This is a genomic window from Cupriavidus sp. UME77, assembly GCF_014170355.1.
Taxonomy (GTDB): Bacteria; Pseudomonadota; Gammaproteobacteria; order Burkholderiales; family Burkholderiaceae; genus Cupriavidus; species Cupriavidus basilensis.
Window position 1 is genome coordinate 1 of sequence record NZ_LZZU01000021.1, and the last position, 57671, is coordinate 57671.

The following is a 57671-nucleotide window of genomic DNA, read 5'->3' on the forward strand; positions in this document are numbered from 1 at the left end:
GAGCTAAAGTCGAAACTGGTGTACGGACGGGGAATTTGAGGCGCGGAGTAGAGGGCGGTGGAGCTTTCCGCTGAGAATCTGATTGTCGAGATCGGAAACCAGCACAAGAAAGGTCCACCATGAGCAAGGATAAGGGGAAAGAAGCAGTCGGTCTATCGGAAATCGGGCTTGGGCTCGAGGAGCTGATCAGGCGCGGGGCCCGGCGGGTCATCCAGGAGGCGATTGAAGTGGAGCTGGCAGAGCTGCTTGAGCAGTTCAGTAACGTCAAGACGTTGAGCGGGCAGCGCGCCGTGGTTCGCAATGGCTACCTCCCGGAGCGCGAGGTGCTGACGGGCGCTGGACCGATTGCCGTGAAGGTGCCCAAGGTGCGCGACCGGTCCGGTTCCGGCGTGAAGTTCAACTCGACGATCGTGCCGCCGTATGTGAGGAAGTCGCCGCGGGTGAGTGCGGCGCTGCCTTGGCTGTACCTGAAGGGAGTCTCGACAGGCGACATGAGCGAGGCGCTGTCGGTGCTGCTGGGCGAGGATGCCAAAGGGCTATCGGCCAACGTGGTGAGCCGATTGAAGGCGCAGTGGGCAGACGAGCATGCGAGCTGGAATCAGCGCGATCTGTCGGCGGCGCGCTATGTGTATTGGTGGGTGGACGGCATCCACACGGGTCTGCGCAGCGAGGGCTCGGACGGGCAATGCCTGCTGGTGATCATCGGCGTCACGCCCGACGGCAGGAAGGAGCGCGTGGCGATCGGTGACGGCTATCGGGAATCGAAGGCATCGTGGGCAGAAGTACTGCTGGACCTGAAATCCCGCGGTCTGCAGGCTGGCCCGCTGGCGGCGGTCGGCGATGGGGCCATGGGATTCTGGGCTGCCCTGGCGGAGGTGTTCCCGGCCACGCGTACCCAGCGTTGCTGGTTCCACAAAATGGGCAATGTCCTGAACGCCTTGCCAAAATCCCAGCATGGCCGCGCCAAGGCAGATCTGCAGGCGATTTGGATGGCAGCCACCAGGGCAGATGCCTATGCCGCCTTCGATCGCTTTGTGACGATCTACGGCGCCAAGTACCCCAAGGCCACCGGCGTGCTCACCAAAGATCGAGACAGCCTGCTGACGTTCTACGACTTCCCGGCCGAGCACTGGCAGCACATCCGCACGACGAACGCGATTGAGTCGACCTTCGCGACCGTGCGTCACCGCACGACGCGCACGCGCAATTGTGTGTCACGAGCAACCTTCCTTGGCCTAGCCTTCAAGCTGATCGAGGAAGCCGAGAAAACATGGCGCCGCATCAATGGCGCCGAACACATTGAACTGCTCTTGAAGGGCGTTCCCTTCAAGGACGGAACTCCGGCGCATGACAATCCGCCGGTTCAGCAGAAACTCGCCGCCTGACGACCGGCCACGATCACCCCCGTACACCACAATTGACTTTATCTCCTACCGGCAGCTGAGTTGGAGAATCTGGAGGCAAAGGCATCAAAACTCGGGGACTATATTCTCGCCGGGCGCTTGATGCGGGAAGTGGATGCGGTATGGGGAGAGTAAGCACGTTTCCTCCGGTCCCGCTGGCCCTCATACACCATCGCATCGCCAACAAGGAAACAACCAGTTTAGGATCTGGGTAGGAGTCCTGTCGATTATGCATTCTGGTGATCAAGGGATGCTCGCCATGGACAGTCACCCGCCGTGCCCACACGCTCAGACAGATGAACTAGTCCAGACATCGAGCGATGCGAAGGTACCGGGACTTTGAAAGATCCATGCGGCCTTCTGCGCCGGCGACATCCGATGCGCTTGTGGTCGACCGACGGACCTAGACGAAGCAGCGCGGAGCCTGGAAATCGATTGCGCCACGAACAACCTCCCGCATCGCCAGAATCAACGGTCGGGTGTCATCGCGGCGCCATTGCACAGCATAGTGAAGTGGCTCCAGTGCGTCGCTATCCGGCAAGATTCGCAGCGCGCCGCGTTCGACGAGCGAGTCAGCCCACAGTCTGGGCATGAATCCGAAGCCAAGCCCTTCCACCACCATACCGACGACGGCCCCCCAGCTGTTGCACATCAGGCGTCGACCGACCATCACCCCTCGGCGGGCCAGCCATTGGTCGAGCACCCGAGTCCCACCCGCACCGACCGGGAGTGTCAGCAGCGTCTGTTCGCCCATAAGCACCCGTGGGTCGTCAGTGCCGGCAAACTCGAGGAACGACTGACTTGCGACCCACGCAAAGTCGACCTGGCCGATTCGCTCGGCCGCCAAGCTGCTGCGGGTGGACGGTCCTGCCAGGACCCCGATGTCCAGCTCCCCGTCATGGAGGCGCTGCTCCAACACCTGCCCGATATCCATGTGAGGCTCCAAAAGCAGACCTGGATGGAGTGACGAAACCTCACGCACAAGCTTTGGCAACCAAGTCAGCCCGCTCAGTTCTCCCAGTCCGATGCGGCATCGCCCAATCAGACCAGGACGTTGCCCAGCCGACTGCCGCAGGTCCGCAGCGGCATGCAGCATCGCGCGAATCTGCGGCAACATCTGCTCACCCTGCGCAGTCAGTTCGGCGCTTCGACCACTGCGGTCAAACAGTTCCACGTCCAGCGACGCTTCCAGTTCTGCAATCCGTTTAGAGAGCGATGAAACCGACAGGTGGACACGCTCCGCCGCCACAGTGAAGTTGACGCATGTTGCCGCCCAGTAGAAGGCCTCGAGTTGCTTGAGAGTCATAGTGCGCCCCATTGGCCGATGCCTGACTTTTTCCTAAAAGCGAAATAATATCTTCGTTATTTTTCGCTTTTGTCGTCGCTTACAAGTTGTTACATTGGCGCCAACTCCTCGCCATTGCGCCTATGTCAGCCGCTCCCATCGACGACGCCTCACAGACTTCCGCACTTCAACCCGCTCATAGGAAGGAGGCGGCTTACGTGCCTCAATCGGCGTATAACGAGAAGCTGGCGAATTGGCTCAAGCAGCGAGTGTTGGCACTGAAGGACTTCGAGCCGTTGGCCCGGAAGCGTCTTCCCAAGCCGCTGTACGCCTACGTTAGCGGTGCGGTCGAGGACAACATCACCCTCGCTCAAAATCGACAGTCGTTTGAGAACATTGCCCTGCGACCACGCGTGCTGGTCGGCGTCTCGACGCGCGACCTGACCTTTAGGCTGTTCGGCCGTGAGTACGCCGCGCCGTTCGGCCTGGCCCCAATGGGGATATCCGCGCTATTTGCATACCGCGGCGATGTCGTCATGGCACAGGCCGCTTCCCAGGCTGCCGTACCGGCCATCATGAGCGGCTCGTCGCTGATTCGGCTAGAAGAGGTCATGGAAGCTGCTCCTGGAACGTGGTTCCAGGCCTACCTTCCCGGTGACATGCACCACATCGAAGGCTTGCTGGCGCGCATTGAAGCGGCCAAGGTCGAGACGCTTGTCATCACCGTGGACACGCCAGTCGCGGGCAATCGCGAAAACAACGTGCGCGCCGGGTTTTCGACGCCGCTGCGCCCAAGCGCCGCGCTTGCCTGGCAAGGCATCACCCATCCTCGCTGGTTGCTCGGCACCTTCGCGCGGACGCTGCTACGCCACGGCGTGCCGCACTTCGAGAACGCGTACGCCCACCGCGGCACCCCCATCGTCTCGCGCAATGTGGAGCGGGATTTCTCGGACCGTGCGCATTTCACATGGAACCACCTAGCCACCATCCGTCGCCGCTGGAGGGGGCAGCTCGTGGTCAAGGGCATCCTGACTGCGGAAGATGCTCGTCTCGCTCATCAGCACGGTGTCGACGGAATCATCGTCTCAAACCACGGTGGCCGGCAGCTTGATGGTGCCATCGCGCCCATGCGCGCTCTGCCCGAAGTCGTCGAAGCCGTCCCGCAACTGCCTGTGATGCTCGACAGCGGCGTGCGTCGCGGGACTGATGTCATCAAGGCGTTGGCCCTGGGTGCCCGCTGTGTCTTCATCGGGCGACCGTTCGCATATGCGGCGGCAGTTGGCTCCTGCCGCGGTGTTGCGCACGGCATCAGCCTGATGCAGGCCGAGATTTCTCGTGACCTCGCCATGCTGGGCATCACCCGGGCGACGGATGTGGATGCGCAGTGCATCCAGCGTCCGTATCCGAACTGAATAACTCTTTCAAACGATTCCAACAGACCCTTCAAGGTCGACACCGGAGACAGAACAAAATGACCTCGCCGCACGGTTTTCGCATTCATCCGCGTCCCGCACAGCTTGTCAGCGCCTCGCTGCTGGCGCGGTACCGCAACTTCCCCGTCGCCAATGTCAGCGACTCAATGAGCCGCACGACCGGAACCAGCCAGCTCCGTGCATTCCACCGCCGCGACGGCAACCTGGTCGGTCGCGCGCTTACCGTTCGCACCCGCCCTGGCGACAACCTCATGGTCCACAAGGCCATCGACATCTCGGGTCCGGGCGACGTCATCGTGGTAGACGCCGGCGGCGTGGGACCTAACGCAATCATCGGCGAGATTATGCTGGCGCTCGCCATCGCACGCGGAGCCGCTGGCTTTGTCATTGATGGTCTGATTCGCGACAGCGACACGATTGGCAAGGAGCCACTTCCAGTCTACGCCCGCGGTGTCTCGCACCGTGGCCCATACAAGGATGGCCCCGGTGAACTTCACGTGCCGGTCTCTATCGACGGCATGGTGGTCCGGCCTGGAGACCTGATTATCGGCGACGGCGACGGGCTACTGGTCGTTCCCGCTGAGGATGCTGAAGCAATTGCTGTCCGCGTTGAAGAAGTGCAGCGCATGGAAGCGGGCATTCTGGAATCGATTGCGCAAGGCCGTGCAGACCGTACATGGGTGGACCGCTCGCTGGCTGACAAGGGGGTACTGTGAGCCAGTCTCCCCCAACAAGGCGCAAGGTCGTTCGATTCGACTACTGGCTGGACCCCGCCTTTAACCGCATTGTGGGCGAAGCACCCGAGGTCAGCCTGCACACATGCCAGCGCGAAGGTGCAGACGAAGAGGCATGGGCAAGCCTCTCCGAAGCACACGTGTACCAGATTACGGCCGCCAAGGACGAACTGCCCCGGCGCTGGTTCGTCACCGCAGAGCTTCTCGCTCGTTGCCCGAATCTTCTGGCCGTGTCCTCAAGCGGCTCGGGGTGCGACACGATTGATATCGATGCCTGCACGGCAGCGGGCGTTGCCGTGATGAACCAGGCCGGCGGCAACGCCGATTCCGTGGCCGAAATGGCGGTCGGATTGATGCTGTCTGTGATGCGGCGCATCCCGGAATCGGACCGCCGCATGAAGACACACACCACCGGAAGCCGCGAAGGCTTGATGGGCCACGAACTCCGTGGACGCACGCTTGGCCTGGTCGGCGTCGGGCATGCGGGGAGTCGCGCCGCGGCTCTTGGCCGTGCCTTCGGAATGCGCGTGATTGGCTACGACCCCTATCTCGATAGCGCGGAGATGGCGAAGCGAGGCGCCGAGCTTGTCTCGTTCGACGAATTGCTGCGCACGGCCGATATCGTTTCCCTGCACTGCCCACGCGATGCCAGCACGTTGGGGATGATGAATGCAAACGCCTTCGCGTCGATGCGTCCTGGCAGCACCTTCGTCAGCACCGCCCGAGGCGGCGTCCACGATGAAGCGGCCCTCTATGAGGCGTTGGCCAGCGGACACCTCGCTGGTGCTGGCCTCGACGTCTGGGACCAGGAACCGCCTGCGCAAGGCCATCCGCTTCTGACGCTTGAGAACGTCGTCGCCACGTTCCACACGGCGGGTGTTACCCATGACGCCCGTCGCAGGAACGCGACGTTGGCAGCCACGCAAATTCTGGAACTGCTCGCAACGGGCGAGAGGCCCGAACGCTTGGTGAATCCCGATGTTTGGCCCAGAGCGAGGCAACGAATAGAGGCGGTCTTGCTCGCCGCCGCAACCTGATTCAGAGATAGCCACAACAATACGCCTGCCACACGAAGGTTGGCGAGGAGACAAAATCATGCAACGCAATCCCGACTCTCGTCGTCGGCGTCTTTCCCTTTGCCTTGCCGCGTGTTCGCTCGTTGGCATGGTTGGCGCTCTGGCGCCCGCCCCAGCCGAAGCGCAACCCGCAGCGTGGCCCAATCGCCCAATCGAGATGATTGTCGCGTACGCGCCGGGCGGAGGCACGGACCTGGTTGCCCGCCTGCTCGCGCGCCATCTAGAGAAGGAACTGGGTGCAACCATCGTCGTGCAGAACAAGCCGGGCGCGGGCGGCGCCATAGGCTTTGCCGAACTGGCACGCGCCACGCCGGACGGCTACACCATCGGCTTCATCAACACGCCAAATCTGCTGACGATTCCGATTGAACGCAAAACGACGTTCACTTGGAAGAGCTACGACCTCATCGGTAATCTGGTGGACGACCCTGGCGCATTCACCGTCAACCAAGCCAGCAACATCGATTCGCTGGCGACGCTTGTGAAATATGCCAGGGCGAACCCAGGCGCGGTCACGGTAGGGACCACCGGCGTTGGTTCGGATGACCATCTCGCGATGCTGCTGTTTGAAAAAGCTTCAGGCGTAAAGATGACACACGTCGGCTATAAGGGCGCCGGTGAAGTCCGTGGCGCACTGGCTGGTCAGCAAATTACGATTGGTGCCATCAACGTCGGCGAGGCATTGGCCTACCAGAAAGGTGGCACTCCGCTGAAGTTCCTGGGCCAGATGGGACTCTCGCGCGCGGTACTTGCGCCGAACGTCTCAACCTTCCGTGAGCAGGGCTACAACATTGAGCTTGCATCCTTGCGCGGCCTGGCCGCGCCCAAGGGTCTGCCAGAGCCAGTCAAGAAGAAACTTGTCGATGCCATGGCAAAGGTTGCCGCGGACCCGCAATTCAAGCAGCAGGCTGACGCAATGTTTGCGCCGCTGCGCTACCTCGCCCCCGCTGCGTACGCCGCAGAACTTGAACGTGGCGAGGCGAGCTTCCGTCAACTTTGGAAGGAGATGCCATGGCAGGAAAAATAAGCCAATTTCTTCGGATTGCAACTGGCTCCGTGATACTCGCGAGCTCGACGGCGTTCTCAGCCCAGCCGGCGTTGCCACCTGGCGCCATTACCATGGTCGTCGGATGGCCTGCGGGGGGTCCCTCTGACGCTGTCGCGCGGCTGGTTTCAGCTCAAATGTCCAAGACGTTGGGGCAGTCCATCATCATCGACAACCGTGCCGGTGCAGGCGGCAATATTGGGTCGGATATCGCGGCCCGCGCGAAACCTGATGGCAGCACCATCATGCTTGCCACGGCGACCTCGCACGGGCTCAATTCCGCGCTATACAGCCGCCTCAACTACGAACCGATTAAGGACTTTGCACCGATTGGCCTGATTACCACCTCGCCAGGCGTGATGCTCGTTCCTAAGGATTCCCCGTATCGTTCGGTTGGAGAGCTGGTTGCAAGGGCACGTTCCCAGCCTGGTCAGTTGAACTACGGCTCGGGTGGTGTCGGCTCCAGTCAGCATCTCGCCGGCGCGGTGTTCAGGAAGCAGGCAAACGTGGACATAGCCCATATCCCGTTCAAGGGGACTGCACCCGCAATGACCGACCTGATGGCCGGCCGAGTAGACTTCGTCATCACGACGGGCGCGCTGCCATTCATCCGCTCTGGCAAAGTGCGTCCGCTGGCTGTGGCCGCGCATCAGCGCCTGCCTGCGCTCCCCGATGTGCCGACGTTCGACGAAGCCGGAGTAAAGGGGTTCTATACCGACTCGTGGTATGGGCTGGTAGCGCCGGCGAACACGCCACGTCCAGCGCTGGAGAAATTGAACGTCGCGCTAAACCAAGCCTTGCGAGACCCCGAACTGCAAAAGCAGCTGTCGGAGCAAGGTTCGCTACCGGTCAAGCCGATGGTCGTGGATGAATTCTGGACGTTCGTGAAGAAGCAGATGCCAACCGCGGCGGAACAGGTTCGAATTTCCGGTGCAAAGGCGGACTAGCGCGAAGTGAATACGAGAGACGCACTCATTGAAGCGTCTCTCGGCAGTTCAGCCAATCTCGAAGGGAAAGGGAGGCGGCGAAAACACCATCTTGGCACTAGAGGTACCGCAATACTCCGGCGTGGAAGGCGGCTGCATGCACGCCGCCCCCCGAAAGAGCAAGACCAATAGCCCCGGCGGCTCCCCGCTTGACTTCGTTCATGCAGCGCTTCCCTCTCCAAGAGAAATCGAAATATCGGCTTCGCCAACAATGACCATCACTGCAGGCACGCCGTCCAAAGTCAGCGTCTCAGCAAGATAGGCCAGTAACTCAGCGTCCGCGGTGCTTGGCGCCGCAGACGAATGCCGAGGATGCGAGTGCCATTCACCGAGATAGCCAACGATGTTCGCGGTCAGCGCCGCCGCTCGCTCAATCGCCTCGCGAACAGCTTCCCCACTCAGTTCGACACCATAGGTCGGCCATGCAACTGCCCAGTGCGCCTACGCCAGCGAGAACTCCCCGGAATTCGGCATCTTCATCCGGGACACCGGAGGCTCGACGAGCATCTTTGGGGGTCAGTGCAAACCGAGCATCAACTGGCTCAAGCGCTAGGTCGCGCCGCGCTGCCGACGTGTGAGCGACCTTCCCACCCGGCCCGATGGGCGTGAGGCTATTGGCATACGCATTACCGTCTGTCCCATCGAGGGTAGCGCCGGATGCAATTCCCAGAGCGGCGAGACTGTTGTGGTGAACGATAAATCCAGTGACGTCGGTTCGCTCGGGAGCGGTCTCGTCGTCCCTGGTTACCTGTACCTGCAGCAGCAGAAGAAGAGTGTGCTGCACCTTCGGGTTGCGAATAGGCAGCCCGGTGCTTGGAGCGCACAGGAAACCACTGGCTAGTCCGCACCACGCGTGGCACCTTCAGCGCCAGCCATCTCGTCAACACGGCGGGGGCATGGGCCGGCGAATTTGCAGCACAGGTCGGCGAGCCGGTGCCGGTGCAGGCCAGCGGCCTGATGCTGATGATCACCTACCGTGTTGCGCCTTTCGTCAAACCAGTATTGGGTGCCACGGGCCGAGCCCTGTCGTTCAAGCAGTTTGCCAATGGCACTGTGCTGATCGGCGGCGGGCTGCGCTGCGAGGCGGATGCGAAAGCCCGCCACGGCGAAGTCGACATGCTCAAGCTGGCGACCAGCGCACAGACCGTTACCGCGCTGTGCACCCACCTCGGCCCGCGTCCAAACTGGGGGACTATATCCTCGCAGGGCGTTCAATGCGGGAAGTGGAGGCCGTTTGGGAAGATTAAATACGTTCCTCCTGCCACCGCACTTGGCACGTTTATGCAGAAAGCGCCGGCGAGTGCTGGCCGTCCCAAAAAAGTACAATGTGCCGTGTAACTATGTTCGGACCATAGCCTTGAGGCGACAGGCGCTCAACTCAAAGACGGTTGTCCCAGACGGTCAATGTTGCACTGGTACATTCCCAACGTGCACGTTACGAAGCGGCTTATGCGGCGCACTAGACATTTGACAGGACATTAGTCAACTACCCGGCCTCCGCACAGCACTCCACGGATTCCCGCGGTCAACTTGAATAGCGCATGAGCGGGATGATGCTGGCGCAACAGTCGTTCGGTAAGCATATCATCCACATTGCCCTCGACATTCGCTTGTAGTCACCGCTCACCGGCTCTTTGGCCTAAGCATCAGCGCGCTCGCTGATATTGTGAAGCATCCGTTTCCCCGACGCCCGGCCAGCGCGGTTTAGTTTTGCTGGGACGGGGGACGGATAGGACGACGTTCGCCACTTGAGATGGGAGGGCGCTTCGGTCCACCAGCCTATTTGCACAGCGAGCGCGATGCGCGGCACGAAGCCACGCAGGCGCGTCGGCGGATTGGACATGTCACGCTCTCGCTGAAGGCCCTTCCGGGCGCCCCTCACTCCTCGTCGCTCACGTGCCAAGTGGTCGCTGCCACCAAACCACGGTTTAAGGTTGGAGAGGAGATCTGGGCGATTAATTGCATTCTGATAACCAAGAGGACACTCGCAAAGGATATTCGGCACGCTCCCGTGCATCTTCACACCGGCATGCCAGCGGCAGATTCCCCGCACATACCATCGTTGCAACCCCTTTCAAGGTCGGTACCAGTGCCTGCAAGCAATTACCGATACCCCTACCATGATGCTCTGCAGGATCGACGCCGATAGGTAACGGAAACAGGCAGACGATCTGCCTGTGCGAACGAATGCGCATGGAGAACTGCATGACGACCGCGCGAGCCGACACTAAAGGAGAGGCGCTGCAGTTTCTGAACTTAGCGTGATGGCCATCGAACCGGAGTATGAATCCGGCAGACAGGAAATCCCATTGAACTCAGCGAACTTGGCCGCCAAGTCGAATACGGAGCCCAAGAGAACGTCGCCGTGCGATCACCCACCGCGCTCATACTGGCGCGTTTCCATGACGCGGACGACACGGCAGCCGGTGCGATACGCTTGACATCGGCGACTGGCGTCCCTGGGCGCGACCCGCAGGCCGTGCTTCCGTCCCTTTCCTTTCGCCTTGCCCCCTCGGGGCTCATCCCTATTCCATCTGAAACCGCTAACTGCTAGTCTGGCAAACTTGGTGTCGCCCGTCGGTCCGGGCCATACCCTGGTTTTGGTGCATTGCCGTCCAGGCCAGCTTTTTCGATCCATTGCTTTTGGTTTCCGTTGGAAAGACCTGAATGTCGCGACAAATGCCCCCTCTGAATCCTCTGCGAGCTTTCGAGGTTGCGGCCCGGCATCTCAGCTTCACGCGGGCGGCCGACGAGCTCTACGTCACGCCGTCCGCCGTCAGCCACCAGATCAAGACGCTCGAAGAAAGCCTTGGCGTGCAGCTATTCTTGCGCGAGGCCAAGTCGCTCGTGCTGACGCCCGCCGGAATGGCATACCTGCCGAGCGTGCAGCAGGCATTCAAGCAGCTGGCCGATGCGACGCAACGCCTACACAGCAAGGACCTGCCGGCACTGAAGGTCAACATGCCGCCGACCTTTGCCGTGAAATGGCTGATCCCGCGCATGGACCGCTTCATGAAGGAGTACCCCGCGGTCGATCTCAAGGTCTCTACCTCCAACCATGCCATCAACTTCGACCGCGACGATTTCGACCTGGCCATCCGCTACGGCCGCGGCAACTATCCGGGCCTGCATTCCGAGCTGTGCCTGTCGGTCGAAGTGATTCCCGTGTGCAGCCCCGAGCTGCTGGCCGGCCCCCGCCCACTCAAGGAGCCGGGCGACCTGAAGCACCACACCTTGCTGCATGATGACAGCACCTACACGGATGTGAGCAATCCGGACTGGTCCATGTGGCTCAGCCACGCGGGCGTGACCAATGTGGACGCATCGCGCGGGCCGTCGTTCTGGCCGAGCCACCTGGTGATCAATGCCGCGATCAGCGGTCTTGGCGTGGCGCTGGTCAAGAAGAACTGGGTCGAGGAAGACCTGCGGCAAGGGCGGCTGGTGCGATTGTTCGACCAGATCCACCTGCCGGTGGAATTTTCTTACTTCGTGGTGTTCCCGGAAGAACGTCTGAGCGATCCGCGCGTGACCACCTTCGTCAACTGGCTGCGTGCCGAGGTCGCCGCAGGCGACAACCTCGAACACGCTTGAACCTGCCTGAGCCCGCCGCGCCGGCGGTTCAGCCGGTGCGTCCCCGCGCCGCCTTGGCTTGCACCCGCGTACGCAGCTTGTCCACGTTCACCATGAAGCGGCTGTGCGTGCCGGTGCAGATCTCTTCAATGCCATCGCTGGCCGCCACGCGGAACGTGACGCTGCGGCCCTCGATGGCAGTGACTTCCGCGTTGATCCGGACCTCGCCGCCAAGCAGCGTCGCACCACTGTGCCGGATCGATACCTCGGTGCCGACCGAGCTCTCGCCCGCGTCCGCGTGGTCTTGCAGGAAGTCCAGGCAGGTCTGCTCGATATCGCGGATCAGCTCCGGCGTGGCGTAGATGCGCAGCGTCTCGCCCAGGAAGTCGATGGTGCGTGGGCGGTCGACGGTCAGGGAGCGCGTCGCCGTTGCACCGGTTTTCAGGCTGTCTTTCATCTTGATTCCTCAGGATTACCGGCAAGCCGGTAGATGCGCGCCGCATTGTCGTGCAGCAGCTTGCGCTGATCGTTTGGCGGATAGATGTCGATGGCTTCGATGAAGCCGGCGAGGATCGTCGCGTAGCTGGCCACCAGGCTGTCCACCGGGTAGTTGCTCGCGAACAGGCAGCGCTCGGTGCCGAAGAGCGCGATGGCATCGCGGATCACCGGCACGTTATCCGTCGCCTCCCAGGCGCGGCCCGGCAGCCCGAGCCCCGAGATCTTCACCGCCACATTGGGCTGCGCCGCGAGCACCGCCATGGCATCGCGCCAGCCTCTCAGCCCCGCTTCGCTACGGTCCGACGGCAAGCCCGTATGGTTGAGGATGATCTGCGTAGCGGGAAAATCCCGTGCCAGCGCCGCAGCCTGGTCCAGGTTCCACCATGGCGCCTGCAGGTCGTAGGACAGGCCGTGGCGCGCCAGCAAGGCATAGCCCTGCCGCCAGCGCTCGTCGTCCATCGATCCCTTCAAGCCGCGCGCAGCGCCCTCGCGGGTGGCGCTGGTCACCGGCTTCTGCCGGATCCCGCGCACCATCGGAAAGGCGGCTTGCGCCGCCAGGATCTCCGCCACATCGCTACGGTCCAGCTGCGCGTGCGCGACCAGCGCAGAGGGACGGCCCGCGCGCTGCGCCAGTGCGGTGAGCCACGCGGTCTCGTCCACCGGATTGGCGCGAGCCCATTCCGCTTCCACATGCACGGTCTGCGCGGGCGCGAAGCCGTGCGTGTCGCGCTCGAAATCCGCCGGCAAGTAGTTGCGTTTCAGGGCAGAGTAGTCGCCGTAGCGGAATCCGCTGACTTCTTCACCCTGCAGCCACGGATAAGAATTAGCTTGCAAGTCCCAGAAGTGATGATGCGCATCGATAAACGGCTGATCGAATGTGAAATCGGGCATCGCGCTATTCCTTCACCGCAATCCGGCTGACCAGTTGCTTGTATTGCGCGGACTCCTTCGCCATCACGGCCTGCAGCGTCACATCGTCTGCATAGGTATCCGTGCTGAAGTGCAGCTTCTCCAGCGTCTGCCGCATGATCGGCTCCTGCACGGATTTGGCCACAGCAGCCTTGAGGATGTTGATCACTTCCGGCGGTGTGCCCTTGGGTGCCGAAATGCCACGCCAGATACCCATCGACAGATCGATATTGCGCTCCTTGAGCGTCGGCACGTTCTCGTAGCCGGCGACGCGCTTGTCCGCCATCACCGCCAGCACCTTGAGCTTGCCCGCCGCCACGTAGGTGGCGACTTCGGCCGTGCTCACCGTCACCGCGTCGATATGGCCACCGAGGAGTGCCATGGTGGCCGGCGCGCCACCGGGATAAGGTATGTGATTGAACTTGGCACCGGTCTTCTCCGCCAGCGCGGCGGCGGCCATGTGCCAGGCGGAACCCTGCCCGGCATTGCCCACGCGGATGTTCGAATCCGGCTTGCGAGACTCCGCAAGGAACTGTTCCAGCGTGGCGTAGGGTGCGTCCGCGCGCACCACTATGGCTGCCGGATCCGCGTTGAGCCGCGCGATCGGCACCAGGTCCTGGTAGGTAAACTTGGCCAGGCCCAGGTAGTTGAGGAAGGTCACTTCGCTGGATGACAGCACCAGCTTGTAGCCGTCCGGCTTGGCGTGCACGACTTCGCCCAGGCCGAGTGCGCCGGTGGCGCCGGGCTTGTTGATGACCACCAGCGGCTGCGACAGATGCTTGGCGGCCGCAGCGGACAAGGCGCGCGCGACCACATCCGCGCCGCCGCCGGCTTGCCAGGGCACGATCAGCTCGATGCGGTGATTAGGGTAGGCATCGCCCTGCGCGGCGGCAACGCCTGCCCAGCCGGCGACGGTGGCGATGAGGGCGTAAGCCGTCACCCGCCACGGGTGTGAGTAGAACTTCATGATGCTTGTCTCCGTGATTCTTATGATTTGTGCTTCTGGTGTCTTCTATTGCCCCGGCTTGCTCAAGCCGTACCGTTTTTCAGCGTTTGTGGCGCAACCGGCTGGCCGAAAGCGCCACGTTCGCGCAGTGCCTCGATCGCCATGTCATCCAGGCCAAATTCGCCAAGTACCTCTTGCGTGTGCTGCCCGAGCAAGGGCGCCGGATAGCGGACCTGCTGCGGCGTGCCACTAAGCTTAACGGGAAAGCCGAGCGCCTTCACGCGGCCTTCCACGGGATGGTCGATCTCCAGCACCATCTCGCGCGCCACGGCCTGCTCGCTCACCAGCGCCTCGTCATAGGTGTAGATCGGCGCGGCCGGCACGCCCGCGGCGAGCAAGGCGTCCACCCATTCGTCGGCGGGCTTGCGCGCGAACTCGCCTTCGATTTCGCGGATCAGCACATCGCGGTTGCGGATGCGCGCTGCGTTGTCGGTGAAGCGCGCATCCCGCAGCAGGTCGGTACGCTCGATCACCTCGCACAGCGCGGCCCACAGCTTGGGGTTGGCGGCGCCGATGACAAAGTGCCGGTCTGCCGCGCGCACGGCCTGGTAAGGCGCGCTCATGCGGTTGGCACTGCCGATCGGCACCGGCACCGTGCCCGTGCCCCAGTACTCGGCGGACTCCCACACCGACAGGCCCAGCGCGGTTTCAAACAGCGATGCGTCCACATACTGGCCTTGCCCGGTATGGCCGCGCCCGATGATCGCGCTCAGGATGCCGTAGGCGCTAAAGAGGCCCGCGCCCAGGTCGGCAATCGGCACGCTCGACTTCACCGGTGGCCCATCGGGATGGCCCATCACGCTCATCACGCCCGACATCGCCTGCGCGATTAGGTCCAGCCCGGGCCGGCGCGCCCACGGGCCGGTCTGGCCAAAGCCGGAGATGCTGGCATAGACCAGCCGCGGATTGATCTCGCGCAGCACCGGGTAATCGATCTTCAACCGTGCGGCCACGCCGGGGCGGTTGTTCTCCACCAATACATCGGCGCCGCGCACCAGTTCATAGAACGCTTCCAGCCCGGCGGGATTCTTCAGGTCGATCTCCACGCTACGCTTGTTGCGATTCAGCGCCAGGAAGCCGCCGCTGTCCTCGCCCTTGAGCCGGAAACCCATGGCCTTGCGGGTCTGGTCGCCGACGCCCGGCGTTTCCACCTTGATGACGTCCGCGCCCATGTCGCCGAGCAGCATGCAGCAAAAGGGGCCAGCCATGATCTGGCTGACATCGAGGACCTTGATGTTCGACAAAGGCAAATTCATTGGAAACCTTATGGCTTGGTAACGGGAGGCGTGCGGGTCAGCGGCCCTGGAAGGCCGGCTTCGATTTGTTGACGAAGGCCTGGTAGCCGATGCGGAAGTCCTCCGTGTCGAAGCAGGCATAGGCCTCGGCGTGCTCTTGCGCACTGAGCGGCGCGGGGTTCATCAGCCGGCGCACGAACTGCTTGTGCCAGCGGGCGACCAGCGGAGCACCCTGACCGATGCGGCGTGCCGCGGCGTAGGCTTCGACCGGCACCTCGGCATCCGGAACAACCCGGTTGACCAGGCGCTTCTCCAACGCCTCGGACGCCCCGAACACGCGCCCTTCCAGCACGATCTCCAACGCCACGGCGGGGCCGGCCAGCGCCATCAAGCCGCCAAGCTCGCCATACGACATCACAAGGCCGAGCCGGTTGACCGGCACGCCGAAGCGGCTGGACTCGCCGCAGATACGCATGTCGCACATCGAGGCAATCTCCAGTCCGCCGCCTACGCAAGCGCCCTGGATCATCGCCACCGTAGGGTGACGGCTGCCGGCGATCGCCTCCATGGCCGCGTGGGTGATCTGCGCGTAGTCCTGCGCCTGCGCCGCGTTGGAACGCATGCGGGTGAACTCCTCGATGTCCGCCCCGGCGGCAAAGGCCTTGTCGCCCGCGCCGCGCAGCACGATGCAGCGCAGGTCATCGTTGGCTGACAACGACTTGAACGCGTCGGCCAGGCCCTGCCACATGCCCAGGTCGAGCGCGTTCAGCTTGTCCGGGTTGTTCAGCGTAATGGTGGCGATGCGCTCGTCGTACTCGATCAGGATGGCTTGTCTCATGGTTTGTTTTTGTCGATGGATGTCGGCGGATGTTGGGTGGCGCCTGCCGCTAGCGCAGGCTCGAGGCGGTGCCTTGACCTGCCGAAGTCTAGGGTTTCCGCCGCCGCCCGCCAAACGAGAAAAACTCAGCGGTTCTTCAAGAAAAACTACGCCCCCGCCTGACCGGCCTATGAAAAAAACTTGGGCCTGCTTCAAGTAAATCCACGTTGTGGCGCTGGCGGCTTGTTTCTAGACTTCGTCACCAACGCAGCGCTCTGCAATGTCCGAGAAGCCGCCCAGCACGCACAGCACATACCGCATGGAGACAACAGATAACATGGCCCTGATCAACTACATCACCCAGATCCAGATCGATTTCGGCGCGATTGCGCTGCTGCCGCAAGAATGCGAGCGCATTGGCATCGCCCGCCCGCTGGTGGTCACCGATGCCGGCGTCAAGGCAGCGGGCATCCTGGAGCGCGTGCTGGTGCAACTGCCTGCCGGCATCCAGGCCATCGTCTTCGACGGCACCCCCTCCAACCCGACCGAGCGCGCCATGCGCGAAGCCGTGGCGCTCTATATCGAGCACCGCTGCGACGGCATCATCGCGGTAGGCGGCGGCTCGCCGATTGACCTGGCCAAGGGGGTTGCCGTGTGCGCCACGCACCTGGGTCCGCTCAAAACGTTTGCCGCCATCGAAGGCGGCGTGGCACGCATCACTGCAGCCACCGCCCCGCTGATCGCCGTGCCAACCACGGCCGGCACCGGCAGCGAGGTAGGCCGCGGCGCAGTGCTGATCCTCGACGACGGACGCAAGGTGGGCGTGCTCTCGCCCTACCTGGTGCCGCGCGTAGCCATCTGCGACCCGGAACTGACCTTTGGCCTGCCGCCACGGCTGACGGCAGCCACCGGCATGGACGCCATCGCCCACTGCATCGAGACCTTCCTGGCGCCGGCGTTCAACCCGCCCGCCGACGGCATAGCACTCGACGGTCTGCGCCGCGCCTGGCTGCATATCGAGACCGCCACCGCCTCGCCGCAAGACCGCAGCGCGCGGCTGAACATGATGAGCGCGTCGATGCAAGGCGCCCTGGCCTTCCAGAAAGGGCTGGGCTGCGTGCATAGCCTGAGCCATTCGCTAGGCGGGATCAATCCGCTGCTGCACCACGGCACCCTGAACGCCATCCTGCTGCCCACCGTGATCCGCTTCAATGCGTCAGCCCCCTCGGTGCGCGACGAGCAGCGCCTGGAGCGCATGGCGCAGGCGATGCAGCTCGACGGCCCCGAAGCCATCGGCTCGGCCATCGTCGCCATGAACCAACAGCTGGGCCTGCCAAACGGGCTGGCAGCGCTTGGGGTGACGAGCGCCCTGTTCCCCCGCATTATTGAAGGCGCGCTGGCGGATCACTGCCACAAGACCAATCCGCGCATTGCGAGCGCGGAGGAGTACGCGGCGATGCTGGCTGAGGCGATGTAGGTGTTTGTGGTTTGCCCCTCTCTCCCGCTTGCAGGAGAGAGGGGCAAACCAGCGCCGCATAAGAGCGCAAAGAAGTCCGCTGTACCTATAAAAACAAACTGGAGACAAGCCATGCTACGCAGGACGTTCCTCACTGCCACGGCCGCCGGCGCCGCCTCGCTGGCCGCACCCCTGGCCTTTGCGCAGGCACTGCCAACCGGCCCCATCCGCATCGTCGTGGGCTTTCCGCCCGGGGGCGGCACCGATGTGATGGCGCGCGTGATGGCCAACAAGCTCGGCGAGCTCTGGCATACGTCGGTCATCGTCGACAACCGTCCCGGCGCCGCCGGCGTGATTGCCGCCGAGTATACGGTCAAGCAGCCCGCCGACGGCACCACGCTGCTGATGACCAACATCAGCAACCACGCCATCGCGCCCAGCCTGTATCCCAAGCTGGGCTACGTGGTCGGCCGCGACTTCACGCCCATCATGCTGGTGGGCGTCACGCCCAATCTGCTGATCTGCAATACGCGGGAAGGCGCCAAGACCCTGAAGGATGTAATCGACCAGTGCCGCAAGAGTCCGGGCAAGATCACGTTCGGTTCGTCTGGCGCGGGCGCGGCGCAGCACCTGGCGCTCGAATTGTTCAAGCTGCGTGCCGGCGTGGATGCGATGCATGTGCCGTATCGCGGCTCAGCGCCCATGCTCACCGACCTGATCGGCGGGCAGATCGATTTCAGCTTCGAGACCATGACCTCGGCCACGCCGCAGATCCAGGGCGGCAAGCTGATCGCCATTGCACAGACCCGGCCCAGGCGCGCCAAGAGCTTCCCCAACGTGCCCACCGTCGCGGAATCGGGCTTCCCCGGCTTCGACGCCAGCACTTGGTACGGGCTGGTCGGCCCCGCGGGCATGCCGCCGAGCTTGGTGCAAAAGATGAACGCCGACATGAACAAAGTGTTGGCGATGCCGGAGGTGGCGGACAAGCTGGCCAGCTTCGGCGCCGAGGATGGCGGCGGTAGCGCCGCGCGCTTTGGCACCTTTATCGGCGCCGAGCTCACCAAGTGGGCCAAGGTGGTCAAAGACGGCCAGGTAAAGGTCTGACATGGCGCGCCGCATCACCATCGAGGAAACCCTGCCGCGCGACGCCGCGCAGGCGGTGCTGGTTGGCCGCGTGTGGCTACCGGGACCGCAAGGCGGCCCAACGCCGGTCGTCGTGCGCAACGGCCAGTTGTTCGACCTAAGCGCGCTGCATCCGACCATCACCAGCTTGCTTGATCTGCCTGACCCGGCCGACGCGGTCAGGCGTGCCGAAGGTGCATCGCTTGGGCTGGTAGCAGACTGGCTGGCATCCACCTGCGAGCACGGCCCCGATCCCCGCTACCGGCACCTGCTCGCGCCGAACGACCTCCAGGTCGTGAAGGCTGCCGGCGTAACCTTTGCCGCCAGCATGATCGAGCGCGTCATCGAGGAGCAGGCGCGCGGCGATGCCGCGAAGGCCGAGACGGTCCGCCAGAGCGTGGCACACCTTGCCGACGCCGGGCTCGCCGCCGTGCGCCCGGGCTCGCCGCAGGCGCTGCGCATCAAGGAGGTGCTGCTCGCCCAGGGGCTGTGGTCTCAATACCTGGAAGTGGGCATCGGTACGGATGCGGAGATCTTCACCAAGGCGGCGCCGCTGTCGTCGATGGGCACAGGTGTGGACGTGGGCATTCATCCGGGCTCGTCGTGGAACAACCCCGAGCCGGAGGTGGTGCTCGCGGTATCCTCGCGTGGCACCATCGTCGGGGCGGCGCTCGGCAACGACGTCAACCTGCGCGACTTCGAAGGACGCAGCGCGCTGCTGCTGGGCAAGGCCAAGGACAACAATGCCTCGTGCAGCATCGGCCCCTGGATCCGCCTGTGCGACGCGGAGTATGGCATCGACGACATCTGCGCGACCGACATCGAGCTCACCATCGAAGGCGACGACGGCTTCGTGCTGCAAGGTGCCAGCTCCATGACGCAGATCAGCCGCTCGCCGCAGGAACTCGTCGGCCACGCCATGGGCCCGCACCACCAGTATCCGGACGGCATGATGCTGTTCTGCGGCACGATGTTCGCGCCCGTGCAGGACCGCGACGCGCCCGGCGCCGGCTTTACGCATCACCTGGGCGACCGCGTGTCCATCCGCGCGGCTCGGCTCGGCAGCCTCGTCAACTGGGTCGGCAACAGCGCCAACCTGCCGCCATGGCGGTTCGGCATCGGCGCCCTGATGAGCAACCTCGCACGCCGCGGCCTGCTCGGCCCCCCTCCCTGAGCCTTTCGCCCGACCCAGCGAGACCCGGGACCACCCGGGCTCGCCACACCGACACACAATTCGAAGGAGACACCATGAGACACGCCATCTCGCGTATCGTGGTGGCCGCGATGTTCGCGGCCACCACCACCACAGCCACCCTGGCCAACGCGCAAACACCCATCAAGCTGCGCTTCAGCCATACCGTGCCCGAAACCGACTCCCAGCACCTGGCCGCGCTATCGTTCAGCAAGAAGGTCAAGGAGCGCACGCAAGGCGCTGTCGAGATCCAGGTCTTTGCCAACAGCCAGCTCGGCAACGACACCACGCTGGTCACCGGCATCCGCAGCGGCACCATCGATATCGGCGCCACCGGCAATCCGTTCATCACCGGGCTCGTGCCCAAGCTCAATGTGCTGGACCTGCCCTACCAGTTCGACGACGGCCCGCAGGCCTATCGCACGCTGGACGGCACGGTGGGGCGCGGGCTGCTCGATGAACTGGGCTCGCACCAGATCAAGGGCCTGGCCTTCTGGGAGATCGGTTTTCGCAGCCTGGGCAACAACAAGCGCCAGATCAACAAGGCCGACGATATCCGCGGCCTAAAGATCCGCACCACGCCGAACCCGTCGCATATCAAGGCGTTCCAGCTGCTCGGCGCAAGCCCTCAACCGATGCCGTTCGCCGAGGTCTTCGGTGCGCTGGAATCCGGTGCGGTGGACGGGCAAGAAAACCCGCCCACGCTGATGCTGTCGTCCAAGATGTACGAGGTGCAGAAATACCTATCGCTCACGCGCCACGCCTACACCGCGCTGGTGGTACTGATGAACAAGGCGAAGTTCGACTCGCTCAAGCCGGAGTACCAGAAGATCCTGCTGGAAGAAGCCGCGGCCGCCGCCACGTTCCAGCGCAAGCTCAACGCCGATAATGAAGCGGCGGCCATCGCCCAGCTGCGCGCCAAGGGCATGCAGGTCAACGAGCATCCGGACGTGGCTAGCATCAAGAAGATCGTCAAGGAAGAGACGCGCCAGCTCTACGTGCAGAAAAACGGCGACACCGTGCTGCGCGCCATCGACGCCCAACGCTAAAGCCGCGCGGAGACCGGACATGCAAACGCTGCCCTCGCCGTCAGTCATTGTAGACGCACATCATCATCTCTGGCGCTTCAGCGACGACGCGCGTTATCCGTGGCTGCAGGAGAAGTACGACCCGCAAGCCTTCTTCCTCGGCGACTACGCCACGCTGTGTGAGGACTTTGGCCCGGACGCCTACCAGAGGCGCTCGGGCAACATGCCGATCGCCGCCACCGTGCACGTGGAAGCCGAGCGCCATCCCGACGAGTCCCTCGCGGAGACCGGCTGGCTCCACCGGATCCACGCGGTTCACGGTTTTCCGAATGCCATCGTGGCGCATGCGGATTTCAACGGCGCCGAGTTGGAGCAGCGCTTGCTGGCGCAGGCGGCTTTTCCGCTGGTGCGCGGCGTGCGCTGCAAGCCGGTGACGAGCCGGCGCGCTGACCAGAGCGTGCGCGGGCACGCCGGCACGCTGCAGGATACGCGCTGGCTGAGAGGCCTCGGCCTGCTGGCCACGCACGACCTGTCGTGGGACTTGCGCGTGCCGTTCTGGCATCTGCAAGAGGCGGCAGATGCGGTCGCGATGTTTCCCATGCTGCGCGTGGTGCTGGAACACACCGGGCTGCCATGGGACCGCTCCGACGCAGGCCTTGCCGCGTGGCGCGGCGGAATGGAAGCGCTAGCGCGCCTACCCAACGTGCACGTGAAGCTCTCCGAGTTCGGCCTTCCCGATGCACCGTGGGACCGGGCCGGCAATGCGCGCGTCATCCGGCAGGCGCTGGACATCTTCGGCTGGCAGCGCTGCATGTTTGCCAGCAACCTGCCGGTGTCCGGGCTGCGCGCGAGCATCGGGGAAGTGATCGCGACGGTGGCCGCAGGACTGGATGGCCTGGGCGCTGAGGCAGCACACGCCGTGTGGCACGGCAACGCGCTGCGCTTCTACCGGATCGGCCAGACGAATCAATGAATCGAGAGACAACGAATATGGAAAGGACAAGCGAAGAGCCCACCGTGACCCGCGTCATGGTGCGTACGGCGGAAGGCGCGATGGTGGCCATGATGGCCGTCATGATCGTGCTGGTGTTCGCCAATGTGGTGCTGCGATACGCCTTCAACTCAGGCATCGCATTCTCGGAGGAAGCCTCGCGCTTCGTCTTCATGTGGCTGACGCTGACCGGCGCCCTGCTGGTCATGCGCGACAAGGCGCACCTTGGCATGTCCACCATCGTGTCCCGGCTCGGCGAGCCGGGACAGCGCCTGTGCCGCTTTATCTCGGACGCCGGCGCGCTCGCCTGCTGCCTGCTACTGGCCAACGGCGCATGGAAGCTGGTGGTGATCGGCATGGACGACATGGCCCCGGTGACGGGCGTGCCCATCGGCCTCGTCTACGCCTGCCTGCTGTTCAGCAGCCTGGGCATGGCCGGCCTGCTGGCGCACTCGCTGTGGCGCTTGCTGAGCGGGCGCATGCCGCGCGCGGAGTTGGTGCCGGAGTCCGGCGTCAGCGGCGAATGATTTCCTGGAGTCTGTCATGACTATCGTTGTATTCGTCGGTTCCCTGCTGGGCGCCATGGCGCTCGGCATGCCGATCGCATTCTCGCTGCTGGTGTCGGGCATCGCGCTAATGTTCCACCTCGGCAATTTCGATACGCAGATCATTGCGCAGAACATGCTAGAAGGCGTGAACAACTACCCGCTGATGGCCGTCCCGTTCTTCATGCTGGCCGGCGAGCTGATGAACGCCGGCGGGCTGTCGAGCCGCATCGTCAGGGTGGCGGAAGCTACCGTCGGCCACGTGCGCGGCGGCCTCGGCTATGTGGCGATCATCGCCGCTACGGTGGTAGCCAGCATCTCCGGCTCGGCCGTGGCGGACACGGCCGCGGTGGCCGCACTGCTCATCCCCATGATGCGTAACGCCGGCTACAACGTGCCGCGCTCCGCCGGACTGATCGCGGCGGGCGGCATCATCGCGCCGGTTATCCCCCCATCGATCGCCATCGTGGTGTTCGGCGTGGTGGCGCAGGTATCCATCACCAAGTTGTTCCTCGCCGGCATTGCGCCCGGCGCCATGATGGCACTGACGCTCACCGCCACGTGGTACTTCTGCGCCCGCAAGGAATCGGCCTCCGCTGTTGCCACGCAACGCTTCGAGTTCCGCCGGCTGCGGCAGGCGCTGATGGACGGTGTGTGGGCGCTGGTGCTGCCAGTGGTCATCATCGGCGGCATGAAGATCGGCGTGTTCACGCCCACCGAGGCCGCCGTGGTTGCCGTTGTCTACGCCATGGCCGTCGGCCGCTTCGTATACGGAGAGCTGAAAGTACGCGACTTGCCCCGCCTGATCGTCGCCGCCACCAAGACCTCCAGCACGGTGCTGTTCCTGGTTGCCTGCGCGCTGGTCGCCGCCTGGCTCATCACCATCGCCAATATCCCGGCGCAGGTCACGGCGCTGCTCGATCCCTTCATCGACAACAAGATCCTGCTGATGTTCGTGATCATGGTCCTGGTGATCATCGTCGGCACGGCGCTAGACCTGATGCCCACCGTGCTGATCATGACGCCGATCCTGATGCCCGTGATCACCAAAGCCGGCATCGACCCCGTGTACTTCGGCGTGATGTTCATCCTCAACAACGCCATCGGGCTGCTGACACCGCCGGTGGGCACCGTGCTCAACGTGGTGGCCGGAACCTCGCGCTGCAGCCTCGATAGTGTGATCGCGGGCGTGTGGCCCTTCCTGCTGTCGCTCACCGCGCTGATGTTCCTATTCGTGCTATTCCCCCAACTCATCCTCGTGCCGGCGAGTTGGCTGCGCTAAGCCTGTTCATGATTGCCCCGATCGAAACAATGACTACCACCTACATACCCAAGAAGGAGACTGCCATGAAGCAAACAGTTACCGTCGACAGGCGGCCAAGACACGGCATGGCTCTGGCTACATTGGCCATCCTTGCGTTCAGCCTTTCGTCCGTGCCCGCCCGCGCGCAATCGAGCGAATGCGCTGCCGCGCTGGCCGCTAGCCAGAACCCCGCCTACCCGAGTGTCAGCGTCAAGCGCTATATCAAAACGCCGATGGGCTACCTGCTGGTGCTGCGTATGGGCGACAACGTGTTCGCGCAGATCGAAGCTTTTGCCATCTGCGAGCACGTGCCCAGCGCAAGCCTGAGCGCCATCGGCTTTGCCAACGTGACCTTTGGGTTCTGGGATGCGAACAAGAAGGCGTTCAATCCCAAGACATTCCAGAATGTGGAGATGGCTAGCATTGTGGGGAGTCTGGCGTGGAAGGATGGGAAACCCTCTATCCATGCGCATGGGGTCGCCGGGGACAAACTGTTTGACACCTACGGGGGGCATATCCTGGCGATGGAGGTTGGGACGGGGTCGCTGGAGGTTACGGTGTCTGTGTATCCGCAACGTCTTGAGCGAGAGATCGATCCAAACATTGGGGCAAATGTTTTGGGGTTGTAGGGGACATGAGGGTTATTCTTTGGCGCTAGGGTCATTGCCACCATGCAGTGATGGAAATGAGCCTCTTGCCCAGCAATCCCACAGTCAGCCTGTGCGACGTGATGCCGCGCCGCCTCAAGCTCAAGTCCATGCGAACCTTTGATCGTGCACTGCAGTCGGATTCGATCGTCCGCGCGGGCCGTAAACTGAGCTTGAGGCAATCAGCCATCACCAAGGCCATCCAGGAACTGGTGGTAGACCGTGTGAGGGCCGCTGCTTGGGCGCGGACGGCCATTGCTGTGCCATCTCCCACTCTGGGTTCCCTGCTCCTCGGCGTTCAGTGCGACTCCGTTGTCGCGATGAGGCTCCGGGGCAAGATCGACAATTATCGGCATAGCATTTTGGTCGTCATTTTTGAGCGGATGATTGGTGGAGTCGATAGTTAGTCTTGAAAATCAAAGACTTATACCCTTGGTGCGGTACTGGCAGACTTAGACTGAGCGCCCTCGGCCCATCGAGGAGTACGTCCGGATGTCGGCTCCGCAGGACCGCCGTTCGCGTATTGGTCCGCCCCTCCCCTTGCTCGATTCGGCTACGTTGGGCCCCCGCCGCTCGCCTTCAGGTCTACGCCACACCGTTAGCCACCAGAAGGGTTGTGGCCAGGCTTCTTCGCCGAGCATTCACGAATAGCGCCTCGTGTTGCTGGGATTGCCTCACTTCAGGCACACACGGCGTCGCCGTGTTGATCGGAGAGCCAAGCACAGCAGCATTTGCAGCGACCAGATATGTGAACTTGAGAAACAGCGATGACTGATGCCTATCAGTTATCGCCCGTTCATTGTGAATCACGGTGAGGTGCTATTTTTAATGGACAGCGGAGGAGCGCAGTCCCATCCCCAGCACACGGTCACGGGCTGAGTGGGTTGGCAGACCGACCATGGGCGCGCTCCGAGAGCTTTTTCAAACTGCCCCGATAGGTGCACTTATGAGGCACGTGTAGTCCACACAGAGGTCTCATTAGGGCCACTCATCAGGTTACTGTCAGCTAGCTAGTAGCTATCCAGTAACCATCTAGTACTTCGAGCACTAGGGCTCACCTTCTCTACAAATGCCGCTGCCAGCTAGCCTAGAGCTGTTTGCTATTTTTGTTTCTGGAGAGGCTTCTCGAGCGCCTGGCCCCAAAGGGGCTTGGGAGGCTCCCTAGGAAACCGATCCGCTTTTCTCGACTATACAGTTAGCTATCTGGTAGCCAACCTAGATGGAGGCTCTCAGGATCGGATATCAATTGGTCGTGACTACCGACTGGCTAGATAGGCAACTAGTACTCGTGCCTCTCATTCACACCGACGTATTTCCTGCTGGACCGCGTTGGAGTATCGGCTGGCGATGCATACCCCCAGATATCTGGTAGCTAACCATTCCTCACGACGAGAACACCGCCCAAAGTCATTAGCTGATAGCTACCTGATAGCCGGGCGGGGTCGTACTTTGGCCGCCCTCTCATCAGGTCAGGTGTTCGAATACAGAGAGGTCGACGATCCCGCACCACACCAAGTCGAATTTATTGGTAGCTACCAGGTAGAAACTTTGGCCATTGTTACCGTCTAGGCACTTACGGTCCTATTGACGCGGCAGTCTGGCCATTTTAGCCTCGGCAACACCCTGCGTTACTTGCTGGTGCGTCCACCAAGGGATACCGATCAGGTATCCGCAAGGCATCTCCAGACCAGCTAGCCGCGCGTTCTTACCTTGACCGTCGCATTGAGCTAGAAGCTAGCAAGTAACTTGTTGCTATCTGGTAGCTATCGCATCTCGTTGCGTCTCACGTCACGGGCTATCGGCTAGCTACCAGATATCCTGCATAGATATTCCAATCTACTGCGCAGAAATTTGGCATAGCTACACTGACGTGCCGAAGCAAGTTGGCTTTATTGGTAGCTACCAGGTAGCAACATTGGCTGTTGATACCGTGGTAGCCAATGGCGGTCCTATCGACGAGTTGATGCGCCGAATCCTCGGCGACATCCTGCGCTGCTTGCGGGTGCATCCATTACGAGATACCAATCAGCTATCCACAAGGTATCCCCAAACCAGTTAGCCACACGTTCTTCCCGCGACCGTCGCATTAAGCTAGTAGCTAGCCAGTAGCCGTTTCTATCTGGTGGCTCTCGCACATTGTTGCGTCTCACGCCATAGGCTGCCGGCTAGCTACCAGATAGCCGGCATAGATACTCCAATCTACCGCGCAGAAGTGATCTGGATTTATTGGTAGCTATCAGGTAGCGGAATTTCTACGATGGCAGCTACTAGCTATCTCAACGTCGGCCAGTTTGTTGTTTCCACATCTGAGAAATCGCGACCTGGTCGCCGATACGCCCGTTAAGGATATCTGTTAGGTATCAACATCAGCTGCCATAGCGGTACGATCTTGGCCATTGCGTTATGGGTAGTAGCTACCTGGTAGCCATTTTTGCTAAGTGGAATCACCGCATTCTCACCTGGGGTTATTGGGTAGCTACCAGCTAGCTTAGAACGGTGTTCCACTCTGTCAGTCTACGATCCCGTGGCATGGCAAGTCGAATTTATTGGTAGCTACCAAGTAGCTGCAGTGGCCGTTTCGGCACCAGAGGAATCCTTCTGTGCTCGTCGTTGCGCCCAATCAAGGATATCTTACAGGTATCTATTAGCTATCTTCATCCCAGTTGGTCTGTCGGTACTATTTCAATCGTTTCGTTGCGCTAGTAGCTATTGCCGCCAAGTGGCAATCAAGCATCGCTGCATCTCGCGTCAGACGCTATTGGTTAGCTACCAGCTAGCTTGAATTGGCGTTCCAGACTGTCGCTGCAGAGATTTGGAAGTCTACGACGCCTCAGCATCGCGAGTCGGATTTGTTGGTAGCTACCAAGTAGCTGCGCCGGCTGATTCGGGGCCGGAGGAATCCCGCTGTACTTGTCGTTGCGCCTACTAAAGGTTATCTGATAGGTATCTATCCGATATCCTTCCAGTGGCCATGTCGGCACTGTTTCGATTAGCTCATTTCGCTAGTAGCTAACTAGTAGCGATTACTACCTGGAAGCAATCGAACATCGTTGCATCTCGCACCAGAAACTATTGGTTAGCTACCAGCTAGCTTGTATTGGTGTTCCGCTCTGTCGCTGCAGAGAATTGGAAGTCTACGACCCCGCGGCATAGCGAGTCGGATTTACTGGTAGCTACCAAGTAGCTGCGCCGGCTGATTCGGTACCGGATGGATCCCGCTATACTCGTCGTTGCCGATCCAAGGCTAGCTTTCAGATATCTATCGGGTATCTAGACATCAGTCCGCTATCCGGTACTTATCGGGCATCGTTGCATCTCTATCTGATAGCTACCAGATACCTTCTTCCGCCGACTATTGCGTCCCGGTGCCGGTGCTGGGCGAATCTGGGAAAGCAACATATCTTGGTCCGCTGGCAAATCTCAGAAAGTACTGCAGGAGCGACATCGCCAATACTGCCCGGCCCGGCGTCCTCTGAATCGTCTACCGGCGGAAGTGCCGGCTCGACGTGGTTCACGGCTGGCACTCGATATCTGCACGCTATCGAGTGCCATCGCCACCGGAAAGCCGGAGTTATTGCTCTAACGAGTTAGCTGGTAGCGAGCTGACAGGTGGCCTAGAAGCACTTCGACGATTGGTAACCAGATAGCTACCAATATGGTAGCTATCTGGTTACATCGGCTTCAGGGGTACTCTTGTACTCCCAAGGGGTCCTGTTTATGGGGTCGATATCTGTCAGCTACTTTTCAGATACCTATAAGATATCTTATGGATACCTAACGCCCAATTGGCCTAGCCCATCGAAGCTACCAATTGGGTATCACAGTAGCTACCTAGTAGCCATTGATATCTAGTAGCTATCCGCTATACTCCTGTAACTAGTTAGCCACGCTACCTGCTAGCAACCAGATAGCTACTTGCAAAAGGAAACTCGATGCCGACAATCGTGTTCGTAAGCCCGAAGGGCGGAGCAGGGAAAACGACATCATCCCTAGTCTTGGCCACCCAAATCGCAGAGCGCGGCAAGAGCGTCACCGTCATTGACGCCGACCCGAATCACCCCGTGAAGACCTGGGCTGCTGAGGGTGCGGCTCCAAAGTCTATGACTGTGATCTCGGATGTCACTGAGGAGGACATTGCCGACAGGATTGATGCGGCGGCGAAAGAGTCCGCATTCGTGATCGTCGACTTGGAAGGAACCGCTGCGACCATCGTCGCGCACGCGATCAGCGAAGCAGACTTTGTTGTAGTGCCTACGCAAGGGTCGCAACTGGACGCGGAACAGGCTGGCAGAGCGTTCCGCCTCATCCGTGCGCATGAGAGAGGCATCCAAAAACACAAGCCCGACTACAAGCTTCCCTACGCTGTCCTGTTCACTAGAACATCCGTAGCAATCCAGAGTCGAGAAACGACACACATCCGGCGCTCCTTTGCTAATGCAGGTATTCCCGTGTTCAAGACAGAGCTGAATGAACGCGCAGCTTTCAAGGCAATGTTCGCCTACCGACAGTCGCTCTCGGGCCTTAGCCGCTCCGAGGTGTCAAATGTCGACAAGGCAATTGAGAACGCGGAATTGTTCGCAGGTGAGGTCCTTCAGTTCCTGCGCAAGGGCCAAATGGAAGAGAAGAAGGAGACTGCATAATGAGCAGAGCGAATCCACTTGACGCCGCGCTTGATGACTTTGAGCCGCGGCCGCGAGAAGACAAGCCACGGCCCGATCGGCAGGCCATTGAGCAAGTCGCCAAGGAGAACGGCTTCGTGAGTCGCGATGCCCGCAAACTGGAGACGGCGGCGACCACCGCACCTCCGCGACGCCAGCGTCGATTCACAACTGGTCGTAATCAGCAGATCAATATCAAGGCAACCCCCGATACGATTGCGCGCTTCAATGCTCTGGCCGAAGCACTGAATATCCCGTCCGGTGCGTTGCTCGAGCGCGCCGTGGAAGCGATGGAAGAAAAATATAAGCGCTGACCGCTATCTGGTAGCTATCTGGTAGCTATCAGCTAATCTCGCACCATTAGAAAAAGGGGGCTAGCCCCCTTTTTGGTGAGAGTGCCGCAATCACTGTGGCACTACAGGTTGTCCTCGGGTTCTGCTCATGAAAAGGCCCAATTCCGTCTTCAGGGCCTTCCGCCCAAGGATGGCTGCCTCATCTGGCTCGGACTTAATCTTTGCGCGCCGTGTGGCCATCTTGAAGGTGGTCTCGCGATATAGCGAGGCAAGTACCTCGTCTCGTGCCGCCTTGTCCAACGCCTGAAATGCCGCCAGGCCTGCATCAACGTCCCGCTCAAGTGAACTGGCGAACTCGAGTTCAGCAGGGGCGATCTGGATCGGCTGACCGGGTTCGACTTTTTTACCAGCAGCAATCTCTCGTTCGATTTCGCTAAGCTCCCAGCCTTCCTTGATCGCTCGCATTAGGTAAGCGCCGGGAGACTTCACTCCGCCGACGCGCACACGATGCTTCACCAACTCGATAGCCTTACGAATGCGTTCGTCCGTATTCACTTCGCGGTTGCCAATGATTTCGTTGAGTTGCCGCTTGCTAAGGCCGAAACCCTTAACAAGGGTCTCATAGAGATCCTTCAACTCGTGAGGATGAGCGAAGTCCAGGACCAGCTTGCCCTTTGCGTTATCGCGCAGCTTGAAGCGCAGAGCCGCTACGCGACGCGATCCAGGCGTGGTCTTCGTCTCGAATTCAACATACAGGTCGGTCAATTCGTTGATCTGTTCCGTGCTTTTATCAAGCACGAGACGCTTGAACTGCTTGTACTCGGTAAGCGACTTAACCGAGTCAGCATTGACCCATTTTCGGACCACATCAAGCGGAATCCATTCAGTCGTCCCCATGAAGCGGAGCGAGCTCAACCTCTCGTACAGAATGTAGGCATAGTTGCTCAATGCAGCCGACATGCGCAACGACAGATAGGTGTACCGCTGTGGATCCTTGAGTTGCCGCCTGATCATCTCGTCGACCTTGAACACCACGCGGCCGCCGGAGATACCAACAGATCCGAGCAGTGGCACGGAGGCCCACTGCGGATCACCATCGGTATCGTCGACAGATACCTGCACCGACGCACTTTGGCATTCGCGCAATGCCTTCTTTAGGTGTGCTAGGTTGTTGGATGTCTCGAACTTGGCAAGCCATTTGAAATAGCCCAGTTCAATATCGTAGTGTGATAGGTCGGGATTCTCGGAGACGGTCAACCAGAGTGCATTGATAGCACGGCGGGCGAGGAGCGTCAGCGGGGAAACGTCGATCAATACGTTCGTTTTCCGATAGCCTATCTCGCGGCTCGACTCAGTGATCGGCGTTGCCGCACCCATTTCCCCACGCACTGCGTTGAAAATGTCGAAGCCCAGTTGCTCCTGGAGATTACGTGGGACGTCAGCCATAGGGGAGGGGTGCACTAGCGGTAGTGCCGGTAATATCTATCTAAAGGTGCAACGAGTCAAGTATACGATTGCACCTTGATGCGGAGGCGACGTACACGCCGCACCAAAAATCTACACCTCCGCACCAATGCTTTACACCTTTGAAATGAACCCTGGCTTGCAAAGCCTTACCTGCCAAGCGATCCACGGTCTTCGAAGGGTCTCAAACCAATGGTTAACACCATAGGCCAATGAATTGCACTTTGAGACCAACGAATAACACCTTGAGGTACCAATAGTTAACACTTCTGCGGCCCAAAAAATGACACCTCCGAACCAATGAATCACACCTTGGTACCAAAAAAGTACACTTTGCTTGCCATAACCTTTTGATTTACAACAAGAAAAACGCCCTCGTATACGTTAGCTGGTTTACAAACATAGAAGCTGCTTGCTCTCCACAAAAAAATGCGGAAAGTCAAAACCGACCAGGTTATCCACAGCAGCAGCAGTTGAACCCAGAGCAGCCGTACATATAGGTGTCATGCATTGGTCCGCAATCCGAGCGCTCCCGATAAAGTGCAATCGATTGGTCCGCACGACTGCCGAACTACTGACGGTGTAGTCCATTGGTCCGCAAATCCAACCACCGGCTCAAGGTGTAATCGATTGGTCCGCGTCCTGGCGATTCATCCAAAGGTGCACTCTGTTGGTCCGCAAATCGTCCACTCGCCAAGGTGCTATCTATTGGTGCGCAATTCTCTTAGTTCAAAGAAGGTGCAGTCCATTGGTCCGCAGCACCACCCACCCCATAAGGTGTAATTGATTGGTGCGCAGTTCTGGCAGCCGATGCGAGATGGTGTTGTTTGTTGGTCCGCAGTGCCAGCGCCACGCTCAAGGTGCAATCGATTGGTCCGCTCGAGCACCCTCATACTCGCCAGCGGCGGCACGCGCCTCAGTTTTGCCGCAAAGAAAGTGTTGTTCCTTGGTCCGCAACTCCCATCGAACGCGTACGGCACCTGTTCTTAACACCGTACATTGCCACTCGGACAGCACCTGCCTCCGTGGCCTGCTGCCGGGCTCTCCTGCGTATGCGCCACATATAGGCCAAGGGTGTAGCGAATTGGCCCGCAAAAAATGCCGCATCATTACCACCACCGCGAAAGCGCAATCTATTGGTCCGCAAGGAATCGACGCGGAGAACGGATGAGCCCACTGAAGCTTCTTTCCGGCAGCCAGGATGGAAAGGTGTATCCCCTTGGTCCGCAAAGCTATCCCAATTTCCAAAACACTACGGTTCTGGCGATAGGAAGTACTCACTTTTTCGAGTTGCGGGTCAAAAGCGGCCCAAAACGATGCACCTTTCTCCGGCCAACTTTAATTTGCGGCCCAATCCGTTGCACCAAGCAAGCGCAATACGAAACTGCGGCCCAACTCGTTACACCGCGGGACCGTGCAGGTGCCCTTGCGCCTAACTGCGAGCTAAGGGCATTGACGGTCACATGGGGCACTGCAAAATCAATCTCGCTGGCATGTCTGGGTGGGGGTAGCTTGAGGCCCGCCCTAAGACGTCACGAAGCGAATGGGAAGTGCTATCAGGCAATCGTCCTGCTCTTCCACTTTGCCCTGGCCTAGGCAACCCTGCATCGTCTTCGACGGTCGGAGATCATGGAAAGGATAGTCGGACTCTGTGCGGGAGCCTTAACGTGGCCCTGGAGCTGCATCTGACGCTCGCGGCGCGGTGCCGCTTGCCCCCGGCCGGGTGCCATGCCTGCCCCGGCGCACAAAGGCCAGCAGGGCAACCTCTGGGCATATGCGCACGGTGCCTAGCTCCGCTTCCTGGCGTGATCTACAACTTCTGTACGAATCGGCGACGCAAGAGCCGATTGCCTTCATGGGAATTGGCAGCGAATACGGCGACGTGAGACACCGGAAGGGCGCTTTGCGGCGGAATGCACACGCTGCCGATCGCAGTGTGCTGCTTACCACCAGAACCCGTGGTCGCGGGATATTTGCTCATGCCGGACACAAGTTCGACGAATTGTCACAGAATCTGCTGCGTCGTGTTGCGCAGATCTCTCGCCTGGAACGAGCGTTGGTCGGGAGACGCAGGGACGCGTAACCACCGTACAGACGGCCTGCATAGCCGAGACAGGAACGCTCGCTGGTCTCCAAGGGGCGCGTCACGGCCAAGGGCACTAACCGCCACCCAATGCGCAGGCGGCTCCCTCCAAATCGGCCCGTCGCGAAGCGACATATAGGCGGCGCCGTCCGATTTGATTTGGTTGGAGGCGATAGCGACCGGCTCGCTGAGCCGGTTGGTCATTAGGGCGAGCTTGCTGCTGGATGATTGCTTAATGACGTCCAGTGGCGCACCGCCGCAACTCAGGGTGGAGTGGCTTTGGCTCCGGGCCACTGGCTGCCGTGGCGTGCCAAGTGTTCCTTAAACTGGTTTCTCAGCCGGCAGCTCGTGCCTGTCCTTAGGGCATTCACGAAGTCAGCCAACCCGACGGTACGCGGTCGCTCCACTAGGAGGTGTCAGACAACTAGGTTTGGAGCAAGCCGGCTTCAAAGACGAAGCGTGAGGTGGGGTTCTTCTTTGCCGTGCTGATGAAGAGCGAGTCGCGGGCCCTTGTCATACCAACATAAAAGAGTCTTCTCTCTTCAGCTTCGGAAGTCCCTTTCTCGTCAGGTAGCACGGTCTCCTCAACCCGAATTAGAACCACTGCGTCCCATTCCAAGCCCTTCGCAGAGTGAAGGGTGGTAAGGACAATGGCATCGTTACCAGGCTCATTGTTCTTCCGCCGTAGGAACTCCAATCGGTCCGAGAATGGACCGTTCAACCTAGAAAGTACGTCGTACGTTGTTCGGATGGCGCGTTTTGCCGCATCGGCCTTCGCGTGGCGCAACATCCAATCGCTCACGCCTTCGAGGACCAGCGAGAAAAACTGCCGCTCGCACAAGGCTCGCCACTCGGAGAGCCGCTTCGAGAAATCTCTAAAGGTATCGACCGAGCTATCGCTGAGGGCAAGTCCAGCGAGCTCTTTTACCTGGCGGAACTGTAGGCCCGGACCGAGCTTTTCGTGGAGAGAACGAAGCTCGTGGACGCTGAGGCCGGCGAAGCCCAAGAGCGTGTCCATGCCACGGGATCGAACCCGCTGCACAAGTTCCAAAAGGCTTCCCATTAGGGCCGCCTCTGGACGATTGAGAATCGAGGTTCCGGATGCGCGGTAGTACTTGAGTCCGTGGGATCTGCATATGGCTTCGACCGGGTCCAGAATCCGGTTGGTTCGAGCCAGAATCGCCCCACTCCTACCGTTGCTGAGAAAGGGCGACAGCGCTTCTACAGCAGCTACCGCCTCGTCATATTCATCGCCGAACCGGCTAAACTCGATAGTCCCTCCCGGTCCCCGTTCTGCCGCAAGCGTCTTGGGAATCCGATCGCGATTGTTGACGATCACTCGGTCCGCAGCGGCTAGGATCTCCGCGCGGCACCGATAGTTGCTTCCGAGTATTACCGGTTGAGCGTCGAATTGCCTGATGAAGGACTCCATGCCGCGGAAGCCGAGCGCCGAGCGAAAGCCATAGATGCTCTGGTCATCGTCCCCGACAAGCGTAATCGTGGCTCCGTGTAGGGCATGCTCGCACACCCATTGATACTGAAGTGGGTCAGTATCCTGAAACTCGTCCACGAGAAGATGATGAAAAGGATAAGGCTTGAGTGACCCGGATTGCATCCCACTTACGCTATGACGCAGCATGTCATGGAAGTCGAGCGCCCCATTTCGTTCAAGGGAGTCTTGATAGGCAGCCAGAAGCCGTCCTTCAGGGGTATCTGTCGGCACGATGGCTAGGGCAGTCTTGAGGTTCTCAATGACTCTTATGGCATCGTCTAGCTTCCAATCGAGCTCCGCCGCTTTTAAGGCCTGATCGACTAATGCGAGACGCTCGCCATCCATCAGGATCGTTTGGCTCTTCGAGCCTTTCACGCGAATTTGCTTATAGGCCAAGGAGTGGAACGTCCCCGCAATGAGCCGCCTCTTAGCAGTTTCCCCTGCAAGCGCGAGAATGCGCTCGCGCAGTTCCAGCGCCGCATCCTTGCTGAAGGTGACGGCCCCCACAACGACCTCAGGATCCGACAGCAAGTGCGCTGCCTTCGTGGCCATAGTGGAGGTCTTACCCGCACCAGGGCATGCGACCGCAACGCAGTGGCTACGCAGCAGCACGACCTCCCGTTGGGCGGCGTTGAGTTTATCGAGAGACGGGGCGGGCATCGACGAGCTCTAGATGCCGCGGATCGTCGTCATCAACTTCAAGTGCGTGGTGTAGCTACGCAACGCCAGCGGCTGGAACTTGCGCAGGAAACTGTTCACTTGGTCATTGACGTCGGACTGATCACGGATGCCGTTCCACACCATAAAATCAAACTCGTCCATCGTCTTGTCGAAATTGACCAGAACCTGCAGCGCGCGCAGCGAGAAGCGTGAGTACGCTTGGATCTCCATTTCCAGCGACGGCCGGGTAACCGTGGGCCGGAAGATGATGTCGTTCTTCGCCTTCATTTCCGCCTCGCGCATCTCGCAGTAAGCCTTCGCCACGCGCAATTGCTCGTCGACGTAGTCCTCAAGCTTGGCCAGCTCACGTTCGAGGAAGTCGTTGATGGTAGTCAGTTCGCTTCGGCCGAACGTATCCGCACCGAAGCGCTGCAGGTTCAGGCTCATCCGATTCAGGTAGGGCCACGACTGGAGGAACAGCGGGCGGAGCCGTGTGTGGTTCAGCTTCAGGTCGACTGCCACCACTGCGGCACCGGCGAGCTCGCGGTTCAGGATCTGCAGACCCAGGTCGCGGCGGCGCTTGACGATGGCCGCGCGTTGCTCGGGCGGCAGCTCGCGGAACAGCTTGCGAGTCTTCTCCACTTCGGCCTTTTTCTTCTCAGCGTCGGCGGCGGTGATCACACCGTCCCTGCGTAGGGAGTCCGCCGCATCGACCATCTCTTGAAGCTCATGCTCGACCGAACCCGGCTCAAGCGGGCCCGCTTCGGTGAACCCCGAAGTTCCGGCTGTGGAGGTATGGTCGCCGGAGAGGGCGACCTCGGCCGGCAGGGTCATTGCATCGTCGATCATGTCGATATGTTCTGCGGTGGTCATGTAGGTTCTCCGTTGGTGCGGTATAGGGTCCGCGAATTGAATGCAAAAAAAGGGCGAAGCAAGCTAGCGATTGACGTGGAATGAGGCTGCAAGACGCCAGCCAAGCACCCCGACCAGAAGTGCCGCAGCCGACCAGTAGTAAGCGAGCAGCGGCACGGGAACCAGAAGCGCCGACGCGCCGATGCCGAACGTAACCAGCAAGCCGTGCGCGGCGAGGTGAAAGGAGAGCGGACTCGCGAATCCCGCGGCAGAAGCTTTGATGCGCCTGGCCACGGCGCCGTCGTTGAGCATCGCGATCAGGAAGACGATGGTGCCGAATGCCCAGGTGTGTACGACGGCTGCCCGATACAGCGCGCGATAGATGGTCATCCAGAAGTTGCGCACCCATCGCCTCCCGAGGTCTGACGCACCAGCGTCCGAAAGGGCGGAGCTGGAAGCTGAACCTGACAGCGAAGAGCGCAACAACCCAGAGTCGACGAACCACGCACGAAACCGCTCATTCGCGGCACCTGTGGCGCCAGAGGCGCGCACCTCACCCAGGACCGCCTCGACAGAGGTCTGCTCGTCGGCGCCAATCTCGAAGCGCTCGCTCTCCGGCAGCATGGGTGCGAGCACGCAAAGCATCAGGGGTGCGGCGAGCAACCAAACGCGGATATGCCCGGCAAATCGGCTTCCTGCCATCACAGCACCCACTGGCGGAGAAGGAGAATGGGCAGTACGGCCAGCGAGCCAACGGCACCCCAGAAATGCCTGGGCTTCACGAGCGACAGGCGTATGAGCGAAAAGCAGAATGCTGCGCGGCCGTAACGGAACTCTTCCGGAATGGCGCCACGCTTCTCGGCCGCCATGTCCAGGCGAATCCACGCTTGCATGCCTGCAGCGTCGTCCCACGCCACGCCGGACAAGCGGCTTGCGAGCTTGACCGGGAACATCCGGACGCTCTCCACGGCGTAGCGGAGGGACACACCCATCTCACTGAGCATAGAACTTTGCGACATCGTATTCCTCGAAGTAGCGGCGGAAGGTGTGACCAGTCAGCACGCGGGCGGCGAGCTGAAAGGCAGCGCTGCGCTGCGTCACGACGCCCGGGCAGGGTTCGTCGACAACGCGGCATACATAGCCTGGTTCCTGCCTTGCCTCGAACACAGGAATCGGCTCGTTGTACGGATACCAGACGTTGTACTTCTCACCTTTGAAGGCGGCATAACGCTTCTCGTAGAGCTCGTGCGAGCGCGAGAAAAGTCCTTGCATGAAGGCGATGTTCGCGTCGCCGGCCTTACGCGCGGCCCGGTACGACTGGATCGCATCAACCAGCATTTCCTTGACCAACGGCTCTTCCCGGATGCAGAAGTTGAGGCCGATGTAGTCGACAACACGGCTGCACGCGTCGATCAGTTCGGGGGACACCGTGAACGCCGGCGAGAGCTTCGGCGACAGCTTGTATTGTTTGACCACTGCGCGGAACAGACTTGATTGCATGTCGGCGTACTATCCTTCGATGATGGGAATCCGGCCTTGGTAGACGGATCCACCAGAGATGCGCAGAAAATATTGCAGGTTGGGCAACATAGTGATCAGCTGAGTCGGGATAAGCGGCGCTTTTTCAAGTTGCGTCGAACGAGAAACCGACCCGTTGAACTCGCCGATATGTGCCTCGGATCCAGTGCTCGTGCTGCTGGTGGTGGTGATGTTCTGAATCGCCGTTTCCCCGACCTTGTCCGAGAACCACTGGGCCGTGTCCGTGTCTTCCAATCGTAAGATGATCTGGTTGTTGAGATTCCCCAAAACCTGCATCATTTTTGCTGCGTTTCCCAGTTTCGCTTCCAAATCGGAGCGGCTCTGGAAGGCGACCAGGGCGTTGAAGCCTGCGCCGCGGCCCTTGTTGAGGATCTGGATCACCTGCTCATTGATCGCTTCTGCCACCTCATCGATGACCAGGACAACCTTAGGCGGATTGGCGTAGAAGTTGTAGATGGCCCCGGCCACCGACGCGACGTCGGACAGGATCATCGAGGCAATGGCCTTCGCGACAATGCTGCTGGAGAGGGAGTCCAGGCCGACGAACAGCACGGCCTTCTGCTTGATCACCTTGTCGATGTCCCAAATCTCACGGTCATCGGTGAAATCGTCTGCCTTGGGGGCGAGCATGAGCCCCGTCTCCCCAGTGGCAAGCATCTGCAAGAGCGGAAGGACTGAGGCGATGATCCGCATGTAATGGTCGCGGTCATGAACAAAGGTGCCGACCAGGCCATCGATGGATTCGTGGCCGCGGCCGATGTTGAAGTACCGCTCGGTGTACAAACGAACCATTGCCTCGATCAGCGTCCCGCCGGGGCGCTGCCCGACCTGCTGCATGTAGGAACCCGCCTCGTCCTCCCAGGCGGTGAATCCCATTTCCGCGAAGAAACGACGCAGAGCGCGGTCTAGCAGATTGTTGATGCCGCTCTGCGCGTAATTCAGGATGGAACGCAGGTTCGGCTTGTCACCGACGTAAAGCTCGCCCTTGACGGCACGGTCAATGAAGAGGAATGCGAAGTCCCGGAACGGACCCTCTTCTAGCAGTTGGGCAATCCGGCTGGCGATTTCCGACGGCTGCGACCAGTTTTCTAGCGGGTTTAGCCGGATCGACTCGGATGGCGCCGCCTGCTTCCAGTACAGGAATTTTCGGCCGGCGCGGGCGCATTCGCGCTCGACGCGCTCTTTCCATTCGCGGTCATTTTTGGGGTCCACAATAATCAGAATGTCGTCCGGATCGTGAACGACCTGGGTACAAATGACCTCATAGGTGCGGGTCTTGCCGCTGCCGGTCGTTCCTGCCACAGCCGTGTGGCCCGGCATTGCCTTGTAGTGGAGGGGGACGTGCACCTTCTTCGGCTCCATCCCGTGGATCCAGGACTTACCCTGCGGAGACCGGTCCCGCAATGCATTCGCCGGGGCGAATTGCCTCTCGACGACGGCGGCCACCTCTTTGGGAAGCCACTTCGGCAAGCCGGGAATGTCGTTGGTGGGCATCCGCAGGATGTCGTGAGCGATCTGGCAATGACGCTGTGTCCATTCGAACCCGGTGCCAAGGTACATGGCGTCTTCATCGCGCCGCATCTGTGCCGTGGTGTGCAGAAGGTTCTCGATGCGGATCTTGGTCAGCCACTTCGTGGAGATGGCCATGCGGAACTTCATGGCCTTCCAGACTTGCGCCGCGCGCAGGGAAAATGCAGCCAGGCAGAGCAGGGCGAAGTACCCCCAGTGCGGCATCCCGGACAATGGCAGCAGGACCAATGCACCGAGCCACCCGGTCGCGGCTCGCATCTCGAAGATCGGCCGAAAGTGGTTCACATAATGGCGCATGCTCAAGCCTCCTGAACCGGCGGGCGCGACGCGAGAACGCCACTTATCTTCTCGGTCAGCACGAGATCGGTGCCCTGGACTCGCGCCAGAAAGGACAGCTTCTTTAGGCTCTCGATCAACGTGTCGCTAGACAGCCCATAGTTGCCCAGCGCCCGCTTTGGCAAGACAAGGCGGTTGCCCGCCCACGTCACCGGGACCTTCCCCGCTGTAACGTCTTGCGCCAACGCGAGGAAGAACTCGCGCATCAGGTTGGAGGCATTCCCGAGGACGTCTGCGAGTCCTTCGGGCGCGGTGGATTCATCCGATCCGCGACGGAGGCTGCGCCCACTATCCAGCTGCATTGGCTGAGTACTACGTGGTACCTCTTTGGGGCTGGGGCGATCTTGCAGAGGTGTCGCGTCGCTGGCATCAGATGCCGGAGTGCCCTTGGCGCCAGCGGCTGCAAAGAGGCTGATGACGGAGGCTGCGGCGCTCTCGGTCGGAGGGACCACGGCATGGGGCGGGGTATCAGCCGGAACAGCCTTCACCGACTCCTGGGGCAGGGATCCCACAGCGAGCAAGTCCGCCGGCGGAGCCGGCGTCCCCACCGGGGCAAAGTCCGCGCGACGCGCCTTCAGCTCAAAGCTCGTGGTGGCGTCGACGGCAAGTCGCACCACCTTGTGCAACAGCGATTCGAGCGTGACCGGTCGAGGTTCGGGGTTGATGGCGGCGAACAGCTCCGACAGCACTTCGCTGTCCAGGCTCGCCAGGATGTCCTGGCCGAGAATCTCGCGCGCGAGAAGGGCGGTTCGCATGCGTTCGACGGGTAGCGCCGCCGCACGGCGTGTCACTCGGTAGCTGCCATCGCCCAGCCACGGACCAAAGGCGCCGTGCAGTGCCGGCAGCCATTCGGCGTCGTCAACCTCGCGGCGAAACTGGAAATGCCTGCACGGCTCGTCCAGTCTCGAGCAGCACGCCGCAAGAAAAAGGGCGTACAGGTACTGCGGCTCAAGGCGCCGCCGTTGCTCGGAGGGCTTATCCGCGCCGAACTTCTGGCCGCCCGACAGGCGCATGGCGAAGTAGGCCACCTCGACCGTGGCACGGAACGCACCACCCGGCTCCGCGTGCTCTTCAGGGCGTAGCGGCATCGAGGAGAACCAGACGGCGCATCGTTCCAGGATGGCGGTCCACTTCTTCGCGAATACCGCCGGCTCGGCCTCGTTGGCGTACTGGCGGATCAGGTCGGTGCGCGACTGGTGCGCCGCCAGAAGCTCGCCGGTGGTCATTGCGGTATGCATGTTCACTTCACCATCTTCCCGCCGAGCTTCCAGGCACCGCGGCCCGCGGCACGCAGCGCACCGCCGCCCGAGACGCCACCGCCTGTGCCGAACAGCTTCCCGGCGATAGCGGGGATTTCTAGAGAAATCAGTATCAGCATGATGGAAATTGCCAATGCGTACACGCCCGCCGCCATGGTGTCGGTGCCTGCATCATTGACACTGCCGAGCGTGGAGTCCAACGTGGTTGTCACGAGACGGGAAATGATCGCCGCGACAACGATGTACAGCGAGCCGCTGAACATGTAGTCGAGCCATGCCGTGAAGTAGCGACGCGTAAAAGACGAGAAGGCCAGCGCTACAGCGATTGGGCCGACCACCACGCCTACTGCGACTTGCAACTCTCCAAGCATCGTGAAGAAGTAAAAGATGATCGCTGCAAACGCGCAGGCCAGAAAGGCAAGGAACAGAAGGATCGCAGCAACCATGGACTTCAAAATGTTCTCGAGGCTGAACCCGCTCGTGGCGATCCTGACATACGAATCCCACAACTTTCCGGCCGTTGTGATGATGCTTGCGCCCGGGGTGACCTCTGCGCCATTGATCCGCGTGGCTAAGGCATTGAACCACTCGAAGATCCCCGGCCCGAACTGGTCATAGCCGACATAGATCGCGGCAAAGATCCCAATGAGGGCCAATTCTTCCAACAGATCGGTCCAGGCTGCGGTGGCGTCCCCAGTGCCCGCGAAGCGGAACCCGGCCAGGACAAGCGTGATCACGCCCAAGGCGAAGGCCAGTTTGTCTGCTTCGGATCGGACCGTATCGCTAAGCCTGAGTGCGCCCGCCGAAAGCCCGCTTCGCAGACCCTGGATCTTCCCTGCAGCCTTTCCGAGCCCTTCCGTAACCGTTCCCGGCGGGGACGTATAGGCCGACGTGCCGTTACCGGGTTGCGTGCTGCTCACAGAACCGCTACCGTTCGACCCGCCGCCGGCTGGCGTTCCTATCCCGGGAAGATCCACGGTTTCGCTTTGCGCGAATACGGCACCAGCACACAGGCTGAGAAGGGCGGCCACGAAGGCGGCGAGCAGCAGACGCGCGAAGCGTGACGGCATGACAGGGGCTCGAAAGGTAGGCATCAGTTCTTGAACACCGTCTGGCGCAGTTTGTTGAGTTGCGCTTCCTGATCGCGCTGGATCTGCTGCGTCACGTTCGTCGCCTCGGTGTCGGCGGCTAGTGCCCGCTGGTCCTTCGTGGCATCCGTCTGTGCCTTGGCACTCATGAGCTGCAGCACGTCGCTGTTCTGGCTGGCCAGCACGTCGAGCATGTGATTCGTCGCTTCTGCGGTCGCTTGGGCGGTAGGGGAGAGTGTCATGTCTTCCTGGATCTTTGCCCGTCGCTTCGCCAGAGACTGATTGTTACCCGCGATTTTGCTAGCTATGGAGAAGAGCTGCTTAGCTGCCTTGTCGCCGTTGCCGATTAGCGTACGTTGGTCCTGGAACCATTGTTCAGGCGTCTTTCCCGACTGAACCACAAGGCTTTGGACGCGCGCGAGAAAGTCGGCATTCTCAGAAACGCCACCGTAGAGGGACTGCAGTGCCTGGCCGTACTGCTCATGCTTGGTGATGTCGTCCTTGATGGCATTGGCCTGTGCCGTCAAGGCTGCGGGGTCGAGTCCAGTGGCCTGTAGCAACTGATTCAGCATCATCTTGTACTGGTAGGCGATGTTGGTGTTCTCGTACACCTCGGTCTTCAGGGCCTGAGCGGCCGTCAGCGTGTTTTTGAGGAAGTTGGCCGCGTCGAAGACTGGCCAGCCGCTTGCGAATGCCGGCATAGAAGCGGACCCCATAGCGAGCGCCAGGATGCCAGCGGCAGTCATGCGTTTGATCATGGTGAGAATCTCCTTTACTTGCCAGTGCGGGCGAGGATCTCGCGCACATAGCGATGTTGCCAGCCTGGTTCGCCTGATGCCATGTGCCTGTCTAGAACGGCTTGGGCATATCCGTCCGAGCGCAGCATGGCGATCATCTCGTCGGAAAAATTGGTTTGCAGCATGCGGGTCTGCGATCGCGTCACCAACAGGTAGTCGCGGTTCGGGACGGCATCATTGATCATCTTCACTTGATCGCGGGTCAGGCCGAAGGTGTCGCAATAGAGATCGGTATCCGTAAGGGCCTGGTTGTTCGGCAGGTAGATCAGCGAGCCGATGTTGTCCTTGAGGATCTCGAAGTCGGCAACACGGACGATCTGCCGCAGCGATTGGGTCGCCATGCGGATCGCGCCGTTAAGCTTGCGGATCGTCGTGACCCAGTTCTCCAGGCGGCTATAGACGTTCTTGTTCTTAAAGAAGAAGCCGGCTTCCTCCACCTCGATGACGACGTGCGCGATGCCGTCCATCGTCTGCTTGATGCGGTAGAAGGCATAGTCCACGAACAGCACCGCGGCCGCAGGAAACTTCTCCATCAGGGATCCCATCTCGATGGCGAGGTCGTCGCTCACGTCGAAGGCGTCTTCCACGTTGTCGAAGAAGTGCCCATACTGGCCGCCGGTGGTCCACATCTGCAGGCGCTCGCGCAGGTCTGAATGCAGCAAGGTGCAAAGGTGAGTCAGCGTCCATTTCTCGCGCGGATAGCGAGACAGGATCTGCACAGCCTCGAAAATATCGGTGCGCTGCTGGGGGGAGAGCCGAAACTCGTCGTCTTCCATCGCCAGACCGAGCCATTCGACCAGGTACGAGAAATTGGCGGGATCTGCCACCAGCACAAGCGGATTGACCTTCGTCGCGGCCTGGGTCTCGCCAGTGATATCAATGAACTTGCCCCCACCCAGCAACGTGGTGATGCGGGTGGAGCGGTCCTTGTCAAAGCGGATGCGACGCGCCTTTTGCCGACCAGCCTGCGACATCAGGAAGTTCAGCATCACCGATTTACCCGCGCCGATGGGGCCGAGCATGAGCAGGTGGCCGTTACCGCCTGGTTGATGCAGGTCCAGGTTCTGCGCGGTGCGGTAGCGCGTGGGCAGGCAAGTTAGCGGCGGGATCTCGATGCCGGCCTTGTCGGTGAGCCAACCGTTCAAGCTCGGACCATTGTGGACGGCTCGGACCGGTGCGATGTCGGAGAGGGCGGGCGTCTCGACGAACTGCAGCCGGCGCTGCTTGTCCCAGCGACCGGGCAGGGTGCTGTTCCAGGCAGGCATCAGATTTGCCTTCTCCCGGATCGACCCGAATCCCGCGTTCGTCAGCGCGCCCACCACTTCGCTGACGGAGTCTTCAAGCTCATTCTCCGTGTCGCCGTAGACGATGATGGAGATGTTGGCGAATCCATGTTGCTGGCCTTCCGCGGTCAGACGCTTCAGTGCCGCCCCGGCCTCCTTGGCGAGCTGCTCACGTCCCTCGTCGTTTTCCGGCTCTTCCTTCGATGCATACTGCTTGATGATCGACCAGACGTTGAAGGTAGCCATCTTGTAGAAACGACGGACGGCCTCGATGTGCTTCGTCGCCTTGGCGGTGTCGAGGAACCGGAACATCAGGCAGATATCGAGTTCGGCATCGATCTGGGTCAGCACATCAAGGGCCGCCTCCTGAAAGCCGAGCCACTCCTTGACAGCGACGATGGCGCCATAGCGCTTGCCATGCGCGGACTCGAAGATCAGCCGCTCCGCACCGGCCGTGACTTCCGACTCGGTCAGGTGCGTGTCGAGCAACGTCATCGGATAGCGGATGCGACGCTGAGGCACAGTCGGGTTGGCGGTTTGATGGAGTTCGGCCAGCGCGTCCTGCAGAACCAGACGTTTCAGCCCCAGTCGGACGGCCCCGCCCTTGAAGGCATCCAGCATCGATTCGAAGCGCTTCGCGTCCGCGCTCATCCTCTCGACGTCGAAAGCGAATGCGTTGCGAGCCAGCAGAATGTCCTTCGTCGTCTCTACCGCCGCTGGCACAAACGCCCGACCTCCAACGGTCATGTGGTAGCTCATCTTGTCGAACACTTTATCCATCCCGTTTTCCGGCGTGTAGGCCAGATGCAGGCTATGGGTGTTCGTGAAGTACTTCCCGGTCGTCATGTGCTGCCGGTTCAGCTCGTCAATGCGCGCATCGGACGGAGACGCGAACTCGCCGCCAACATATCGCTTAGTGCGACGGTGGCGCAACCGCCACCACGCGGTCACCCGGCTGTCGAAAGAGCGACAGGCCTGGTCAAGCTGATCTCTTGCCGAACTGATATCGCTGGCGTTTGGCGCATCCGCGTCAATACCCGTGAACTCGTAGCTTGCCAGCAGTGATCCGTCCTTGTTCAGGACAAGCTCGGGCGTAAAAGGGGTGAGCCAGGGAGCGATTTCCTGGAGAGGGCGGCGCTTCAGCATGGGAGGTCGCTATCAAAGCCGTAGGGACGGCGGAACCGGGCGTGCATGCGACCATGCCACGGCATCGAATCGTAAACGTCGCCGTAGTGATTGAAGACGTTCAGGACCTGGTTCCACCACGGATCCCGCGTGGTGATCCAGCGCAGCAGGCCGTGAACCATGATGCCGAAGACCAATGCCGCCACGGGCAACTGCCATCCGGCCCTATAGGTGACGTAGATCAGCAATGCTGTGATCGTGCCATTGGCAATGGCAAGGCCTCGGACCGCGCCACCGATCATGCGCGGAAGAGAAAGCGAGCGGCTGACGTGGTGGCTGCGCATGTCAGAATCCGGAGCACGCGGCGCCGATGCCGTAGTTTTTGAGGATGGGGACAGCCGCCGCCGCGATGCCGATACCAACGCCTGCGAACGAGACGAACTTCATGATGGTCGACTCGGCGTTGGCGATGCCAATCGCGGCCAGCACGATGATGATCAGGCCGGCCACGAACAGGAACGTGGTGTTGAAGAAGCTTGCAATCCCGCAAATGGTGTTGGTGAGACCGGACAGAAAGCTGGCGTCAGCGGCAGCAGCGGGAGTAGCGACGGCCATGAGCAGCAACAACGCGACACCGGGCGGTGTGGCCAACTGCTTCTGCGCTGCCTTAAGGGAGTTGCGAAAGGACATAGGTCAATAGCTCCTGGTTAAAAGACCCGTTTGAGTACGTAGTTGTTGTCGTCGAACCCCTGAATTTCCAGGACCTCGGAAAGGTGACGCAGCTCGCCGGTGCGCCGCATGTGGACCACATAGTGGAAGCACTCGGCGATGAGCTTGCGCATATCGTTGAGTTCCCAGCGGGAGCCTGGCGGGATGCCAAGCATGGCCATGCCTTCCAGGCGCGAGAGCGCCGAGCGGGCGGTGCTCGCGTGCAGGGAGCCCATGCCACCATCGTGGCCGGTGTTCAGCGCCTGAATAAAGTCGAACGCCTCACCGCCGCGGACCTCACCAACGAGGATGCGGTCTGGCCGGAATCGGAGGCTTAGCGCGACCAGCATTTGGGTCGTGACCTGCTTGTCGCTATTGCTGAGCAGCCGTACCGAGTTAGGCACGCTCAGCTTGAGCTCTTGCGTGTCCTCGATGGTGATCACGCGTTCGGTGTCGGGTATTTCGCCGACCAGGGCGTTAAGCAGGGTGGTCTTGCCCGAGGAAGTACCGCCGGCGACGAGGATGCTCTTGCGCTGGCGAACCAGTCCCGCCAGCGCGTGCATGACTTCGTCGTCCACCGCGCCGGGCGGGAAAATCGGGGCTTCGGCTTCGCGGCTTTTTGCGACGGCCGCTGAGAAGGCGCCCATCCTGACGTAGTCGGCAAGGGTCAGATTGGTGTCGCGATGGCGTCGGATGCTCAGCGCGTGGCCGTCGATCGCGGTCGGTCGCATCACGGCTGCGATGCGCAAGCCTTGATGACCGGCGTTGATAATGCCTTGGTGCGTTCCTCTAACAGCCGACTTCTGCACGGACGAGGCGAGCGATCTGACGGCGCCTTCGACCATGGCAGGATCGAGCTTGATGTCGAGCTTGAGCAGCTGGCCCCTGCGCTCGATCCAGATGCTGTCGTGGCGGTTGATCATGACCTCCGCCACCTCGGAGGACTCCATGTACGGACGGACCGGCGACAGCGACTCGAAGAACATGCCGACGGCACTGTCTTCCAGTTGGCTCAGCTGTAGTGCGGGGTGGTCGAAGGCATGTGTAGACATGCCCGCTATTGTTGATTCGCTACCGGATGACGTGAGCGTCGAAAGCTCTACGATTTTCGCGAGTTTTCTCAGAATATCGAAAACGAGGGCTGTGCCGGCCCCGCGCAACGGACTTGCTTAGCCCGGACCCCCGTTGCGTTTCGGGATGACCGTTAATCATGATTCACAGTATTCCCCAGAAAGCTCACACAAACATGTCGTCTTTCTGGTCTTGCATGATTGCCTCTGACAGTCATATCCGGACCGGCTAACACGACGGATCGTGCGACGGGGGTACGAGAATGGAATTATCCAGAAAGCTGTTGAATATCACATAGCTTTTGGCGGCCGGTGGGGTAGCAATTGCTGGTTCAATTAGCGGCATCCAATAGGACGCCTCATGCGACTGCTTTCCCGAAAGACCGATTCCAAAACCGCACTGTCCCCGGCCCCCGGTATGTATGCCGGAGAGAGCGGCGACCAGGTGATCTTCGACCGTACGACGCGACTCTCAGTCGAGCGCAATCACTGGAAGCTTGCCACGTTGGGACTGGTCGTGGTCGCGCTGGCCGCGATCCTCACACGCCAGCCGCCTGAACCGCAGGTGCGCGCGTTCGGTGTCTCGGCGGACGCCGGTGGCAAGCCCGTCGTGCGTGAGTTGGAGGCGTACCAGCCCAGCAACGTTGCGATCCAGGCCGCGTTCAAGGACCTGGTGGTGCGCTGGTTCACTATCGAGCCGATTCTGACGGAGAAGATCGAGGACTCGCGGATGTCGAAGAGTCTGCGGTCCGTCAAGGAGCAGATGATCGGTGCGGCGCGAGGCCAGTTCGACGACTGGGTCGTCGACGATGAACCCGTCAAGGCGGTGAGTGCATCGCCTGGTCTGACGCGTGAGCCGAAGGTGACGAATGTCTCGGTGCTGCCGGATAGCACGGTGGTGGTCGACTTTGTCACGACCACGGTGGAAGAGGGACGCAAGCCTAAGCCCACTCGCTATGCACTGACCGTGCGCTACCAGATCAAGCCGCCCACGGGCGAGGCCATTCTGGGCCCCAACCCTTTTGGCGTACACCCGGTCTTCTTTACCCTTCAGAAGTCCGGCGTCTGAACATCATGGATTCCCTCATGCGTAACCGACTCTCGTCGCTGGCCATCGCCGGCAGCATCGCTCTCGTTCTCTCGTCACCGTTGGGCTTTGCCGCCGACAAGGTGGCGCGCAAAGGCCTCGGTGGCGTGCCGCCGCTCGGCGTCGGTGATATCAGCGATGCGATGAACCCGTTCAATCCGCTCAATGGCGGCGCCGATCCGGTCGCCCTGCCGGCGGACTCGCGTCTCGTGGTCTTCACGTACAGCCAGGACCAGATCTTCCGCGTACTGTCGGCGCCGCTCAAGACGACGACGATCGAATTCCCCGCCGGGGAGACGATCGCCTCGGAACCGGCCTGGGGTGAGAACGTGCGGTGGAGCTATGACACCGACGGCATTAACCACATCTATCTGCGCCCGCATGCGCCAGGCCTTGTCAACACGCTCTCGGTGAACACGAACAAGCGTAGCTACGAGTTCACCCTGGTGTCGTCGCCTCTTGGCGGCATGTTCTATCAGAAGGTCCGCTTCAACGTGCCAGAGCCGATGATGGCGAAGGTGAGGGCTCGGGGCGGAGATGCGCCCGGAATAGGCGGCGCTGAGCCGGACCAGGCCACGCAGCCTTCGCTCGGTGTCTCCCCGGACAAGCTGAATTTCGACTACTCGGTGGGTGGCAACGCGGAATTCCGTCCCGATCAAGTCTTTGACGATGGTAAGGCGATCTGGATGCGCATTCCCAAGGGCGCTGACTGGCCCGTCGCGCTGGTGAAGGACGGAAGCGACTTCGTTGTCGCGAACTTCATCCGCCGTGGCGAGTTCCTGGTGCTGCAGCGTCTCGCGGAGAACGTGGTGCTGCGCTCCGGCAATGCTGAGGTCACTGTGCAACGCGGTCGCCGCCGGCTGCTCGGCTTGTTCTGAAGGGGGCCAAGGTGAAGAAGACGCAAGTCGAGGACGTGACTGACGCGCAGGCTCGCGCGACCAAGGGGAAGCTTCCTCGCAATATCGTCTATTCGTTGGCGACCGTGGCGGCGGTTGTCGTCGGCACGCTGGGATACTACTACCAGAGCCGCAGCGATGCGGAGATTAAGCAGAAGGCAGAAGAACAAAAGGCCGCGCGGTTGCGCGACCGCACCTCCGCGTCGGAGCAGGGCAACAGCCTGGACCAGGAGATCCGCAAGCAGCAAGAAGATGCTCGCGCCGAGGCTGCGCGCCAGAAGATGCTTGCAGGCAAACAGAACGAACCGGCAGGCAAGGCACCCATCCTGACCGCACAGGATTTTGGTGGCGGTGGCCAGAGTCAGGGTGGCGAGAATTTGTCAAAGAAGAGCAACGAAGATGCGCTCTTCACAGCGCCCATCTTCAAAAGTGCTGGTCAGCTGAAGAATGCGCGGGCTTCGGGTCAGGCGAACCTATCGGGCCTGCCTGATCCCGCGCAGATGCGCGCAATGCAGCAGGCAGCGGCGGCGGGCGCCGGCGGCGCGGGTGTGCCCCCGGGCCAGGAACCTGCGACGGTATTTAGCGACCGGCAGTTCCTGAACGAGACGTCGGCGACGAAAACCCTGCGCACCAGTTTCTCCGGCGTACTGCCGAAGTGCACGCTGAGCCGCGGATTCGTCATCCCGGCCACCTTCGTTGGCGGCAATAACTCGGACAAGCCAGGTGAGTTCCGCGCGACGGTGGATCAGGACGTGTACGACACGGTAGATGGGACCTGCAAGGTGATCGCGGCCGGCACGACGCTGGTCGGCGCCTATAGCCCAGACATCGCCATCGGGCAGGAGCGCTTGCTCGCGGCATTCATTCGGATGCAGATGCCGAATGGCAAGGTTGTGCCTCTCTTGGGTATGCAGGGTGCGGACCCCAACGGCTACGCCGGCATTAGCGGCGACGTCAACAATCACTTCTTCAAGATCTTCTCGGGTGCCGTGATCATCGGCTTCCTGGAGCAGCGATTCAACAACACGGCGACGGCCACCACAGCGACGCCGGGGGGACTGACCACCTACGGCAACACCGCCGGGCAGGTTGCGGCGCAGACCGCGCAGACCATCCTCAATCGCAACCAGAACATCCGGCCGACGATCACCACCGAGCCGGGCCAGAGGATGCTCGTGCAGGTCAAACACGACATGGTCTTGGAGCCCTACCGTGATTGAGCGCGCATGCCTCTTAGCGACGGCGCTCGCGGTGACGCCTGCCATCCCGCACGCGGCAACGATCGAGGCGATTGTCAGTCCGACCGCGGTGGTCGTGCGCGCGGATGGTGCCGCACGGCTGCTGAGCCTCCCCGGTAAGCCAGTGCTGTACTGCGGGCTGGAGCGCTTCCTAGGCTGGTCCGCCCAGCTGATCGGTGCGCAGATCGAGGCTGGCGGCGCGCAGGGCCCGGAGATTGTCCGGGAGGGAAAGACGATACCCCTTGCGAGCGTGTTTGCCGGAGAGGGCTGGCTGCGGCCGACCGAATTGACCGAGGCCGCGCAAGAGGCGATGGTCGAGCGTCGTGGCGGCTGGGCTTGCGCACCGAAGGCTGCACCGTTTGCGGCCATGAGCCATCGCGTGGACCCGCTGATTCTGGCGGGCATCGCCATGAACGAGTCGGCCTATCGCGGCCGGCCCTGGCCCTGGACGCTCAACGTTGCCGGACGCGGCATGTTCTTCGCCACGCGGGAGGATGCGCACGCGACGGTCAACCGCCTGCTTGCCGCCCGGCGATGCGACTTCGACGTCGGGATTATGCAAATCAACTGGTGCTACCACGGCCAACGCTTTGCCTCCCCCTGGGAGGCGCTGGCGCCGGCGACCAACATCCGCGTGGCTGAGACGATCCTGATGGAGAACCTGCAACGGAGCGGGTCCGCGATGAAGGCAGTCGCCTGGTACCACAGCGCCGATCCGAGCCGCGGCGGTGCCTACTTTGCTCGCTTCATGACCCACTTCAAGCAACTCGATCCGGCGACCCTTACCCAATGACCAAGTCCATTATTTTCGCCGCCGCGCTGCTCCTTTGCGGAACCGTTGCCGCTGCGCCCACCGATCCATTCGATTTCGACTATCAGGTAGTAGCGGCCTCGGCCGCACGGCCGGCAATGATCTTCAACGACGGCAGCAGCACCTACATCCAACCGCGCCCCGGCCAACAGGTCGTCGCGGAAGGGGGCCAGTCTTCCGGTCCGTACGTAGTACTCGAAGGGGTGCCCGAGGTGGTGCGCTACACGGCGAACGGGAGCGCTGTCACGGCGCGTTGGAAGCGGGCCCATGGTTTTACCGGCGAGCCTGCGAATCCGACTGGCGACCTGCCGCGCGCCTTCACCGGGTTCAGCGGCCGGCTGGCGATGATCGGCGGCCACAACGGCCTCGCGTTGGTGCGCCAGAGCGATGCCACCTTGGCGCTGGCACCCATGATCAAGACCATTGCGCCGACCGGCTGGACCGGGACAGCGCAGAAGGATATCGCGCTCAGCGAGGAACTGCGCTTTGCGACGCGGGCCGGCGAGAACTGGGTGCAGGCGCTCGAGCGCCTGTTGGCGCAGCGCGGTCTGTACGCAGAAGTGGATTTCGACCGAAAGAACATCGCGTTGCGGGCCACCCCGCCCAAGTCTCTGGAGATTGCGGGTTCCGGTGCAACAGCGGTGGCAGCGCCGGCAACACCAGCGCCTGAGCTCACCGCGGTGGCCGCCGATGCCGGCGAGGCCGATGGCTCCGCGCTCAACGCCGCCTTCAATGCGGAGGCCATTCGCGACAACAAGGCCGGTCGCGTCGAGATGCGATTCCCTGCAAAGCCGACGAACCTGCTGGTGCAGGGGGAGGGCGGGCGCGAGATCGATACCGATTGGAATGAAGCCGAAAAGGTTTTGTCGTTCCGCACCGCCGATCGGTTCACTGTACGCGGTGACGGCAAGGCTGTGGAAGTCGCGCGCGTGCCCGGCATTGCCTATCAGTTCCCCCGCGACAACGCGGCTGGCCTGGAGCGCGTCTTCGAGAAGGACGGGGCCACCTACCTGAGTTTCCGCCAATCGCTGATCGCGGTGTCGGTGCGGGATGAGGCCAACCAGTCGAATGGTGAGCACAAGGACCGGTACTACAAATACAACGGCATCAGCGCGCGTCTGATAGTGACGGCTGACGGCAAGACGGTCAACGTGACCCGTCAACCCGAAGTCCGTTTCTATGAGCGGGCGGCGTCATGAGGCGTCTGCTTAAGCGGGTGTCGCCGCTAGTGGCGCTCGTGCTCTCCCTCTGTGGGCCGAGTTTCGGCTGGGCGGACTGCCTGGACGATGCCGCGATGTTCCACCAGGTGAGCCCGGTGTTGCTGCGAGGCATTGCGCAGCACGAGTCCGGGATGCGGGCCAATGCCGTCAATCGCAACGCCAACGGCAGCGAGGATATCGGTCTGATGCAAATCAACACGGTGCATCTGCCGAGGCTCGCCCGATTTGGGATCACCCGGCAAGCGCTGTTCGAGCCTTGCACGAATGCCTATATCGGCGCCTGGATTTTGCGAGAGAACCTGGATCGATACGGGCCAACTTGGGATGCGGTGGGAGCCTACAACGCGGCGTCGCCGGATAAGCGTCTCAAGTACATCAACCGTATCTACAGCACGCTCCAGCGCGGAGCGCCGGCCAACCAAGCCATTAGATAACCGAAGGTAAAAAGTCATGCTTCCCATTGATCAGATGCGCCGGTTGAGCCGGACTGTTCTTGCCGCGAGCGCGTTGTGCGTGTGTGTCGGTGCCCATGCGGCCGTGCCGTCCGCGACGCCGTTCGGCATTGAGCCAACAGGCAACTTCGAACCCGCGGCGCCGCTCAAGGGCGATGGCTGGCAGCGTCTCGCTGCAAACACGAAGGCGAAGTCGCCCAAGGCGGCGGGGCCAGCGGTGCCCGCTGCGAGCGATATCGCCCCCGCGTCGGTTCCGCCTGTTTTGGCAACGTCGCAAGTCGTTGCGGCGCCAGCAGGGTCCGCAATTGTCGCGGCGAGCAACGCTGCGGCGCCTGCCGCGCTTGCGGCCTGGACAGTGTCGGCGACGGACGGGAATTACCGGCAGCTGATCGAGGCGTGGGCTACCCGTGCGGGGTGGACGGCCGCACCGTGGGAACTCGACAAGGATCTTCCGATCGTGGGGAACGACTCGTTCCAAGGTGACTTTAAGTCAGCGGTGCGTCACGTCTTGGAGGCAACCGAACTCACCGACTACAAAGTTAAGCCGTGCTTTCACTCCAACAACATGGTGCGCGTCGTGAAGCTGACCACCAAGTGCGATCTGACCCAGTAAGGCCATGCAAATGAACCAAATCTTTCGCCCTACCGCCGTCGCCTTGCTCGTATGTTCGACACTGGCCGGTTGCGTCTCGCCGCGCCTGCTCGAGGACACCAGGCAGGCTGCCGAGGACACCCGGGCCCAAGGTGATGCAATGACGGGCGCGCTCTATGCCCGGATGCGCCGCGACCGCGCCGCCGTTGAGGCTGAGCAGGAAGTGTCCAAGCCCTTTCTCGTGGGCAGAGCCGTTCCGACAGCGCGAAACGTTACCCTCCCGCTTGCATTGCGCAACAACGTCGACACATGGGTGATCTTTCCCGAGCGCGTCATGCCGCTGGCAGTAGCTGGGCAGCGCATCACGATGGCGACCGGGATCCCGGTGAAGGTCGAATCGGATGTTTATCTTCCGGCAAGCATGCTGCTGCCCCGCAGCATGATGTCGCAGGCCGGGCAGCTGTCGCGCAACCAGCAGGCCGGTGGCGCGATGCCGCAGGCGATGCCCGTGCTTGGCCAGGCACCTGCCCTTGGCGCCCCGCTTCCGACCGGCCTGCTGGGCGGCACTCCCAGCATGGCCCAAGCCACACCGCTGGTGGAAAGCGCCTTGAACGTCGAGTTCAAGAACAGCGAAAAAATGCCACTCGCCAACATGCTCGATCTTATTGCGACGCGCCTGGGCATCAATTGGGAATACAGCGCCTCGAAGGGCGTGATTCGCTTCTACCGCCTCACTACCAAGACCTGGCAGTTGCCGATGAAGGCGGGCACTAGTTCCTTTACCACCGAGTTCAAGGAGAGCGCTCGGGGCTCGAACGGCAGTTCCGGCGGTGGCTCCGGGCAGACCGCGAAGATCGACGGCGCGGTGAAGTCCGAGAGCAAGGACATCGACGACCTGGACGGTATCAAGAAGAGCATCGTGCCGGCCATGTCGATGGTGGGCAGCGCCGAGATCAATCCGGCCACGGGCATTCTGACGCTGCGTGATACGAAAGAGGCTGTCGAAGCGGCTGACGAGATCGTGCGTCGCCAGATCGCTATCTACTCGCGGATGGTCTACCTGAAGTTCCAGACGGTTGATTTCACGATCACCGACAACGGCGAGGCGGGGATGGACTGGAATGCGGTGCTCACCAAGGCACTGGACCGGGTGCCGGGCTTCACCTTCAGCGCGCTTTCGCCAGCGTCGCTGGTTTCGTCCAGTGCCGGCAGCTTCGGCCTTGGGATCACTTCGGGCGGTTGGAATGGCACGCAGGCGATCGTGACTGCGCTGAAGCAATACGGCACTGTCACGACGTCCGTGGCGGTTCCGCTGGCGATGCGTAACCGCCACGCCGCGCAGTACAACAACCGTCGCGAGTATGCCTATGTGTCTGCCACCACACCGGCTGCATCGACAGTTGGCGGTACCGGCGGTACCCCGGGCATTACCACGTCCACGGGTACTGTCGGCTTCAAGCTCACGGTGTTTCCGGATGCGACTTCGCGCGACGACGTCAACCTGACGCTGGCATTCGACCAGTCCGCGCTGGACGGCCCCATCCAGACGTTCACCTCGGGTAGCGGCGTGAATCAGCAGTCCGTGCAAGTGCCAAAGACGATTGCCAAGGGCATTCCGGCCCAGGACTTGATTGTGCGCAACGGGCAGACGGTGATTGTGACCGCGTTCGATCAGACGGATACCCAGATGACGCACCGCACGCTCGCGGACTTGCTCCCGACGATCGCTGGCGGGTCTCTGACCGCGACGAAGTCCCGCACCCTGACGTTGGTCCTGGCCACCGTGATGATTGAAGATCAGGGCGAGGCCCCAGCGCAATGATTCTCGACATCCACGGCAAAAAGCTGGTTTTCGGCATGCAGTGGCGCACGCTGACCGGCAGCGGCGCGCCTGGGACGCTGGCGGCCAATATTGCGCGGGAGGTCAAGGCCGCGCGTATCTGGCACGAGGATCAGTCGCTTCACATCGGCTATCTGGACGCGGCGGACGGCCAGGCCAAGATCAAGGACAAGCTGTACTCAGGCGCCGCCACGTTGGCCCGCATCCCTGACGTCGTCCCAAATGCGTTCTTTGTGTTCCGCCTGGACGCGCCTGGCCAGCCACCGATCTATCTGGTCTGCGGCATCGTCAAAGGCCGCCCCCGTGTGGGCTTCGATCAGGTGGTGCACGACGAGAAGACGCTCGCTCAGCTTGCAGCCGATTTCCCGACGAAGTGCGACGGCGACTTCAAGCTGGTGGGCAACGCGCCGGAACTGATGGCTTTGTTGCCGACCGACCGCCGGATCACGCATTTGCCTTTTGCGCTGGAAGCGTTGGCCGCGCAAGCGGGGCCGGGCGCACTGCTTAAGAGGCCCGGTGCATCTTCCCAGCGCAAACGGTTGCTTGTGCTCGCGACCCTTGCGCTGGTGGGTGCGGTCGGCTGGAAGTATGGCAAGGCGGAGTACGACGCCTATCAGCGGCGTCTACACCCACCACCTCCGCAGAAGACGCCCGCAGAGCGTTATGCCGAGGACCTGGCCCAGCGAGCGGCAACGCCCGTCGCGCCGGTGGCCACCGCGATGGCGTCGTGGTATCGCTGGTTTGCCGATGCAGTGCCATTGCAGATCGGCGGCTGGACGCTCGCGACCATCGCCTGTCTTGATGTGTCCACGCCGGAGACGACATGCCTGCTGACGTATGCGATCCAGCAGGGTGCCAAGGGGCTGACCAATCAGACGTTCCTGGCTGCGCTGCCCGACCAGTTCGGTGTGCCGACCTTCCTGGCCGGCGACACCAGGGCCGTGGTGTCCGCCCAAGTGCCGGTAGGAACCCGTACGCCTCTCGGGACAGTGCTGGAGAAGCTGCCGACGGCGATGGACCTGCGCGTTCGGTTTGGCTCCCAATTGCAGACCCTCTGGCCGGTTGCGTCCAAGGCCGAGCTCAAGGACGTCGCGATCTACGGCACTGTCCCGACGGAAGGGGCTGCCTCCCTGACGCACCCGGTTGTCTCCGGCGCCTGGGAAATCACCGGACCGCTGCGCAACCTGAGCGAGTTCAAGGGATTCGGTCCGCAGGTCGTGGTGAAGAGCATCGAACTCGCCGTGAACCTGAACGCCGCTCCCGACCTCAAGCAATCGAAATTCATGTTGACGGTCAAGGGCGATGCCTTTGCCCGCAACTGAGAAGGAAGACTGAAATGCGTGCTCATCCAATGACAATCCGCCGCGCGAGCGTGGCGATGTTCACACTCCTTGCGTGCGGCGTGGTGCTTGCCGATGACGACGTGTCGATCACACGGAAGCTGATCGAGGCCGACGGCAAGGTTGCGCTGCAGAAACTGGAGCAGGATCTTGCCAAAACCGCTCCGGCTCCGACCTTGACCGCCGCGCCGGCTGGCGCCACGACGGTCAAGGCGCACGAGCGCTCACCGCAGACGATTGCCCTTTATGGCGTAGACGGCCGCGCTGCTGGCGGCGCTGTGAACCTGCGCAGCTACGTCAGGTGGGGCGATCAGGTCTATCCTGCCCGCGTTGGCGCGAAGTGGCGCGGCTTCACTGTGGCCGACATTTCGGCAGCCGGCACGACGTTTGCCCGAGGCAAGACCAAAGTGTTCGCCCCGTTGGTGGAAGAGGATGCGGCCGTCCTACTGGAGTCTGGGCGGGCGGGCGCACCCGAGGCAGCAACAGCCAGACAAGCCGCGCCACTGCCTGCTCAGGTCCCAGGGATGACGCCGGGCTTCCCACCGGGGCCACAGATGCCCATGCCCCAGCCTGCATTCCAGTCTCCGGTCCCGACGCCGCCATTGCCGGCGGCGGCGCCGGCGTCCGTGGCACAACGGTGAGGGCCGCTGCGATGGCATTGTTCAGCAGGCGCGACCGCGCGGACGCCAATGTCGCTGGAGTCGGGGGCGTGACGGTTCTCACCGGCGCGGCGCCGGCCTTTGCCGCGTCTGCGCCCTCGAGGCCGTCAATGACTGGCGCCGCCGCGATCGCTTCGCCGGCAGAAGCGATCGGCACGGTGGACGAGCTCCCCATCTTCATCAAGACGCTCTACGACGAATTGGACATGGCGCCATCGCTGCGGCATGGGATCTGCCCGGTGCTGGTGGAAGCGGCGGGTGGGTCGGGCGTGCGCGGAAAGTTTGCGCTGGTGGTCTCGCGGGAGATGGCCACATCGGACGAAGCGGAGGAGATCATGCGGCAGGCTCGGCTGCTCTATGACCAGGCAGCGCCGGCGACGCACCTCGCGGCTACGCAAGTCATGGTTGCCCTTTCCCGTGGCAGCGTCGATCCGCGCGGTGGGGTCGAGACCGACTACACCGTCGGCCGCCGGCGCCCGGCCAGCGCGCTTTGGAACAACTTCGAGGCTGCGGCGCGCTTTGCGTTGCGAGAGAAGGCTTCGGATATTCACTGGGAGGTGGAAGATCAGGGGACGCATTCCCAGATTCGATTTGCCATTGACGGCTATCTCGTTGCCCCGGCGGAGTTCCGGATGGAAACGGGCGTGATCCTCGATACCCTGTCCCATATCTGGCAGAAGGGAAAAGGGGGATCGCAGGGCGTGTTCAGCCGGGTCCTGCCGCAGCAGACCAGCATTCGCACGCGTATTGACGGGGAGGCACTGGTGTTCCGTTGGGCCTCGATGCAGAGCGCCACTGGCCATGTGACGGTCATGCGGATGCACCGCGAAGAAGCCCAATCGGTGGAAGTTGACTTCGTCAACGACCTCGGTTACTTCGAGCAGCAGGCCCAGCTGCTCGACCGAAATACGATGCACCTCGGCGGCGGCACTGTTCTCGTTGGCGTTGTTGGCTCGGGCAAGACCACCACAGCCCACGCGATCATGCAGCGGCAGCCGGGGTGGATGAACAAGATGGC

Annotated in this window: 50 protein-coding genes and 1 pseudogene (1 of these 51 running past the window's edge); 30 read left to right on the forward strand and 21 right to left on the reverse strand. The window is 61.6% G+C overall.

Annotation, left to right across the window (positions count from 1 at the left end; translation table 11 throughout):
* Window positions 1–119 precede the first annotated feature (119 nt).
* Window positions 120–1385: an IS256 family transposase gene (locus tag A9975_RS09715; RefSeq protein WP_183032508.1), complete on the forward strand. Its 1266-nt coding sequence runs from the start codon at window positions 120–122 to the stop codon at window positions 1383–1385.
* 421 nt (window positions 1386–1806) lie between these two features.
* Here the strand turns inward: A9975_RS09715 and A9975_RS09720 are convergent, their stop codons facing one another.
* Entirely contained in the window at window positions 1807–2709 is a 903-nt protein-coding gene (locus A9975_RS09720) for a LysR family transcriptional regulator (RefSeq protein ID WP_183032509.1), read from the reverse strand.
* Between the two features lie 248 nt (window positions 2710–2957).
* Here A9975_RS09720 and A9975_RS09725 point away from each other — a divergent pair, with 248 nt between their 5' ends.
* From A9975_RS09725 to A9975_RS09745, 5 genes are read left to right on the forward strand one after another with little or no spacing between them, the layout of a single operon-like run.
* Window positions 2958–4100, forward strand: coding sequence for an alpha-hydroxy acid oxidase (locus tag A9975_RS09725; protein WP_370564298.1), 1143 nt, complete (start codon window positions 2958–2960; stop codon window positions 4098–4100).
* Between the two features lie 59 nt (window positions 4101–4159).
* The gene (locus A9975_RS09730) at window positions 4160–4837 is read left to right on the forward strand and encodes an RraA family protein (RefSeq protein ID WP_150993353.1); all 678 of its coding nucleotides are present in this window, start codon (window positions 4160–4162) and stop codon (window positions 4835–4837) included.
* Window positions 4834–5892, forward strand: coding sequence for a hydroxyacid dehydrogenase (locus A9975_RS09735; protein WP_183032511.1), 1059 nt, complete (start codon window positions 4834–4836; stop codon window positions 5890–5892). Before A9975_RS09730 ends, A9975_RS09735 begins: the two co-directional genes overlap by 4 nt.
* Window positions 5893–5950: 58 nt before the next feature.
* A complete protein-coding gene (locus tag A9975_RS09740) occupies window positions 5951–6958 on the forward strand; it encodes a tripartite tricarboxylate transporter substrate binding protein (protein ID WP_183032512.1) in 1008 nt (335 codons plus the stop codon).
* Entirely contained in the window at window positions 6943–7923 is a 981-nt protein-coding gene (locus A9975_RS09745; RefSeq protein WP_183032513.1) for a tripartite tricarboxylate transporter substrate binding protein, read from the forward strand. The genes A9975_RS09740 and A9975_RS09745 overlap by 16 nt, the downstream gene beginning before the upstream one ends.
* Before the next feature lie 198 nt (window positions 7924–8121).
* Here A9975_RS09745 and A9975_RS38530 read toward each other — a convergent pair whose 3' ends face one another.
* Window positions 8122–8364, reverse strand: coding sequence for a Mov34/MPN/PAD-1 family protein (locus A9975_RS38530; protein WP_183032585.1), 243 nt, complete (start codon window positions 8362–8364; stop codon window positions 8122–8124).
* A 405-nt stretch (window positions 8365–8769) separates the two neighbouring features.
* Between A9975_RS38530 and A9975_RS09755 the strand changes: the two are divergent.
* Both A9975_RS09755 and A9975_RS09760 read left to right on the forward strand, forming a co-directional pair.
* Window positions 8770–9132, forward strand: a pseudogene (locus tag A9975_RS09755) (FAD-dependent oxidoreductase); the annotation flags it as partial.
* Window positions 9133–10629: 1497 nt separating this feature from the next.
* Window positions 10630–11553, forward strand: a complete 924-nt coding sequence (locus A9975_RS09760; RefSeq protein WP_183032514.1) for a transcriptional regulator GcvA — start codon at window positions 10630–10632, stop codon at window positions 11551–11553.
* 28 nt (window positions 11554–11581) lie between these two features.
* Here A9975_RS09760 and A9975_RS09765 read toward each other — a convergent pair whose 3' ends face one another.
* The 5 genes from A9975_RS09765 to A9975_RS09785 all read right to left on the reverse strand — a co-directional run bounded on the left by A9975_RS09765 (window position 11582) and on the right by A9975_RS09785 (window position 16018).
* Complete coding sequence (locus A9975_RS09765) at window positions 11582–11989, reverse strand: thioesterase family protein (RefSeq protein WP_183032515.1); 408 nt, start codon at window positions 11987–11989, stop codon at window positions 11582–11584.
* Complete coding sequence (locus A9975_RS09770; protein WP_183032516.1) at window positions 11986–12921, reverse strand: amidohydrolase; 936 nt, start codon at window positions 12919–12921, stop codon at window positions 11986–11988. Before A9975_RS09770 ends, A9975_RS09765 begins: the two co-directional genes overlap by 4 nt.
* A 4-nt stretch (window positions 12922–12925) precedes the next feature.
* Window positions 12926–13906, reverse strand: coding sequence for a tripartite tricarboxylate transporter substrate binding protein (locus A9975_RS09775; RefSeq protein WP_183032517.1), 981 nt, complete (start codon window positions 13904–13906; stop codon window positions 12926–12928).
* Between the two features lie 62 nt (window positions 13907–13968).
* Window positions 13969–15201 carry a CaiB/BaiF CoA-transferase family protein gene (locus tag A9975_RS09780; RefSeq protein ID WP_183032518.1) on the reverse strand — a complete coding sequence of 411 codons (1233 nt, stop codon included), beginning with the start codon at window positions 15199–15201 and terminating at the stop codon, window positions 13969–13971.
* A 37-nt stretch (window positions 15202–15238) separates the two neighbouring features.
* Window positions 15239–16018 (reverse strand): enoyl-CoA hydratase-related protein, encoded by a 780-nt coding sequence (locus tag A9975_RS09785; protein ID WP_183032519.1) that lies wholly within the window; start codon window positions 16016–16018, stop codon window positions 15239–15241.
* Between the two features lie 316 nt (window positions 16019–16334).
* Between A9975_RS09785 and A9975_RS09790 the strand changes: the two genes are divergently transcribed.
* The 11 genes from A9975_RS09790 to A9975_RS09840 all read left to right on the forward strand — a co-directional run bounded on the left by A9975_RS09790 (window position 16335) and on the right by A9975_RS09840 (window position 29253).
* Window positions 16335–17474 carry an iron-containing alcohol dehydrogenase gene (locus A9975_RS09790; RefSeq protein ID WP_183032586.1) on the forward strand — a complete coding sequence of 380 codons (1140 nt, stop codon included), beginning with the start codon at window positions 16335–16337 and terminating at the stop codon, window positions 17472–17474.
* Window positions 17475–17585: 111 nt separating this feature from the next.
* The gene (locus A9975_RS09795) at window positions 17586–18557 is read left to right on the forward strand and encodes a tripartite tricarboxylate transporter substrate binding protein (protein WP_183032520.1); all 972 of its coding nucleotides are present in this window, start codon (window positions 17586–17588) and stop codon (window positions 18555–18557) included.
* A 1-nt stretch (window position 18558) separates the two neighbouring features.
* The gene (locus A9975_RS09800) at window positions 18559–19749 is read left to right on the forward strand and encodes a fumarylacetoacetate hydrolase family protein (protein WP_183032521.1); all 1191 of its coding nucleotides are present in this window, start codon (window positions 18559–18561) and stop codon (window positions 19747–19749) included.
* 74 nt (window positions 19750–19823) lie between these two features.
* Window positions 19824–20816 (forward strand): TRAP transporter substrate-binding protein, encoded by a 993-nt coding sequence (locus tag A9975_RS09805; protein ID WP_183032522.1) that lies wholly within the window; start codon window positions 19824–19826, stop codon window positions 20814–20816.
* 19 nt (window positions 20817–20835) lie between these two features.
* Window positions 20836–21768 (forward strand): amidohydrolase, encoded by a 933-nt coding sequence (locus tag A9975_RS09810; RefSeq protein ID WP_183032523.1) that lies wholly within the window; start codon window positions 20836–20838, stop codon window positions 21766–21768.
* Between the two features lie 17 nt (window positions 21769–21785).
* Entirely contained in the window at window positions 21786–22313 is a 528-nt protein-coding gene (locus tag A9975_RS09815; protein ID WP_220810686.1) for a TRAP transporter small permease, read from the forward strand.
* A 16-nt stretch (window positions 22314–22329) separates the two neighbouring features.
* Window positions 22330–23613, forward strand: coding sequence for a TRAP transporter large permease (locus A9975_RS09820; RefSeq protein ID WP_183032524.1), 1284 nt, complete (start codon window positions 22330–22332; stop codon window positions 23611–23613).
* A 65-nt stretch (window positions 23614–23678) separates the two neighbouring features.
* Complete coding sequence (locus tag A9975_RS09825; RefSeq protein WP_220810687.1) at window positions 23679–24263, forward strand: PPC domain-containing DNA-binding protein; 585 nt, start codon at window positions 23679–23681, stop codon at window positions 24261–24263.
* Between the two features lie 56 nt (window positions 24264–24319).
* A complete protein-coding gene (locus tag A9975_RS09830; RefSeq protein WP_183032525.1) occupies window positions 24320–24688 on the forward strand; it encodes a LysR family transcriptional regulator in 369 nt (122 codons plus the stop codon).
* 3525 nt (window positions 24689–28213) lie between these two features.
* Window positions 28214–28921, forward strand: coding sequence for a ParA family protein (locus A9975_RS09835; protein WP_183032526.1), 708 nt, complete (start codon window positions 28214–28216; stop codon window positions 28919–28921).
* Window positions 28921–29253: a stability/partitioning determinant gene (locus tag A9975_RS09840; RefSeq protein ID WP_150984879.1), complete on the forward strand. Its 333-nt coding sequence runs from the start codon at window positions 28921–28923 to the stop codon at window positions 29251–29253. Before A9975_RS09835 ends, A9975_RS09840 begins: the two co-directional genes overlap by 1 nt.
* 90 nt (window positions 29254–29343) lie before the next feature.
* Here the strand turns inward: A9975_RS09840 and A9975_RS09845 are convergent, their stop codons facing one another.
* From A9975_RS09845 to A9975_RS09910, 14 genes are all read right to left on the reverse strand, one after another.
* The gene (locus A9975_RS09845) at window positions 29344–30678 is read right to left on the reverse strand and encodes a replication initiation protein (protein WP_183032527.1); all 1335 of its coding nucleotides are present in this window, start codon (window positions 30676–30678) and stop codon (window positions 29344–29346) included.
* A 2525-nt stretch (window positions 30679–33203) separates the two neighbouring features.
* Window positions 33204–34931: an ATP-dependent helicase gene (locus A9975_RS09850; RefSeq protein ID WP_183032528.1), complete on the reverse strand. Its 1728-nt coding sequence runs from the start codon at window positions 34929–34931 to the stop codon at window positions 33204–33206.
* Window positions 34932–34940: 9 nt separating this feature from the next.
* Window positions 34941–35804: an ATPase gene (locus tag A9975_RS09855; protein ID WP_255503133.1), complete on the reverse strand. Its 864-nt coding sequence runs from the start codon at window positions 35802–35804 to the stop codon at window positions 34941–34943.
* A 63-nt stretch (window positions 35805–35867) separates the two neighbouring features.
* Window positions 35868–36485: a DUF4400 domain-containing protein gene (locus tag A9975_RS09860; protein ID WP_183032529.1), complete on the reverse strand. Its 618-nt coding sequence runs from the start codon at window positions 36483–36485 to the stop codon at window positions 35868–35870.
* Window positions 36485–36775: a hypothetical protein gene (locus tag A9975_RS09865; protein WP_183032530.1), complete on the reverse strand. Its 291-nt coding sequence runs from the start codon at window positions 36773–36775 to the stop codon at window positions 36485–36487. The genes A9975_RS09860 and A9975_RS09865 overlap by 1 nt, the downstream gene beginning before the upstream one ends.
* Window position 36776: 1 nt before the next feature.
* Complete coding sequence (locus tag A9975_RS09870) at window positions 36777–37283, reverse strand: hypothetical protein (protein ID WP_150984873.1); 507 nt, start codon at window positions 37281–37283, stop codon at window positions 36777–36779.
* Window positions 37284–37292: 9 nt separating this feature from the next.
* Window positions 37293–39149 carry a conjugative transfer system coupling protein TraD gene (gene traD, locus A9975_RS09875; RefSeq protein ID WP_183032531.1) on the reverse strand — a complete coding sequence of 619 codons (1857 nt, stop codon included), beginning with the start codon at window positions 39147–39149 and terminating at the stop codon, window positions 37293–37295.
* A gap of 2 nt (window positions 39150–39151) precedes the next feature.
* Window positions 39152–40414, reverse strand: coding sequence for a TraI domain-containing protein (locus A9975_RS09880; protein WP_255503135.1), 1263 nt, complete (start codon window positions 40412–40414; stop codon window positions 39152–39154).
* A 14-nt stretch (window positions 40415–40428) separates the two neighbouring features.
* Window positions 40429–41517 carry a type IV secretion system protein gene (locus tag A9975_RS09885; protein WP_183032533.1) on the reverse strand — a complete coding sequence of 363 codons (1089 nt, stop codon included), beginning with the start codon at window positions 41515–41517 and terminating at the stop codon, window positions 40429–40431.
* A 23-nt stretch (window positions 41518–41540) separates the two neighbouring features.
* Window positions 41541–42293, reverse strand: coding sequence for a conjugal transfer protein TrbJ (locus A9975_RS09890; RefSeq protein ID WP_183032534.1), 753 nt, complete (start codon window positions 42291–42293; stop codon window positions 41541–41543).
* A gap of 14 nt (window positions 42294–42307) precedes the next feature.
* Window positions 42308–44761: a VirB4 family type IV secretion system protein gene (locus tag A9975_RS09895; protein WP_183032535.1), complete on the reverse strand. Its 2454-nt coding sequence runs from the start codon at window positions 44759–44761 to the stop codon at window positions 42308–42310.
* Complete coding sequence (locus tag A9975_RS09900) at window positions 44755–45084, reverse strand: VirB3 family type IV secretion system protein (RefSeq protein WP_183032536.1); 330 nt, start codon at window positions 45082–45084, stop codon at window positions 44755–44757. The genes A9975_RS09895 and A9975_RS09900 overlap by 7 nt, the downstream gene beginning before the upstream one ends.
* A gap of 1 nt (window position 45085) precedes the next feature.
* Window positions 45086–45430, reverse strand: a complete 345-nt coding sequence (locus tag A9975_RS09905; RefSeq protein WP_183032537.1) for a prepilin — start codon at window positions 45428–45430, stop codon at window positions 45086–45088.
* A gap of 17 nt (window positions 45431–45447) precedes the next feature.
* Entirely contained in the window at window positions 45448–46500 is a 1053-nt protein-coding gene (locus A9975_RS09910; RefSeq protein WP_183032538.1) for a CpaF family protein, read from the reverse strand.
* Between the two features lie 379 nt (window positions 46501–46879).
* On the opposite strand from A9975_RS09910, the gene A9975_RS09915 reads away from it, so the two are divergent.
* From A9975_RS09915 to A9975_RS09965, 11 genes are all read left to right on the forward strand, one after another.
* On the forward strand, window positions 46880–47587 hold the full coding sequence (locus A9975_RS09915; protein ID WP_183032539.1) for a type IV secretion system protein: 708 nt from the start codon (window positions 46880–46882) through the stop codon (window positions 47585–47587).
* A 17-nt stretch (window positions 47588–47604) separates the two neighbouring features.
* Window positions 47605–48483, forward strand: coding sequence for a TrbG/VirB9 family P-type conjugative transfer protein (locus A9975_RS09920; protein ID WP_255503136.1), 879 nt, complete (start codon window positions 47605–47607; stop codon window positions 48481–48483).
* A gap of 11 nt (window positions 48484–48494) precedes the next feature.
* Entirely contained in the window at window positions 48495–49721 is a 1227-nt protein-coding gene (locus A9975_RS38025; protein ID WP_183032541.1) for a TrbI/VirB10 family protein, read from the forward strand.
* Window positions 49714–50532, forward strand: a complete 819-nt coding sequence (locus A9975_RS09930; RefSeq protein ID WP_183032542.1) for a transglycosylase SLT domain-containing protein — start codon at window positions 49714–49716, stop codon at window positions 50530–50532. The genes A9975_RS38025 and A9975_RS09930 overlap by 8 nt, the downstream gene beginning before the upstream one ends.
* On the forward strand, window positions 50529–51749 hold the full coding sequence (locus A9975_RS09935) for a pilus assembly protein PilL (protein WP_183032543.1): 1221 nt from the start codon (window positions 50529–50531) through the stop codon (window positions 51747–51749). The genes A9975_RS09930 and A9975_RS09935 overlap by 4 nt, the downstream gene beginning before the upstream one ends.
* Window positions 51746–52204 carry a lytic transglycosylase domain-containing protein gene (locus tag A9975_RS09940; protein WP_183032544.1) on the forward strand — a complete coding sequence of 153 codons (459 nt, stop codon included), beginning with the start codon at window positions 51746–51748 and terminating at the stop codon, window positions 52202–52204. Before A9975_RS09935 ends, A9975_RS09940 begins: the two co-directional genes overlap by 4 nt.
* 16 nt (window positions 52205–52220) lie before the next feature.
* On the forward strand, window positions 52221–52835 hold the full coding sequence (locus A9975_RS09945; protein ID WP_183032545.1) for a toxin co-regulated pilus biosynthesis Q family protein: 615 nt from the start codon (window positions 52221–52223) through the stop codon (window positions 52833–52835).
* A 10-nt stretch (window positions 52836–52845) separates the two neighbouring features.
* Entirely contained in the window at window positions 52846–54636 is a 1791-nt protein-coding gene (locus A9975_RS09950; RefSeq protein WP_255503137.1) for a protein PilN, read from the forward strand.
* Window positions 54633–55976 (forward strand): type 4b pilus protein PilO2, encoded by a 1344-nt coding sequence (locus tag A9975_RS09955; protein ID WP_183032547.1) that lies wholly within the window; start codon window positions 54633–54635, stop codon window positions 55974–55976. Before A9975_RS09950 ends, A9975_RS09955 begins: the two co-directional genes overlap by 4 nt.
* A gap of 29 nt (window positions 55977–56005) precedes the next feature.
* A complete protein-coding gene (locus A9975_RS09960; protein ID WP_183032548.1) occupies window positions 56006–56635 on the forward strand; it encodes a hypothetical protein in 630 nt (209 codons plus the stop codon).
* 68 nt (window positions 56636–56703) lie between these two features.
* On the forward strand, window positions 56704–57671 hold the 5' portion of the coding sequence (locus A9975_RS09965; protein ID WP_370564284.1) for an ATPase, T2SS/T4P/T4SS family. The gene runs 790 nt beyond the window's last position; only the first 968 of its 1758 coding nucleotides appear in the window; its start codon is at window positions 56704–56706; its stop codon lies beyond the right edge, outside the window.

Coding starts and splice junctions, on each gene's coding strand:
- A9975_RS09715 (WP_183032508.1), top strand. CDS start 120: ATGAGCAAGGATAAGGGGAAAGAAGCAGTCGGTCTATCGGAAATCGGG.
- A9975_RS09720 (WP_183032509.1), bottom strand. CDS start 2,709: ATGACTCTCAAGCAACTCGAGGCCTTCTACTGGGCGGCAACATGCGTC.
- A9975_RS09730 (WP_150993353.1), top strand. CDS start 4,160: ATGACCTCGCCGCACGGTTTTCGCATTCATCCGCGTCCCGCACAGCTT.
- A9975_RS09740 (WP_183032512.1), top strand. CDS start 5,951: ATGCAACGCAATCCCGACTCTCGTCGTCGGCGTCTTTCCCTTTGCCTT.
- A9975_RS09745 (WP_183032513.1), top strand. CDS start 6,943: ATGGCAGGAAAAATAAGCCAATTTCTTCGGATTGCAACTGGCTCCGTG.
- A9975_RS09760 (WP_183032514.1), top strand. CDS start 10,630: ATGTCGCGACAAATGCCCCCTCTGAATCCTCTGCGAGCTTTCGAGGTT.
- A9975_RS09765 (WP_183032515.1), bottom strand. CDS start 11,989: ATGAAAGACAGCCTGAAAACCGGTGCAACGGCGACGCGCTCCCTGACC.
- A9975_RS09770 (WP_183032516.1), bottom strand. CDS start 12,921: ATGCCCGATTTCACATTCGATCAGCCGTTTATCGATGCGCATCATCAC.
- A9975_RS09775 (WP_183032517.1), bottom strand. CDS start 13,906: ATGAAGTTCTACTCACACCCGTGGCGGGTGACGGCTTACGCCCTCATC.
- A9975_RS09780 (WP_183032518.1), bottom strand. CDS start 15,201: ATGAATTTGCCTTTGTCGAACATCAAGGTCCTCGATGTCAGCCAGATC.
- A9975_RS09785 (WP_183032519.1), bottom strand. CDS start 16,018: ATGAGACAAGCCATCCTGATCGAGTACGACGAGCGCATCGCCACCATT.
- A9975_RS09790 (WP_183032586.1), top strand. CDS start 16,335: ATGGCCCTGATCAACTACATCACCCAGATCCAGATCGATTTCGGCGCG.
- A9975_RS09795 (WP_183032520.1), top strand. CDS start 17,586: ATGCTACGCAGGACGTTCCTCACTGCCACGGCCGCCGGCGCCGCCTCG.
- A9975_RS09800 (WP_183032521.1), top strand. CDS start 18,559: ATGGCGCGCCGCATCACCATCGAGGAAACCCTGCCGCGCGACGCCGCG.
- A9975_RS09805 (WP_183032522.1), top strand. CDS start 19,824: ATGAGACACGCCATCTCGCGTATCGTGGTGGCCGCGATGTTCGCGGCC.
- A9975_RS09810 (WP_183032523.1), top strand. CDS start 20,836: ATGCAAACGCTGCCCTCGCCGTCAGTCATTGTAGACGCACATCATCAT.
- A9975_RS09815 (WP_220810686.1), top strand. CDS start 21,786: ATGGAAAGGACAAGCGAAGAGCCCACCGTGACCCGCGTCATGGTGCGT.
- A9975_RS09820 (WP_183032524.1), top strand. CDS start 22,330: ATGACTATCGTTGTATTCGTCGGTTCCCTGCTGGGCGCCATGGCGCTC.
- A9975_RS09825 (WP_220810687.1), top strand. CDS start 23,679: ATGAAGCAAACAGTTACCGTCGACAGGCGGCCAAGACACGGCATGGCT.
- A9975_RS09830 (WP_183032525.1), top strand. CDS start 24,320: ATGAGCCTCTTGCCCAGCAATCCCACAGTCAGCCTGTGCGACGTGATG.
- A9975_RS09835 (WP_183032526.1), top strand. CDS start 28,214: ATGCCGACAATCGTGTTCGTAAGCCCGAAGGGCGGAGCAGGGAAAACG.
- A9975_RS09840 (WP_150984879.1), top strand. CDS start 28,921: ATGAGCAGAGCGAATCCACTTGACGCCGCGCTTGATGACTTTGAGCCG.
- A9975_RS09845 (WP_183032527.1), bottom strand. CDS start 30,678: ATGGCTGACGTCCCACGTAATCTCCAGGAGCAACTGGGCTTCGACATT.
- A9975_RS09850 (WP_183032528.1), bottom strand. CDS start 34,931: ATGCCCGCCCCGTCTCTCGATAAACTCAACGCCGCCCAACGGGAGGTC.
- A9975_RS09855 (WP_255503133.1), bottom strand. CDS start 35,804: ATGACCACCGCAGAACATATCGACATGATCGACGATGCAATGACCCTG.
- A9975_RS09860 (WP_183032529.1), bottom strand. CDS start 36,485: ATGGCAGGAAGCCGATTTGCCGGGCATATCCGCGTTTGGTTGCTCGCC.
- A9975_RS09865 (WP_183032530.1), bottom strand. CDS start 36,775: ATGGGTGTGTCCCTCCGCTACGCCGTGGAGAGCGTCCGGATGTTCCCG.
- A9975_RS09870 (WP_150984873.1), bottom strand. CDS start 37,283: ATGCAATCAAGTCTGTTCCGCGCAGTGGTCAAACAATACAAGCTGTCG.
- traD (WP_183032531.1), bottom strand. CDS start 39,149: ATGCGCCATTATGTGAACCACTTTCGGCCGATCTTCGAGATGCGAGCC.
- A9975_RS09880 (WP_255503135.1), bottom strand. CDS start 40,414: ATGACCACCGGCGAGCTTCTGGCGGCGCACCAGTCGCGCACCGACCTG.
- A9975_RS09885 (WP_183032533.1), bottom strand. CDS start 41,517: ATGCCGTCACGCTTCGCGCGTCTGCTGCTCGCCGCCTTCGTGGCCGCC.
- A9975_RS09890 (WP_183032534.1), bottom strand. CDS start 42,293: ATGATCAAACGCATGACTGCCGCTGGCATCCTGGCGCTCGCTATGGGG.
- A9975_RS09895 (WP_183032535.1), bottom strand. CDS start 44,761: ATGCTGAAGCGCCGCCCTCTCCAGGAAATCGCTCCCTGGCTCACCCCT.
- A9975_RS09900 (WP_183032536.1), bottom strand. CDS start 45,084: ATGCGCAGCCACCACGTCAGCCGCTCGCTTTCTCTTCCGCGCATGATC.
- A9975_RS09905 (WP_183032537.1), bottom strand. CDS start 45,430: ATGTCCTTTCGCAACTCCCTTAAGGCAGCGCAGAAGCAGTTGGCCACA.
- A9975_RS09910 (WP_183032538.1), bottom strand. CDS start 46,500: ATGTCTACACATGCCTTCGACCACCCCGCACTACAGCTGAGCCAACTG.
- A9975_RS09915 (WP_183032539.1), top strand. CDS start 46,880: ATGCGACTGCTTTCCCGAAAGACCGATTCCAAAACCGCACTGTCCCCG.
- A9975_RS09920 (WP_255503136.1), top strand. CDS start 47,605: ATGCGTAACCGACTCTCGTCGCTGGCCATCGCCGGCAGCATCGCTCTC.
- A9975_RS09935 (WP_183032543.1), top strand. CDS start 50,529: ATGACCAAGTCCATTATTTTCGCCGCCGCGCTGCTCCTTTGCGGAACC.
- A9975_RS09940 (WP_183032544.1), top strand. CDS start 51,746: ATGAGGCGTCTGCTTAAGCGGGTGTCGCCGCTAGTGGCGCTCGTGCTC.
- A9975_RS09945 (WP_183032545.1), top strand. CDS start 52,221: ATGCTTCCCATTGATCAGATGCGCCGGTTGAGCCGGACTGTTCTTGCC.
- A9975_RS09950 (WP_255503137.1), top strand. CDS start 52,846: ATGAACCAAATCTTTCGCCCTACCGCCGTCGCCTTGCTCGTATGTTCG.
- A9975_RS09955 (WP_183032547.1), top strand. CDS start 54,633: ATGATTCTCGACATCCACGGCAAAAAGCTGGTTTTCGGCATGCAGTGG.
- A9975_RS09960 (WP_183032548.1), top strand. CDS start 56,006: ATGACAATCCGCCGCGCGAGCGTGGCGATGTTCACACTCCTTGCGTGC.